At 43.0% G+C, this 41406-nt stretch carries 36 protein-coding genes and 1 tRNA gene; 35 read left to right on the top strand and 2 right to left on the bottom strand.

From position 1 onward, the window contains the following. From Q8R38_04630 to Q8R38_04520, 23 genes are all read left to right on the top strand, one after another. A partial coding sequence (locus tag Q8R38_04630; protein MDP3791311.1) for a glucoamylase family protein occupies positions 1-3652 on the top strand: 3652 nt, incomplete at its 5' end. Positions 3653-3671: 19 nt separating this feature from the next. Beyond that, entirely contained in the window at positions 3672-10343 is a 6672-nt protein-coding gene (locus Q8R38_04625) for a toxin TcdB middle/N-terminal domain-containing protein (GenBank protein ID MDP3791310.1), read from the top strand. Between the two features lie 11 nt (positions 10344-10354). Next, on the top strand, positions 10355-10984 hold the full coding sequence (locus tag Q8R38_04620) for a hypothetical protein (GenBank protein MDP3791309.1): 630 nt from the start codon (positions 10355-10357) through the stop codon (positions 10982-10984). A 310-nt stretch (positions 10985-11294) separates the two neighbouring features. Continuing rightward, the gene (locus tag Q8R38_04615) at positions 11295-11696 is read left to right on the top strand and encodes a hypothetical protein (GenBank protein MDP3791308.1); all 402 of its coding nucleotides are present in this window, start codon (positions 11295-11297) and stop codon (positions 11694-11696) included. Then, positions 11696-14233: a S8 family serine peptidase gene (locus tag Q8R38_04610; GenBank protein MDP3791307.1), complete on the top strand. Its 2538-nt coding sequence runs from the start codon at positions 11696-11698 to the stop codon at positions 14231-14233. Before Q8R38_04615 ends, Q8R38_04610 begins: the two co-directional genes overlap by 1 nt. 34 nt (positions 14234-14267) lie before the next feature. Next, positions 14268-14801: a hypothetical protein gene (locus Q8R38_04605; GenBank protein MDP3791306.1), complete on the top strand. Its 534-nt coding sequence runs from the start codon at positions 14268-14270 to the stop codon at positions 14799-14801. 27 nt (positions 14802-14828) lie between these two features. Beyond that, positions 14829-15317 carry a hypothetical protein gene (locus Q8R38_04600; GenBank protein ID MDP3791305.1) on the top strand — a complete coding sequence of 163 codons (489 nt, stop codon included), beginning with the start codon at positions 14829-14831 and terminating at the stop codon, positions 15315-15317. After that, positions 15310-17352 (top strand): hypothetical protein, encoded by a 2043-nt coding sequence (locus Q8R38_04595; GenBank protein ID MDP3791304.1) that lies wholly within the window; start codon positions 15310-15312, stop codon positions 17350-17352. Before Q8R38_04600 ends, Q8R38_04595 begins: the two co-directional genes overlap by 8 nt. Continuing rightward, positions 17349-17804 carry a hypothetical protein gene (locus Q8R38_04590; GenBank protein ID MDP3791303.1) on the top strand — a complete coding sequence of 152 codons (456 nt, stop codon included), beginning with the start codon at positions 17349-17351 and terminating at the stop codon, positions 17802-17804. The genes Q8R38_04595 and Q8R38_04590 overlap by 4 nt, the downstream gene beginning before the upstream one ends. Positions 17805-17912: 108 nt before the next feature. Continuing rightward, positions 17913-18590, top strand: a complete 678-nt coding sequence (locus Q8R38_04585; protein ID MDP3791302.1) for a transposase — start codon at positions 17913-17915, stop codon at positions 18588-18590. Between the two features lie 23 nt (positions 18591-18613). Then, entirely contained in the window at positions 18614-18892 is a 279-nt protein-coding gene (locus Q8R38_04580) for a hypothetical protein (protein ID MDP3791301.1), read from the top strand. A gap of 172 nt (positions 18893-19064) precedes the next feature. After that, positions 19065-19259: a helix-turn-helix domain-containing protein gene (locus Q8R38_04575; protein MDP3791300.1), complete on the top strand. Its 195-nt coding sequence runs from the start codon at positions 19065-19067 to the stop codon at positions 19257-19259. 73 nt (positions 19260-19332) lie between these two features. Beyond that, positions 19333-20574, top strand: coding sequence for a beta-ketoacyl-[acyl-carrier-protein] synthase family protein (locus Q8R38_04570; GenBank protein MDP3791299.1), 1242 nt, complete (start codon positions 19333-19335; stop codon positions 20572-20574). Then, complete coding sequence (locus Q8R38_04565) at positions 20567-21682, top strand: shikimate dehydrogenase (protein ID MDP3791298.1); 1116 nt, start codon at positions 20567-20569, stop codon at positions 21680-21682. Before Q8R38_04570 ends, Q8R38_04565 begins: the two co-directional genes overlap by 8 nt. After that, positions 21672-22409 (top strand): 3-oxoacyl-[acyl-carrier-protein] reductase, encoded by a 738-nt coding sequence (gene fabG / locus Q8R38_04560; protein ID MDP3791297.1) that lies wholly within the window; start codon positions 21672-21674, stop codon positions 22407-22409. The genes Q8R38_04565 and fabG overlap by 11 nt, the downstream gene beginning before the upstream one ends. Next, a complete protein-coding gene (locus Q8R38_04555; protein ID MDP3791296.1) occupies positions 22410-22664 on the top strand; it encodes an acyl carrier protein in 255 nt (84 codons plus the stop codon). A gap of 2 nt (positions 22665-22666) precedes the next feature. Further along, positions 22667-23878 carry a beta-ketoacyl-[acyl-carrier-protein] synthase family protein gene (locus Q8R38_04550; protein MDP3791295.1) on the top strand — a complete coding sequence of 404 codons (1212 nt, stop codon included), beginning with the start codon at positions 22667-22669 and terminating at the stop codon, positions 23876-23878. Next, positions 23871-25334 (top strand): NAD(P)/FAD-dependent oxidoreductase, encoded by a 1464-nt coding sequence (locus tag Q8R38_04545; protein MDP3791294.1) that lies wholly within the window; start codon positions 23871-23873, stop codon positions 25332-25334. Before Q8R38_04550 ends, Q8R38_04545 begins: the two co-directional genes overlap by 8 nt. Before the next feature lie 18 nt (positions 25335-25352). Beyond that, positions 25353-27500 (top strand): ATP-binding protein, encoded by a 2148-nt coding sequence (locus Q8R38_04540; protein ID MDP3791293.1) that lies wholly within the window; start codon positions 25353-25355, stop codon positions 27498-27500. 1 nt (position 27501) lies between these two features. Then, positions 27502-27873, top strand: coding sequence for a response regulator (locus Q8R38_04535; GenBank protein MDP3791292.1), 372 nt, complete (start codon positions 27502-27504; stop codon positions 27871-27873). A 12-nt stretch (positions 27874-27885) separates the two neighbouring features. Beyond that, the gene (locus Q8R38_04530) at positions 27886-28251 is read left to right on the top strand and encodes a response regulator (protein MDP3791291.1); all 366 of its coding nucleotides are present in this window, start codon (positions 27886-27888) and stop codon (positions 28249-28251) included. 59 nt (positions 28252-28310) lie between these two features. Further along, positions 28311-29600, top strand: coding sequence for an HD domain-containing protein (locus Q8R38_04525; GenBank protein ID MDP3791290.1), 1290 nt, complete (start codon positions 28311-28313; stop codon positions 29598-29600). Between the two features lie 225 nt (positions 29601-29825). Then, positions 29826-30065 (top strand): hypothetical protein, encoded by a 240-nt coding sequence (locus Q8R38_04520; GenBank protein MDP3791289.1) that lies wholly within the window; start codon positions 29826-29828, stop codon positions 30063-30065. A gap of 15 nt (positions 30066-30080) precedes the next feature. Here the strand turns inward: Q8R38_04520 and Q8R38_04515 are convergent, their stop codons facing one another. Together Q8R38_04515 and rpmB are read right to left on the bottom strand one after the other, a co-directional pair. Beyond that, positions 30081-30632 carry an XRE family transcriptional regulator gene (locus Q8R38_04515; GenBank protein ID MDP3791288.1) on the bottom strand — a complete coding sequence of 184 codons (552 nt, stop codon included), beginning with the start codon at positions 30630-30632 and terminating at the stop codon, positions 30081-30083. Positions 30633-30798: 166 nt separating this feature from the next. Next, complete coding sequence (rpmB, locus tag Q8R38_04510) at positions 30799-31032, bottom strand: 50S ribosomal protein L28 (GenBank protein MDP3791287.1); 234 nt, start codon at positions 31030-31032, stop codon at positions 30799-30801. 76 nt (positions 31033-31108) lie between these two features. Here rpmB and recG point away from each other — a divergent pair, with 76 nt between their 5' ends. From recG to Q8R38_04450, 12 genes are all read left to right on the top strand, one after another. Beyond that, positions 31109-33238 (top strand): ATP-dependent DNA helicase RecG, encoded by a 2130-nt coding sequence (recG, locus tag Q8R38_04505; protein ID MDP3791286.1) that lies wholly within the window; start codon positions 31109-31111, stop codon positions 33236-33238. 73 nt (positions 33239-33311) lie between these two features. Continuing rightward, positions 33312-33875, top strand: a complete 564-nt coding sequence (rsmD, locus tag Q8R38_04500; GenBank protein MDP3791285.1) for a 16S rRNA (guanine(966)-N(2))-methyltransferase RsmD — start codon at positions 33312-33314, stop codon at positions 33873-33875. Next, positions 33862-34365: a pantetheine-phosphate adenylyltransferase gene (gene coaD, locus Q8R38_04495; protein ID MDP3791284.1), complete on the top strand. Its 504-nt coding sequence runs from the start codon at positions 33862-33864 to the stop codon at positions 34363-34365. Before rsmD ends, coaD begins: the two co-directional genes overlap by 14 nt. Then, a complete protein-coding gene (pta, locus tag Q8R38_04490; GenBank protein ID MDP3791283.1) occupies positions 34362-35345 on the top strand; it encodes a phosphate acetyltransferase in 984 nt (327 codons plus the stop codon). The genes coaD and pta overlap by 4 nt, the downstream gene beginning before the upstream one ends. 7 nt (positions 35346-35352) lie before the next feature. After that, the gene (locus Q8R38_04485; protein MDP3791282.1) at positions 35353-36447 is read left to right on the top strand and encodes an acetate kinase; all 1095 of its coding nucleotides are present in this window, start codon (positions 35353-35355) and stop codon (positions 36445-36447) included. A gap of 9 nt (positions 36448-36456) precedes the next feature. Continuing rightward, complete coding sequence (gene rpmF / locus Q8R38_04480) at positions 36457-36657, top strand: 50S ribosomal protein L32 (protein ID MDP3791281.1); 201 nt, start codon at positions 36457-36459, stop codon at positions 36655-36657. A gap of 18 nt (positions 36658-36675) precedes the next feature. Beyond that, a complete protein-coding gene (gene plsX, locus Q8R38_04475; GenBank protein ID MDP3791280.1) occupies positions 36676-37665 on the top strand; it encodes a phosphate acyltransferase PlsX in 990 nt (329 codons plus the stop codon). Positions 37666-37670: 5 nt separating this feature from the next. Further along, positions 37671-38663, top strand: a complete 993-nt coding sequence (locus Q8R38_04470) for a beta-ketoacyl-ACP synthase III (GenBank protein MDP3791279.1) — start codon at positions 37671-37673, stop codon at positions 38661-38663. Then, entirely contained in the window at positions 38651-39577 is a 927-nt protein-coding gene (fabD, locus tag Q8R38_04465; protein ID MDP3791278.1) for an ACP S-malonyltransferase, read from the top strand. The genes Q8R38_04470 and fabD overlap by 13 nt, the downstream gene beginning before the upstream one ends. After that, positions 39574-40986 (top strand): peptidase MA family metallohydrolase, encoded by a 1413-nt coding sequence (locus tag Q8R38_04460; protein MDP3791277.1) that lies wholly within the window; start codon positions 39574-39576, stop codon positions 40984-40986. Before fabD ends, Q8R38_04460 begins: the two co-directional genes overlap by 4 nt. A gap of 170 nt (positions 40987-41156) precedes the next feature. Further along, positions 41157-41232, top strand: a tRNA-Thr gene (locus Q8R38_04455). A gap of 35 nt (positions 41233-41267) precedes the next feature. Continuing rightward, positions 41268-41406: GTP-binding protein (locus tag Q8R38_04450; protein ID MDP3791276.1), on the top strand; the 139-nt coding region annotated here is incomplete at its 3' end.

Raw genomic sequence — 41406 nt, 5'->3', positions numbered from 1 at the left:
CACTATGGGGAATTTAGTTGTAACGATCTATCCGGACGGACACAGAGAGATACATATCTCCATAAACGGATTATTTACGAAGGAACAGCTTCTCAATTCTTTTATACTACAAGATGGCGATATCATAATCGATGACACGGCTCCTATTGATAACCCTCCGATAATTAATGAGAACCTCATCGCATCGGTTAAAGGCTTGGCGGCGAATAATATGCTTGGTTATTCTGTTATGTCGGCAAAGAATATTAAGGGAAGCGGCTTAAACGATATTGTTATCAGCGCTCCGAGCAGTAGCGCAGGAACAGATATCGGTAAGGCGTACATATATTTCGGCGGAGATATTACAAAGCCCGCCGATATGATATTAAGCGGTTTTTCGGGCGGTGGCTGTTTTGGGTATTCAATGGCCGCAGGCGATATTAACGGGGATGGATATGATGATATTGTTATCAGCGAACCTTATAATGACGAAACCGGTATGGACGCGGGCAGAATCTATGTGTATTTCGGAGGAGCATCTCTAAGTAACTATCCCGATGCGATCCTACAAGGTCAGACAGCGGGAGACATGTTCGGTTATTCGGTAAACTGTCGCGATATGAATAACGACAACCATGATGATATTATTGTAGGCGCGCCCTACAGTGGGAGTAATGGTGTTAACGCGGGTAAGGTTTACATCTATTTTGGCGGCCACAGTGTTGACTCTACCCCTGATCTTGCCATGACAGGCGTCACAGGCGACCTATTTGGCTATTCAATGGCTTCGGGTAGAAATATCGACGGCAACAATAATAGCGGAATTATTGTAGGCGCGCCGGGACTTTCTGCTAACACCGATAGGCCCGGCAAAGCATATACATATTACGGAGGAGATTCAGTAGATAATATTGCGGATATCATTATGGCCGGCCAGGTTAACGGAGATCTCTTTGGTTGTTCTGTATCAGCCGGGGATTTTAACGGCGACGGTTGTGATGACGTTATAGTAGGAGCTGAAAAGAATAGTTCAGCGACAGGCAAAGCCTATATCTATTGGGGTGGCAAGAACACGAGTAGTGCCGCCAGCCTTACGATGATAGGTGAAGCGGTAAATGACGAGTTTGGCCATTTGGTGTCATGTGCCGGAGATATTAACGGAGACGGTTACAGCGATATTATAGCGGCAAGCCCCAACAATACGAGCGTGACAGGTAAAACCTATCTCTATTTTGGCGGGCTTTTCATGGATAATACCGCAGAAGCTACTATTAAAGGTGAAAGCGTAGGTGATAATTTCGGATCTTCAATTTCATCAGCGGGTGATAGTAATAACGATGGTATCGATGAGTTTATCATAGGTGCCGCGAATAACAGTTTAAACGGAGCTAATGCAGGTAAGGCCTACCTCTATAAAATAGCGTGCAGCGGCCAGCCGACAAGAACTGCCGACGCCCTTCTTGACGAAACAGAGGCAAAAGCATGCAAATATTTCTATGACCAGATACTAACAACACCCGGTGCTAATGGCCTGGTAAAGGATACGTGCTATACAAATTATTCGAGTACTGCTGCCACAGGGTTCGGACTTACTGCGCTATGCATAATGGCAAATAGGCATGGTAGTTCGCCATATTGGACTATAACACCCGCACAGGCTCAAGATAGAGTAAGCGCCGCTCTGGATACCTTGATAAATATTCAAAATAATCAACCGGGTCAAGAAGATTATTACGGTAAAGAAGGATTTTTCTTCCATTTCATAGGGCCTGATGGAAAAAGAGAAGCAAGTATGAATTCGGAAGTATCCACGGTTGATACAGCGCTGCTTTTGGCCGGTGTTATAACTGCCGGAAAATATTTTGGCGGCGATATTCAGGCCAAGGCGAATACGATATTTAATGCGGTCAATTGGAATTATTTCCTCGACACAAGCGATGGGCAATACTATCATGGCTGGAGCCCTGATTATGGTCTAATTCAACAGACTTGGGATAGGCCAAGCGATGAAACTCTACTCATATCGCTCCTTGCTATAGCGTCCGATCCGACAAATCAGGATTTTCTAAAAGCATATTATGGTTTTCCTCGTAGTAAGAATAGTTATGCGAGCGCAAGCCAGACCTTTTATGTTTACAATTCTTATTCCGGCTCACTCTTTACCTATATATTCGCGCACTGCTGGTACGACTTTAAAAAGGCGGGAATTGATATTCCGGATAACGTGCAGGGGGCAAGATTTGCTGTTCCTGTCAACTGGTGGGAAAACTCCAAAACAGCGGCACAAGCTAATAGACAATTCTGTATAGATAATGCCGCGACTTATAGTTCATATAGCCAGAATGACTGGGGGCTTTCAGCGTGCTTTAGGCCGGATAGAAGCTATTTCGGTATGAATGGAGCGCCTCCGAGAGAATATGTAGCGCCAGGTGGGGGAGAACCTGCTAATGACGGAACAGTACCTCCCTATGGCGCCATAAGCGCCATTCCTCTTATGAAAGATCTGGAGACAAACGGTCTTCCGAGCAATTTATCCTATCAAGCTTTGGAGCATTACTACAACGACTACTACTTTAGGCTCTGGGGGCCATACGGTCCGAGAGATTCATTTGATCAGTCTAAAAAATTCAGCACTATCTATGCAGGCATTAATTTAGGGCCAATCGCTCTCATGATAGAAAACTACCGGTCAGAGTTATTGTGGAATACCTTTATGGCTGATTCGAAGATCGCGCAGGTAACCCAGAATCTATTTACGGATACTATGGCCCCTGTGATAAATCAGTTTAGTGTAAGTAATCCAGATAGTCCAACGGCCGGATATACGAATTCAGCCACTGTAAATGTTTCTATAGACGGCTCTGATGCAGGCGGTATTACAAGATGGCTCATAACCGAAATATCAACTCAGCCTCCCGTATCAAGCTTTGTTTTAAATTCAAAGCCAGCTACTTATACTATAGTTTCTACAGGTAACGGCTTGAAGCGCCTATATGCCTGGGCTATAGATGCCGCTAATAACATAAGCTTGCTCAATACCAATTCTCAGGCCCAAATTTATCTGGATATAACCGCGCCCAATGTTGGAACAGTGGCTATCGACGGGCCTTACACAGCTTCAAGCATTCAGCTGCATGCCAAATGGTCGGGCAATGACGCTGAATCGGGTGTAATAGAGTATCAGTATCGTATTACAGATGGTTCTGCTACGGGCACAGTTATTCGCGACTGGGCCTCAAGCGGCACAGTTCCTGAAGTCACAGCGACAGGGCTTACTCTTACGCAGAATCATACGTATTATTTCAGTGTTAAAGCTAAAAATGGCGCAGGGTCTTGGAGCGCCACACAATATAGTGCCGGAATTACATATAATCCGTTTGTTCCCGACGTAACGGCGGTTAATCCTAATGACGGCGCGTTTGGATACGCCAGTACCAGCGTATCCGTTTATCCGACAATAAATAATCCTATCGGCAGCTTGCAATACCAATTCACCATTAAAGGCGTTATAAAACAAGCGTGGACCGCTATTTCAACATATTCCTGGGCCGCGGCTCAAAGCGATGTAGGTTCAGCTGATATTATGATAGAAGTTAAAAACCAATATGGAACAAACTATCGAACAGGAACTATATGTCTTGTGCAACCACCGATAACTCCGCCGGCAAATTAATGGCAGAAAAGAGACTCTTATGAATATGATAAATTTTTCTTACGATGGGAAGATATTGAGAGCGGTATGGTCAAAAGCTATCAGTATATTTCTATGTATAACAATTATAACTTTCCAGCTTGATACAGCCCGCGCTGAAGCCGCTACAACGACACCGCCTCCTTCAAGCGTATATCAAGGAAATGGCACAGATGCCGACCCAAGTAATTCTCAAAGTCACGGCCCTGTTCAGGCTCAAAGCTCTTCTTCCGGCGGAGAGAAATTAACGGCTATGGCCGCAACCTCGGATTCAGGAACTGGCGGTGCGCAAACCCAAACATCATTTTCCTCATTGACGGGACCGCTCGGCACTACAAAACAGATATTTCAGACGGATCTATTTACAGGCAGGGCGTCCGCCGGTATCCCTATTGTAGTCAGTCCGGGCCGGGGCAACATTCAACCGGAAGTAGCTTTATCATATACCTCGGGCGGAGGAAACAGCTGGTGCGGCGTAGGATGGGATTTAAGCATAGGCTCGATTGAGCGTAGCACCCGAAAAGGAGTTCCTGCCTACAACGACTCAAGTGACGTATTTGTCGCTACGTTCAGCGGCGTCCAGTCAGACCTCGTAAGCATCGGTAGTGGCGAGTATCGCGCCAAATATGACCCGTCATACCTAAAGTTTAAATATGACGGCACTTCTTGGACAGTATGGGATAAGAATGGAACAAAATACGCTTTTGGCTCAAGCGCTGGATCAAGAGTTACTAACTCTTTAGGCACTTTTAAATGGTGCCTCGATAGGGTAACGAATATCGATACAAACTTTATGACCATATCCTACACGAAGGATTCCGGCGAAATATATCTCGATACTATTTTATACACGGGAAACGATACCGCAGGCGACCTGCCGCGCCAGTCAGTAAAGTTTAACTTAGAGGCTTCCGCGAGGCCCGATACATATGAGAATTATAGATCTTGCTCCAAGGTAACAACCCAGTACCGGCTCTCTAATATAGAAGTAAAATGCGATAATGTCCTTGTAAGAAAATACCAGCTGCAATATTCAATGAGTCCCAATACTTATAAGTCTCTCTTGTCCTCTATTGTCCAATATGGTTCGGATAATGTGTCTACGCTGCCTCCACCGACCTTTACTTATCAGTCAGGTGTAAACGGCTGGACGGCTGACGATACATGGATCATTCCTGACGGCAGCTTCGTATCGGGAAACGCCGACCAGGGCAGATGTCTTGTTGATCTGAATGGAGATGCGTTGCCTGATTTTATGGTTGCCATAGCGGCCCAAGGTGGATCATGGTACGAAAGATCGTATAAGAGCACAGGTAGCGGCTGGGTGTATGATCCCGGCTGGAATGCTCCAAATGGAAATTTTATCTGGGTCACTCAAGGAAAAAATATAGACGATGGAAGGCGACTTGCTGATGTTAACGGAGACGGATTCCCGGACTGGATAGTCGCGAATAAATATTGGACGGGAGGAGGCGACTACAGCTATGGTACGTATCTCAATGGCAAAACTTACTGGAATACGTATAGTTCTAGCCAGTGGAATGTCCCCGATGGATTCTTCGCTTATATCGGTGCGGATCAGGGCAGGCGGTTCGCGGATGTGAACGGAGACGGATTATCGGATTTCCTGGTGGCAAAAGACGGAACGAGGGTTACTTATCTGAACAACGGTAGCGGCTGGACCAGAACTGACAGCTGGAATGTTCCGGATGGAGATTTTACACAAGGCTCGCAGCTTATGGATCTTAACGGAGACGGGCTGGCGGATCTGGTCATCGCTAAAGACGGCACTAAGGCCGTATATATGAATAGTGGTAAGGGCTGGACACGTGACGATATCTGGAACATACCCGACGGCAATCTCTACGAAAGCAGTAAACCGTGTGGAAGGGTCCTGACTGATATTAACGGAGACGGCCTTCCCGATCTGGTCATCGCGCAGGATGGTTATAGGTCTACCTATATAAATACCGGCCACGGATGGCAGAAGAATGACGCGTGGAATATTACTGACGGCGAGATAATAACAAGCGGCCAGGATCAGGGCAGACGTTTCTCCGATGTTAATGGCGACGGCATGGAAGACCTTGTCATAGCCAATGGGAGTTATAAGAAGACATATCTAAACGCAAGCCCTGTCCCCGATCTGTTACGGAGTATATCAAATGGCGTTGGCGGCTCTACGTCTATTGCTTATACTCCCTCAACCAAATATTACAATAACGGCCTTGACAGTATTTGCGATCTTCCCATCATCTTGCAGACCGTGAGTAGCGTTACAAGCGATGATGGTATGGGGCATGCTTATACGGTAACTTATAAATATTGGGACGGCGTGTTCGATGTTCCGAATAGGGAATTTTTGGGTTTTGACCAGGTCCGGGAAACAGACGCTGACGGCAACTATGTGGATAATTGGTTTAAACAAGACCCCAGATATAAAGGAAGAATGTATTTACAGGAGACGAAGGATAGATCTGGCAGTATTTATTCAAGATTATGGAATTATTGGGACTGCTTTGAACCGTATGCGGGCGTATATCTACCGTATCTGAAATCACAAGACAGGTATATCTATGACGGAGATAGTAACAATTTTAAACGCACCCAAACAGCCTACGAATACGATAGTTATGGCAATCCCATAAAAATATCTTATTCCGGAGATGATACAGCCGGATGGGGAACTATACTTGGCGACGAGAAGTACACATATATAGATTATGTTTACAATCAGGATAAATGGGTCTTAAGCAAGGCTTCCCATACTTACACAACAGATAGTAACGGCAATAAGGTAAGCGAGGGATGGCGTTATTACGATAATAATTCCAGCTGGTATAGTGTCACACCTGTATTTGGCAGGCTTACCAAGGAAGAAAAATGGTCAAACAGTACCTCCAATGCTGTCGCTACTTTTGTATACGACACAACATATGGCAACGCCACAAGTGTTGCGGACGCTAAAGGAAGAACGACTACCACGATATATGATTCTATATACCACATGTATCCTGAACTTGTAACGAACGCCCTTGGACAGACTCAAAGCGCCACATACGATCCAAAGACAGGGCAAATTTTGACATCGACAGATCCGAACGGCCAGATATCAAAAAGGGTATATGATGTCTTTGGAAGGGCAAAACAGGCATTCGGTCCTTATGACGACTCAAGTCATCCCAGCGCCTGGTATGAATATGACCTCAGCGTTATACCGGTTAAATTGGCCGCTTACGCCAGAGAAGAAAATAATACCGATGATCCCGACAAGATCAGGGCCACATATACATTTTCAGACGGTATTGGAAGAACCGTTGAGGTTAAGTCAGACGCTCAGGATCCCGCGAAACAGATAGTAAGTAATATAGTTGTTTATAATAACAGGGGCCTGACGGATTCCAAGTTCTTCTCATATCTAATCACCCCCGGCGCCGACAGGGCTAAATATATCGCGCCGGACTTTATACAACCCAAGGCGAGTTTTCAGTATGATCCGGTAGGGAGGGTTATCAAAACCATCAATCCGGATAATACATATAGCACAACCACCTATGCTCGTCTGGTAACCACTTTCACCGACGAAAACGGCCATCAGAAAAGATCAACAAAAGACGTTTATGGAAGGGTCTTGAAGATAGAAGAGTTTAATGGCGCCAGTATCTATACCACGACCTATGCTTATAATACTCTGGACAACCTGACGACAACAGTTGACACCATGGGGAATACTGCCGCAATTCAATATGATTCACTTGGCAGGAAGATCTCCATGAACGATCCCGACATGGGATCGTGGAGTTATATATATGACGAAGTGGGCAATCTTAAAAGTCAGACCGACGCCAAAAATCAGACGATAGCCTTTACATACGATAGCTTAAATCGTCTCATAAAGAAGACCTATCCTTTAGGCACACCTGTGAGCTATACATATGATGCGTATCCGGTTGGTAGCCCATCCGGGCCTTACACTATAGGCAGGCTCACTTCGGTTGCCGATGTTTCCGGCATGACTTTATTCTATTACGATAGACTTGGCCGCGAGATAAAGACGGTAAAAACCGTAGATGGTGTATCCTACACAACGCTTCGTAGTTACGATGCTCCCGGCAGGCTCATATCAGTCACTTCTCCAGACGGGGAAGCTATCACCTATGCCTATAACAGGCAGGGCGGTATAGATAGAGTAGCCGGTAGCAGAACCTATGTTAACAATATAAGCTATAGCGCCACCGGACAGATGCTATCTCTTACTTATGGTAATGGCGCCGTAACCAATTATCAATATGACCCCAATACCTTGCGTCTCACGCATCTTACAACGCAGAATTCTCAATCAACCAAACTTCAGGATTTGGGCTATACCTTTGATAATATCGGTAATGTTAAGACATTGACAGATGCATCTCCAACCGGCACAAATACTCAATCCTTTGAGTACGACGATCTATATCGGCTTACTAAATCTACAGGCGCGGGTTATGGCGTAATAAATTATCAATATGATCCGATAGGCAACATGACTCAGAAGGGCGATCTTACGCTTACTTATCCTAATGCAGGATCGGTTAGGCCTCATGCTGTTAAGACGGCAGTAAAAAACGGCCAGACCATATATACGCCAGATTATGACGCTAACGGCAACATGATTCAAAAAGGCAGCCAGGTGTTGCAGTATGATTATGAAAACAGGCTTGCGCAGGTTGGCAGTTCTCAAACCAGCGGTCCTGTGCAGGCACAGATAGCGCTAAATCCGGGCATGAATATGATCTCGCTTCCTATCGTACCTGCGGATACAACCGTTTTAGGCGCTTTCTCATCCATAAGTTTCGGGACCGATTATACGCAAGTCTCAAGATATAACGCGGTAACTAAGAATTTTGAGCATTGGGTAAATAATCCTAAGTTTGATCAGTTTAATACGCTGGACTATGGAATTGGATATCAGATATATGTAAATAATCCTAATGGGTGCACTCTGACTATAACAGGAAATTATCCGTCCCAAGCCTCAAATATCGCTCTTACCTCGGGGTATAATCTTATAGGCGCTCCAATCACAACCTCTAAATCCGTAATAGAGTCTTTATCAAATCTCCAATTCGGGGTGGACTACGACAAAGTAGCGCGATATAATCCCGCCACGCAGACATTCGAATATTTCTACAATAATGCATCAATAGATAACTTCACAACGATGGATAAAGGATATGCTTATTATATACATGTGCTTAAAGACGCTACATGGCAGATACCGCTCGTATTTCAGGGAACGACAACATTCGTATACGATGGTGATGGCGGAAGGGTTAAGAAAATATCTCCTGACGGCACACAATCAATATATGTAGGTTCCGGCTATGAGGTTACCAAAAATCCGGATAATAGCACAAGCACAATTAAGTCTATCTTTCTTGGAGAAAATAGGATTTGCGAGACGGTATCTGGTAGTGTATACTATTTTCATCAGGACCACATCGGCTCAAGCAATGTCATAACTAATGATGCCGGTCAACAGGTTGCCTGTTATGAATATAAGCCATACGGCGAGACTTCAAAGGTAAGCGGCTCTTTCTCAACAGATATCAGATTCACCGGCCAGCGGCTCGATAACTCAACGGGTTTCTACTACTACGGCGCAAGATACTACGATCCGGAGCTGGGACGATTCATCCAGCCGGATACGATAGTACAAGCGCCCTTCGATCCACAGTCGCTCAACCGCTACACCTACTGTCGTAACAATCCGATTAACTATATCGATCCAACGGGACATAGTTGGCTCAGTAAGTTCTGGGATTGGCTAACAGGTAGTATAGGTAACATTGTAGGTGCGATTGTCGGTGCCGCTGTTGCTATAGTTAGCGGTAACCTATGGCTCGGCTTCCAGGCCTACAGCATGACAAGCTCGGTTATTAACTCAGCTGTAAGTGGTAACTGGGGAGGGCTTGCCGGTGGAATTGTAGGTGGGCTGATAGGAGGAGCGTTAGGAGTAGGGGCTGCATCTGGAATATATGGCGCATTAGGTAAAGGAGCATTTACATTTGGGGGCGGTTTCTTAGGTGGCGCCGCAGAATTTGGATTAAGTGGCTTTGGTTCTGGTTTTGGCTATGCTTTGGGTAGTGGTGAAAAAGTAGGAGATGCACTACAGTCCGGTCTAATCAGTGGCGGAATATCTGCCGCTATCGGCGGAGCAATTCAAGGCTCTTATAATGCTGGTTGGCAAAATTCTATCCATGGGATGAGCAGAGGCGCTGTTGGAAAATCTGCTGGATTAGAACGTAAGGTAAGCCTTGAATTGACCGTAAAGCCTATATCGAAGCCAATAACAATGGTGACTGGGGGCGGAATAGCAGGTGACCATTGGGGGCTAAGAGTGAAAGATAACTATAATGAATTTAATGGAACGTGGGATTTTGGTGCCAATCTAAGTGCTGTAGATAAGGCTGTAGTAGGATTTGGGGGCTCAGTTATGGCTAGTGCTGAATCGGCAGTAGGTAGAGGCTGGACTGATGCAATTCCAATACAATCGAGCTTGAAATATGCAACAGCTGTTTATGGTAATATTCAAGAAAATCTAGGAAGGCATGAGTATAGGCTAGATTCATACACGTGTCAAACATGGGTCAATAATAGACTAAATTTAAGAAACGATAATTTTACTAATTAGTAGGCTATTAAATGAAAGGAAATATTTTAAATGTGATTATAATCTCATTAATTATACTTTCTTCCTTTTTCAATACACAAGCAGTTGCTCAGGAGGAAAATATGGATTTTTTTGACAAATGGTCTATCTGGAAAGAGAAATATGGTTTAACAGCAGAGCAAAAAGAGGTTATCGGATATTTTAAGAAAGTAACCCCTATTTTCTCAGACGCAGATAGCACTATGTCACGGCCCGAAAACTCACCAAAAGAACGTTTTGACCCTAAAAAAGCTCTCGACATAGTTAATAGTTCGTTAAAAAATATTAAAAAAATAGTGCCCCCATATCTTTGCGATAAGCATTATAAGCTAATAATTGAAACGCTCGGCTACATTAAGGATTATCAGGAAAGCAGGGAGATACTAGGGGATGAAAGATTCAAGACCAAAATAAAAGAAAGTGAAGTATTTGAATATAAAATTAGAAATATACAACTACAGCAACTTAGGATAGAAGAAGAAGTTCAAAAGGAATATTTTAACATATTGCGAAAAGTGGGCTATTATGATAATTTACCAAAGGAAGCTTTCGATTTAAAGCTAATAACTAAAACACAAAAAGAACAACTGGAGAAAAAGTATAAAGAAAATAAAGAGTATTAGAGTCATGATTACCGAAAAAGAACAACACATAATAAAAGCCCTCATAGAAGATGAATTAAGCACAACAAGCAGATTAGCTATCGATTTAGAGGATGATAACCCTATTAATTAATAGGAAATAGTATACGCTTTACATAACTTCTTATGAATCAATGTAGTATGAGTAGAATCCAATAATGCCATCAACGGCCCGTATCTGTTCCCTCTAATCTCGGAGGGTGGATTTTGGGGATGGCACAATACACCCCGGTTAGGTTATAAAAAAGTTATAACATTTTCGTTGATTCTATGCTATCGTATATATAATATTATGACTATCGAAGACGTTAAGCACTTGCTGATAATATTTTTAGCGGCAGGATACATATTTTGTCCTAATTCCTGCCACGCCATTGATCCAAACCAAGATGAGAGTTTGGTTACCCAAAAAACCACGCCTGTTATTGCAAGTCTTCTCGCATCCAAGGACTACACACAATACGCAAAAGTAAATAAGATAGAATTAAAAGACGATATGGTAAAGGTGGTAATCATCGTAAATGAAGAGTTACTGCCGAGAGATTTCGTGTCCAAGTATGATTTAAAGGAATTTAAAATTAGAAAAAATACCGCGAACGCTTATATTAAACTTGATGCGCTTAAAAAGATATGTGAGGAGCCAGGGGTGATTTTTGTAAGGTTACCGTTTAAATTAAGAACGCTATTTAAATAATGGTTAAAAAAATATTTTTTTTAACCATTATAGGGGTACTACTTATAGAGAGTCACGCATTTGGTGCGTTATCGACTGTGCGTTATAAGATGAGCGGCGATCTGAGCGCCTTGATCGGGATCAGGGCCGATGCTCATAGGAATAAGAGACCGCTTACCAGGGAAAATAGAAAAATTATATTCTACACTCAAAACCCAGACTCTGCTTCAAAATATATTACATCCCACGGCGGAGATATACTCAGAAAAAATAAGGATTTAATCGTAGCCAAAATACCTCTTGATAATGTCGAGGATATTATTGATAATGGGCCCGGCATCAAATACGCCAGGCTACCGCGCAAGTTCTTCCCCTGTGAAATAATCAGCGAAGGAGTTAATCTATCAGGGGCGGGGAACATGCAGGATTCCGGCATTACCGGTAATGGTGTAAAAATAGCGGTTTTGGATGTAGGATTTAAAGGGCTATCAGCAGCCATAGCCAACGGTGAGATACCGCCAACTGTAGCAAGTCACGATTTTAGCGATATGGGAATGGAGACCCAATATGTGCATGGAACCGCATCCGCTGAAATAATTCACGATATAGCGCCTGCCGCGGAACTCCATCTCCTGAAGATGAGCGATGAAACGGATTTGTCCGAAGCCGCTACATACTGCAAGAATAACGGTATCAGGATAGCAAGTATTTCCTTAGGCACTTTTGGAACCGGTCCTGGAAACGGAACCGGTACTGTTGATGAAATATGTGATGACTTAAAAGCCAATGGCATACTTGTTGTCGCAGCGGCGGGGAATTCCGGGAATACTCATGCAGGGGATGGCACACCGATAGGAACTCATTGGCAAGGGCCTTTTCTTGACTCTGGCTACGAGTATCCGGCAGGAAGTGGTAACCGTATCCATCAATTTATCCCGGGAGACCCCACCAGTTACTATAATGTAATCTATGCCATACCTTCGCATGACGATGATGGTAATCCCGAGTCGGATGAAGTTACGATCGCAATGCGCTGGAATGATTGGCCCGGCGCTAATGTTGATTATGATATGTATTTGCTGGACGGCACAGACGGCCATTTGATAGATTCTTCCACAGGAATTCAGAGTGGCACGCAGCAACCGCTTGAAACAATAATTATAGATGTGCCGGATAGCGCCCCATACAAAGTTTATACGCTTTTAGTTACGAGGAAAAACGATGAACCGTCCGGAAAAGATCTTGAATTAATGCTTGGCGGAAAATGTTTGTTTTTGCCGTTAGTTACAGGCTCCCCGCCGATTGCCACATCTTCCAGTTCATTATATGAGCCGGCGGATGCCCAGAGCGTGCTTACGGTTGGCGCGATTAAATATAGTAGCTGGACAACCGGGCCGCAGGAAGAATATAGTTCCCAGGGGCCCACAAATGCATGGGCAGGATCCGGCGCGCGGATAAAGCCGGATATCTGTGGTCCAGACGCAGTTAGCACTTATACATATGGTGCGATTTCATTTCCCGGTACTTCCGCGGCAACTCCTCACATTGCCGGCGCAGCAGCGCTGATTTTATCAATGCATCCACAATATACCGTTGATCAACTGATAGCGGCCATCGAGTCTAACGGTATTGACATGGGCTCTTCTGGAAAAGACAGCATTTATGGAAGCGGCAGATTAAATATCGCCGCGAGTTTGAATTCCGAGCCGATCCTGGAGTGGACAGGCGAAGCCGGATACGTAAGCGACGGGCTTGAGCCCGAGCTCGCGAATGGCTTAACGCCGCTTAGCTTTAGAATAAAATATAAGGATGCTGATGGTGATGCGCCTGTAATACATGATATATGTATAGACAGAAATGGAGACGGAGATTATAGCGATCCTGCCGAAGTTGTCAGCATGACAGCGGTGAGCGGGGCTAATTATGTTACCGGCATGATCTATTCATGCGAAACTACAATAGCATATTCCGGGGGCAGCTCTAACCACTCTTATTATTTCAGATTTGCTGATACTGGCGCTACCGCGACAGGAAACATTGCAAGTGCCATTAGTCCGCAGACAGCTATAAATAAGCCGGACATATTACAGACTCTCAGTTTATCCATAGATATAACATCCTGGCAATTATCGGCTGTCCCGCCAGGGTCGATATATCTTATGGATAACTCGAATAAAATAAAAACCACAAATAATGGCGATGGGCCCGAAACTTATAGTTTGCGTATAACAGGAGAGGGCAATGGCTGGTCTGCAGCCACCGGCAGAGACGGCGCAGACATTAATAAATATGTATTAAGCGCGTTATTCAGCGCATCTTCGGAAACATCCATAGATTCGTCATATTTTAACGAAACAGCGAGCGAGGATGTTATATCGGTCGATAGCGCCACAAAGGCGAGCCAGACGATTTTCGGTTCCACCCGCTTCCCTGTAAGCGGTTCCGCGGTTCCTGTGGGCGCGAATAGAAATCTGTGGCTTGAATTAAAGGCACCGACAAAAGATACGACACGTATTGGTCAGTCGATCAATGTAACAATAAATGCTGAAACGCAATAGTGAATGTTTAAGAAGAAGGAGGTGAGATAAGAAGATGAGACATTTTTTGATGATTGTAGGCATGGTGGCGATAGTGGCTTTGTTTTCCACAAATGCGTTTGCTGGAAATTCAGCGACTATTAATGTTACCGTTTCGATCGCCGCGCAGGCCAGTATATCGGTTACGGGCGGGCCGGTTGATTTTGGCACGATGAACATCGGAGCTGCTTCCGTTTCTACTACGCCGATCGTTGTTAAAAATAACGGATCCGGCGGAAACGAGACATATTCGATTTCGCTGATCGATCCATCCGGATGGACAAGCGTAATTACCACCCCGAGCACCGAACAATATAGGCTATCCTGTGCGTTCGATGCGGACGGTAATTTGACATGGAACCCCACAAATCATGCTTTAGCTACTTCAACTCAGGTATCGACTTCGACGAAATTTGCAGGAGACGAAACAGGGCTACATGTTCCATATAACGCAGAAAGGTCCCTCTATTTTAAGATAGAGACGCCTTCGTCCACGTCTTCAACAACCGGAAAGATAATGCAGGTTGTTGTCGTAGCTACCGTTGATTAACAGCGGTGGTAAAGCTATAGGGTATTGATGGCAAATTTTTTTAAAATGCTATACAGGGTGAGTGTTTTTATTTTCACCATTGTCATAATCTGTCCTGTCGGGCCATCTCACGCGGATGGCCTACGGACGGGTTTTGGCAAAGTTATACTGGAGAATATCCCTATCGGAACGACATACAGTATGCGCAGGGATTCAAAGTTTCCTCTTGTGATCAAGAATGAGAGCGATAAAAAGATAAATCTTAAGATAGAAGTCGTGATTCCCAATCCTGGTGAGATTCAGGAAGGATATGAAGCTATACCGGACTCTGGCTGGATAAGGCTGGAGAAAAATCAGTTTAGCGTGGAGCCAAATGACTCAGCCGAAACGGACATTATGATAAGTATACCCTACAACAAAGGATATATTGGACGGAAGTTTCACGTATTTATATTTTCTTATACGACAGGCGGGTCGTTGGGCATAGGACTTAAGAGTAAATTGCTTTTTAGCATAGGAAAGCTCGAGCATGATTAGCGCAATTATTAAAAAGACATTTATAGTATTGCTTTTATCCTGCGTACTGGCGGTATCTTGCGTATGGGCCGGTTCAATAAGTATCATAAGCGTAAAAGTTGAAATTGGTACTGCCGCACCAAAAACACAAGCCGCATATGACAACCTGTGGCATAATAATGATTTTGTAATTATTTTAACAGCCTCTAATGGTGTCGGGGGCATAGCAGGTACGTATTATAAAGTTAACAATGGCACAGTGCAAAATGTCAACGTTGTGGGGCAGCCTATGATTTCTACGGAAGGAGCTAATAACACGCTGGAATACTGGAGTGTGGATAGGACCGGCAATGAGGAACTACCGCATAATACGCTTGCGGGTATTAAGTTGGACAAATCGGCTCCGTCCGTAAAAATAGTTAGTCCATCCGATGAAGTTTCTTTTAGCGAAGGAACCATAATCATTGATGGGATGGTTAGCGATACGGTCTCTGGTATAAAAAACATAGAGGTGCAAGTGGAAGGCGATATCTATAATCCTGTGATACAGCCAAATGGAAGCTTCTCGATTTCAAATGTTAATATCTTAGGTGGTCAAAATAAAATTACAGTATCCGCTGATGATGAAGCGGGTAACGAAGGAACTGATAGTGTTAACGTATTTTTAGGATGGATGCTACATTTAAAAGTCCCGTATTACGATATGACAGAAAATCACTATAGCGGCGCGGCATGCTGCCAGATTGTATTGAATTATATAAGAAATGGTGTGGCGAGAGAATTGATGCAGGGCGATATCTATGATTATGGACATCCTTATAATTGGACGGAGAACGCCGCTATTTTAGAAATGGATCCTCGCGCCATTGATTACGCCTTGGGTCATTTTGACCCTTATGATAAAAATGATCCGACTGGACAGGGAGATGCCTATGCGGCCTATAATTTTAGTGTAGATATTTTTGAAAACAGCGCCGTTAATAATTATTTAAGGGATATTATTCATTGGATGGCATATCCTGTGACAATCGACAAGTGGTGGCTCAATGGCAGTCTCGCTATGTGGCCAAACACGCCTGTCGTGACACCGGCCTATGGTACGTACAGCCATTGGATTGTTGTAAACGGAGCCGTAACCAGCCAAGATCCAATACCGGAGCCGCATACGAGACCCTGGTATACGCCAAACTTTACCGTATACGGCCTGTGGCTTACGGATCCGGTCTCGGGAGGTATAGGGCGTGATCTATACGTAACGGCGCAGACCGCGCAAGATACATACCTGCGTCCGCTTGTGACCTCTGATCGATACAATGGAAAATATTTACACGTAGCGGAACCTCCGGAAGCGGAAAGTGAAGCGGAGATTGATGTATCGCCGCCAAAGATAAATGATGAAACGCGTAAAATTATAGCGATGGCTGAAGATATAAACACGAACATTCCGAACGATCTGCCCGCGCTTGAGAAAAGAATGATGAATGCGAAAAAACACATTTACGATGCGGCGCTTGTCGTGAATCTTAAAAGCCGTGTACGGGATGTGAGTAAAGACTGTGATTATTCGGTGGATCCGATTTCTATTTTTAATGCCGGCGAAAAACCGATAGAAATTGATTGGGAGAAGGTAATAGATTCGGCGATATTGACAGATGAGAAATTCAAAAGTGCTTTTGATGGGGCTCAGGCAAGAAGTTTTATTAAGGTAAGGCGCTCTGACAAAGAGAATTGCTTCTATTATCTGGTTCCGTTCGATAAATATGTCGACGGCCAGTTTTTGACCTATGCGGCTATTATAATAGATTCACAGGATGGTAGCTTCAAGGAAGCATCGTGGGTTGAGGTGCCATCGCGATTCGTTCAAATTAATAGAGAAAAAGCCATAGGTCTTTTGACGCTAAAATATCCAAATCTTAGGAATGAAGAGTTATGTTCGGAGTTGGTATGGGAACCCGGAAAAATATCGAATTCGGCTTTTTATCCATATTGGAAAATAGTCTCAAAAGGCAATATTTACATTGTGACGCAGGACGGTGAAGTAACGGAGGGTGTATGAACAGAATAATAGTTCTTTCGACATTATTATTTTTCCTGGCAGGGAGTCTTCTTGCCTTTGAAGAGACTATTACTGTACCCGCCGAAGATCCGCATGGCGTAACACTTGATTTAGAAAAAGGTGAATACATAGTTACTATAGAAGGCGGTGCCATGGCGCTCTTTTATCCTATAAACCCCAACTACCGTTGGTTGATCGGCATTGCCGTAGGAACGGATGTGGAGGGAGACCAGGATCGTCCAAATATGGGAACGATATATTTTGAACCAAATCCTCCGGTGTATACTCAAGCAGAGGCGGAAAGGGAGGCGCTTGCAGCTGTAAAAGAGGATATAGGCGGAACTTCTTTAAAATTTATTCTTAATGAGAATAAAAATGTGAGATTTTGGGTTAGCGATTTTGATCATACGGATAATAGTGGCATGGTTAAATTAAAGGTCAGTTCTATTTAAAAATAAAAATATTTTAAAATAATTTGCAACATTAGGAAATATAAAAGAAATAGGGGACAGACACCTATTTTTATTGACATATCAAATTCTTAGTAGTAGTATTGCCCTATGCCACGTATAGCACGGTTAGTAGTTCCGGATTACCCTCATCATATAACTCAGCGGGGCAATTATCGGCAGATCGTGTTTAATGATGATGCCGATAGTAGGGAATATCTTGAACTCGTTGCCCTCTATAGCAAAAAATTCCACCTTACTATTTTAAGCTATTGCCTTATGAATAATCATGTCCATTTCATAGCGATACCAGAGAGCGAGGATTCTCTGGCAAATACATTCCGAATAGCGCATACAAGATATTCTCAATATTTTAATAAGAAAATAAAGGCTTGCGGGCATCTCTGGCAAGGAAGGTTCTATTCGTGCGTTCTTGACGAAAGGCATCTTATCGCCACAGCCAGATATGTAGAGCGTAACCCTGTCAGGGTAAAGATAGTGAAAAACCCAGCTGATTATAGCTGGTCAAGCGCCAGAAGCCATACCGATGTTTCGCATAATGATATTATCGATACAAGCGCTTTATTCAAGTATATCGACGTTAAACAAAAGGAGTGGGAAAAGTTAATAGGGGAAAGCGATGAACCGGATGAAGTGGCTGTTATTCGTAAATATACCATGACAGGTAGACCGCTAGGAGGGGTATCTTTCATTCAGAAACTTGAGAAAACCTTTGATAAGAAGCTACATGCATTGCCGGTAGGAAGGCCAAAGAGAACAGCTAAGTAACTAGAAATAGGTGTCTGTCCCTAATTTTCGTTAAAGCAAAGAAAAACTTAAAAGAGCTTAAAGAATCCGCTCATTCAGAGAAACGCTTTAAGGCAGTTTCTAAAGCCTTAAAGTACCTCGTGGCCAATCCGCGGCATCCAGGCCTACAAACTCACCCATACACTTCTCTGTGCGGTCCAGGAGGAGAAAAAGTTTTCGAGGCATATGCCGAGCAAAATACCCCGGCAGCTTACCGTATTTTCTTCTATTATGGGGAAACGCAGGGTGAGATTGTTGTCTTTGCAATTACTCCACATCCCTAATTTACCCGCTAAAATCCCGAAAATTCAGTTCCTAACACTTGACAAATTCAAAACATCAGGTATACTGTACTACGCCTCTATAAAAAGGGGTACGCTTTTATACAAAGCTGTATAAAAGCATATTAGTCTATACCAAAAGAGTATAACTAGTATCAAAAGGTGGTGGATACACATGCCAGAAGATAATGTCTTCACGGTTCAGGAAGTGGCCACGTACTTAAGGATGAAGCCTGTTACTATATATAAGCACGCAAAGGCAGGCAAGCTTCCTTGTTTTAAGGTAGGGGCCAACTGGCGATTCAAGAAGTCGACCATCGACAGATGGATCTCTGAACAGGAAGCAAGAGAGAATAACGGGAGTAAGTAAGCCTCGCATTTTATAAAAATGCGGGGTTTTTTGTTGTCTTTCAAATTGTCCGACAAATTGTGTGTGACATATTATGGATAGGCGTATAGTAATTACGGGCTTAGGCGTGCTTGCCTCGACGGGAATAGGTAAGAGAATATTTTGGGACGGGCTAAAAGAGGGCCGGTCCGGGATGAAGCCGATAACGTTATTTGATATTTCTACATGCAGGACACGGATGGGCGGAGAGATAAGCGATTTTAAACCGGAGGAGATTTTGGGAGTTAAAGGATTGCGTAATCTGGATAGAACGACCAAACTGACGCTTTGCGCGGCACAGCTTGCTCTCGATGACGCCGGTATAAAGTATCCGCTTACAGAGGCCGAGACGGATGAATTTGGCGTGTCGCTGGGTTCTACGATGGGTTCGGTCTGGTCCATAAGCGAATTTGATAAAGAAGCTTTACGCAACGGGCCGCGTTCGGTCAATCCAGCGCTCTTCTCTAATACAGTCATGAATTCACCCGCAAGCCATACTAATATAAGGTTCAACATACAGGGGTTCAGCAGCACTATCTCGACAGGATTTTGCTCAAGTATAGACGCTATCTATTACGCTATGAATATGCTCGAGCTATATGATTATAAGGTAGTGCTTGCAGGCGGAGTCGAAGAGATGTGCGAGCAGACATATAAAGGTTTTCATAAGATAGGCCATCTGGCCGGTTCCCGCCCAGGTAAGATCGAGGTCAACTGTCCTTATGATAAGCGCAGGAACGGCATAATGTTCGGCGAAGGCGCCTCTATAGTAGTATTAGAGGAGCTGGAACATGCGAAAGCGCGGGGAGCCAAGATATATGCCGAGATCCTGGGTTATGGCACATGCTTTGATCCGAAGAGCAGGAATATCTATAGTCCTAAAGCAGAAGGCGCTACGGAAGCTATTAAAAATTGTCTTGATGACGCAAAGATAAGCACGAGCGATATAGGCTATATCAGCGGTAGTGGCAATTCAACTCTCGACTGCGATTATATGGAGACAAACGCGGTGAAGAATGTTTTTGGCAGTAGGGCCAAGTTAATACCGATAAGCTCTATCAAATCGATGATAGGTGAAAGCTTTTCAGCTTCAGGCGGGCTTAATCTTGCCGCTTCATTAGGTGTATTTGAGGAAGGTTTCATTCCTCCGACAATCAACTATATTCAGCCGGACAAGCGCTGCGATCTCGATTATGTGCCGAACAAGTCGCAGGAAAACAGGGTGAAGAATGTGCTGGTCAATTCCTTCAGCCCTACCGGTTCAAACTCAACGTTAACGGTGGGGGTGTATGAATAGATTTGGGTTTATAATTCATCCGATTGATATGGCAACTTTTTATGATTATTTTGGTTTTTGGGGTAAAATAGCCAGAATATTGCCTCAGAGGATCGCAAAAAATATATCTGAAAAATTACCACCTCGCAAATTAACATCCATTGATAGGATTAGGTCTGCTTCGAATATTGTGATAGGTGCAGACGTGGCAGCAGTGCCTCTCCTACCTATCCAAATAGCGTATCTTGGTGAAGAAAAAGTACTAAATTTAATAGAAAAAGGGATTCAATTTTGCGAAAAAAAAGGTGCTAAAATAGTCGGCCTGGGGGCATTTACGTCAGTTGTTGGCAATGAGGGCGAAGTTCTTTCAAGGCGTGTGTCAGTTCCATTAACAAGCGGAAATACTTTTACAGCAGCACTTGCCCTTGAAGGTATATACAAGGCAGCCTCATTTATGGGGTTATCTTTGAAAGATGCTACGGTCGCAGTTATTGGGGCAACGGGCGATATTGGTTCGATATGTACAATGATACTTGCAAAAAAGGTAAAAAGCCTTAACATGGCCGCTCGCAATGAGAAAAAACTCGAAGACTTCGCAAATTCAATTACAAGTGCAGGGGGAGCGCGTGCACAAGTTTTTAAATATACAAAAGATGCGGTTAAGGATGCAGATATTGTTTTAACCGCCACTAGCGCGTTGACAACAATTATAGATCCTATGAATTTAAAGCCCGGCGCAATAGTTTGCGATGTTGCCATTCCGGCTAATATTGCGAAAGAAGTGGCTTATTTGAGAAATGATGTATTTGTATTTGAAGGTGGGTTAGCGAAGTTTCCTTATCCCGAAGATTTTGTAAATAAGACTACTGCTAAGCTATTGCCAAATCAAAGTGTCTACGGATGTATATCAGAAACAGCAATGCTGACTTTTGAAAACAGATTTGAGTCGTTTTCTTTGGGGCGCGGCAATATAACGGAAGGGAAGATTGAGGAAATTAAAAGGTTGGCATCAAAGCATGGAGTAACTCTTGCAGATTATTTCTGCGGCTATAAATTTTACAGCAATGAGGACATAGATAATATACGAAAGAATGCGGAAAGGAATAGAGAAAAAGCATATGCTGCTTAAAGATAAAGTTGCGATTGTTACAGGTGGAACCCGTGGCATAGGAAGGGCAATAGTTTTTGAGTTAATTCAAAACGGCGCGAAAGTATTATTTACATATCTAAAGAGCGATGAATCTGCAGGGATAATGTTAGATGAGATAAAAGAGCTTAAAGGCGAGGCCGAAGCAATTAAAGCCGACGTAAGATTGTACGAGGAAGCAAAAAGAACAGTTGAAGAGACAATAAATAAGTTTGGCAAGGTAGACATTCTAGTGAATAATGCCGGCATAACAAAAGATAAGGCGTTAATGATGATGGACCCATCCGAATGGCTTGACGTTATAAATACTAATCTTACCGGATATTTTAATATGTCAAAAGCCTGTATTGTCTCAATGTTGAAACAGAAGAGCGGAGTCATTGTGAATATATCTTCTGTATCAGGCGTAGTTGGTATGCCTCGGCAGGCTAATTACTCAGCCGCAAAAGCAGGTGAGATAGGACTCACAAAATCTTTGGCAAAGGAAGTTGGGCCGTACGGCATAAGGGTGAATGCTATTGCACCCGGTTTTATCGATACTGATATGACAAAAGATTTAAAACAAAAAGACGAATTATTGAAGATGATCCCATTTGGCAGATTTGGAAAGCCGGAAGAGGTGGCAAAGGTTGCCACTTTTCTGGCAAGTGAAAAATCAAGTTATATCAATGGGCAGGTCTTAAAGGTAGATGGAGGCTTAGCGATATAAATGCCCGTAATAGAGAATAAAAAATTGGAGATTGAGATCAGGGATATCATAGCAGAAATAGTTGAGATAGAGCCGGATAAAATAACGCCAGATGCTAATTTTGTAGAAGATTTGGGTATGGATTCAATGATGGCGTTGGAAATATTAGCTTCTATCGAAAAGAAATATAAATTGAGAATACCTGAAGAAAATTTGACCAAAGTTACTACTTTGAACAAAACTATTGAAATTGTAAAAGAGTTCTTAAAAAAATAAATATGAAAAGACGTGTTGTTGTAACAGGCTTAGGTGTTGTTTCGTCTATAGGTATAGGCAAGGACGAATTCTGGGGGAATCTTATAGCCGGTAAGTCCGGCATAAGTGATATAACGTTATTCGATACATCGGATTATCCTGTTCACAAAGGCGGTGAAGTAAAGAATTTTGACCCAACACAGTTTATTCCAAAAAATAAGCTAAAAGGCATAGCCCGAGCATCTCAATTTGCTATAGCAGCTACGAAGATGGCATTCCAAGACGCTAAATTAAACATGTCAGATTATAAGAATAAAAAAATAGCTATAGTGCTAGGGACAACAATGGGTGAAGGTGGCATGATAGAAGAAGCAGACAAGCATTGGACGGCGCTAGGCGAAGAAGATGTGTGGGGGCTGACCGTGTCTAAATATCCCGGCAATGCGATTTCAGACAATGTGGCAAGATTTTTCGGATTTAGCAGTATCTCGCTTGTCATTCCTACGGCTTGCTCGGGAGGCAATTACGCCATAGGACAGGGTTTTGATCTTATTCGTACCGGAGCCATAGATTTAGTCATAGCTGGTGGTTCAGATCCTTTTTCAAGGATAGCTTTTACAGGATTCAATCGTCTATTTGCTATGGCACCCGACATGTGTCAACCATTTGATAAAAATAGAAAGGGAATGATGCTGGGTGAGGGTGCAGGCGTATTATTTTTAGAGGACGTTGACTCTGCAAAAAAAAGAAATGCCAACATTTATGCCGAAATAAAGGGATATGGTTTGAGTTGCGACGCAAATCATATGACCTCACCAAGTGTAGAAGGCATGATAAAAGTAATGAAACGAGCCATAAAGAATAGTAATGTGAAAATTGAAGATGTGGATTATGTAAGTGCCCATGGAACAGGTACGCCATCGAACGATAAGGCAGAGTGCCAGGCTATAAAAACAGTATTTGGTGAGCAAGCTCAAAAAATATCGGTAAGTTCCATTAAGTCTATGCTTGGCCACACAATGGGAGCCGCTAGCGCATTAGAAGCTATTGCGTGTTGTTTAGCTTTGCGAGACAAAATAGTACCCCCTACCATTAACTTACATGTGCCTGATCCAGAGTGCGACATCAATTGTGTTCCTAATAAGGCAAAAACAAAAAAGTTAAAAAGTGTGCTAAATAATTCCTTAGCTTTTGGTGGTAATAACGCATGCTTGGTGTTAAGGAAATATGAATAAACTTTCCGATAAATATGATGTAGTTATAATTGGGGCAGGCATAGGTGGGCTAGTTTGCGGTTGCTATTTAGCAAAGGGAGGAATGAAAGTATTGATTATAGAGAAGAATGATTTTGTGGGAGGGTGCTGCACGTCATTCTTAAAAAAAGGTTTTAAATTCGATGCAGCAGTTTTCTCTCTGGGGGGCTGCTCAGAAAATGGAAACATAGGCAAGGTTATTTTGGATCATAATTTATCAGAATTTGTAGATATTAAAAGACCAGAAATAACTGATATCGTAATTGGGTCATCGTCAAGTGTAACTATTGATAGAGATATTAAGTATACTATCGATAGCTTTTCTACTACATTTCCAAATGAACGAAAAAATGTAAAGCTTTTTTTTAATTATATTACAAAAAGTTCTTTTTCCACCCTGTACTATGAAACGAAAAATATGACTTTTCTGAAGTTACTTAATAAGTATTTTAAATCCGAAAGTATAAAAAATATATTAAGTCTATTTTTAGGAAGTGCAGGAATGCCAGCAGATACAATACCAGCATTTGTTGCGATTCTTCTATATAAAGAATATGTGCTTGATGGTGGATATTATCCTCGTGGAGGCATACAAAGCTTTCCAGATGCGTTAAAAAAAAGATTTATTAAATATGGGGGACAATTAAAATTATCCGATGAAGTTGTTAGTGTAAAAATAAAAGATAGCAAAATGTGCGAGACAACAACTGCTAAAAAAGTTATGTTCAAGTCAAAATTAGTAGTTGCTAACTGTTCTCCTCATGCTTTATTTTATAAATTGCTGAATAAAGAAAATATGCCTAAGAAGTATTTAAAAAAGATGGAAAAGCTAAGCATATCTTTGTCTGCTTTCTTGATTTATTTAGGGTTGGCAAATAAAACCAATATTCTTAAAAAAAATATAGGAAAAATATGGTATTGTGGAACTATCGACATAAATAATTATTATTCTGATTTGCGTAATGATAAGGCTGTAAATTTAGAGCAAGGATTTTTGATTTCTAGCCCATCCTCAAAAGATAGTTCGCTAGCTCCGGCTGGAATGGAAAATATCTGCATAATGACATTAGCTCCCTATAAAAATATTAAGTTCTGGAGTAATCATAGAGAAAAAATTGAAACGGAAATTTTAAGAAAAATGGAGGTTCTTTTCCCTGGGTTAAATAAAGAGATCATAGTCAGATCTAATGCAACACCAATAACTATCGAAAGATATACGGGAAATTCGAAAGGTGCAGCTTATGGGTGGGAATCAACATTAGGAAACAATATTCCTCAATTAACTCCATTTAGTAATCTGATTTTAGTAGGGCACTGGACGCCACATGGTTCAGGCATAACCAGGGTTTGTCTCTCAGGTAGGCTTGCAGCACTACATATTTTGAATAATGCCAAGGTTTTAAATAAGGAAAGCGATGTTGCCTTATCATATGCTTAATGAGATTGGATAAATAAAATGAATTTATTTTTTTTATTATCTGTTAATATTATTTCAATCGGCGCACTGTTAATAGGTATTTTTATTTTCTTTAACAATAAAAAATCTTTAATAAATAAGACAATTTTCCTTGCCGATTTTGCAACATTTTTATGGCTTTATTCTTATAGTATTATGTATTCAACAAATGATTATGCTAAAGCATTGAATTTTATGCGGCTAGGATTTCTTGGGGTCATTTTTATACCCGTATTTTTATATCACTTCTTGATGTCTTTTCTTGAAATCAAATCCAGAACTAGCCAAATATTGTTGCGCTTATTTTACGTTGTTAGCACTTCTTTTGCAGTCCTTCTCTATGCTACAAATTATATAGCAGCAGATCTGCGTTTCTATTCATGGGGGTTTTATCCAAAAGCTGGTATACTTTTCCCTCTCTTCTTAACATATTTCCTTATCGTATTCAATTCTTGTATTTTTTACCTTTTTTTCTATTATAAAACTAAACGATCGCAAATGTTGCAAAGAAGATATATGCAGATGAAATATTTATTCTTAGCATTCTTTGTTACAATTTTTACAGTCACGGACTGGCTTCCATGGTTTGGTTTAGGGAGCCTTCCGTTGGGCTATATATTTATCTTTATGTATGTAGCAATAACCGCTTACGCCATAGTCAGACATCAATTGATGGATATAGAAGTGGTTATAAAAAAGACCCTTGTATTTGCAGGGCTTCTTGCTTCAGTTTTCGCAATCGTTATATTGCCCACATTACTTGTTCAAGAATATATATTTAGGGGTGCAAGCTCTGGCGGTAAGTTACTTGGCTTAACATTGAGTGGAGTAATAATTATACTTTCTTTGAGACGAATTGAGAATTTTCTTATAAATATCACAGACAAGTACCTCTTCCAGAAAAAATATGATTATAGGGAGCTGCTAAAGACATTCACCGCCGAAGTATTAACAGTCGTCAATTTAGATAAGCTGGTTAATCTTACTGTTGATAAGTTATCGGATATAGTAAAAGTAAGCTCTTGCGCCGTACTGTTATTTGATGAAGCAAAACAGCGATTTAATGTTATGGCATCGCGAAATATAAAGGATACACAAGTAACGCTGATAAGGCCAGATGGCGTAGTGACATTTTTAGAGCAAACCCAAGGTTATCTATTGAAAAAAGAGCTCATCGAAAGAAAGGTTTATGTACCACCGTCTATACAGGAAATAATAAATAAATTAAATGCCGAACTCATTATACCTATGATGTTGCATAGTGAGATTATGGGTATATTGGCATTAGGCAAGAAGAAATCAGATGAAGATTATACACAGGATGATCTTGCAATACTTCTGCCTTTGGCAAGAACTCTTGCAATAGCCATTTCTAATGCAAGGTTATTCGACGAACTCGGTAAGACACAGGCTGAAGCCGCGCAGAATGAAAAGATGGCAGTCATAGGGACATTATCAGCCGGTATAAATCATGAAATATGTAATCCTCTCGGCATAGCAAGAGGTCAGTGCGAGGCATTTTTATTAAACATAAAGGATGGGCTATATAATGATAAGAGCGAAGAGGAGCTTCTTAATAAAGCAAAAGACATCATGGCAAAGGTTATAAAAGAGACTGACAGGGCAACTGCTATAACTAAGAAATTATCGAGCTTCGCAAAGCCGGCACGAGGCGAGGCTGAGATGGTAAATATTGATAAAGAGGTTGACGATGTCCTTGGGTTAGTAGGCTATGAATTAAAACTGGAAAAGATAGAATTTGAAAAACATATAGCAACAGAGCTACCTAATATCTTAGTTGACAGAAAGCAGTTTCAGGAGGTTTTATTTAATTTGATTCGTAATGCTGGACAGGCAATCGGCGAAAAGGGGAAGATTACTGTATCGGCAAAGCACGATCACAATACAGTATATATTGATATTAAAGATACGGGTTCTGGTATCGCGGAGGATAAATTAAAAGAATTATTCAACCCCTTCTTTACTACGAAAGATCCGGGCAAGGGCACAGGGCTTGGTTTATTCATTGTGCGTCAGGTTGTGGAGAAGAATGGCGGGCGAATATATCTTAAAGAGACAAAGGTAGGTGAAGGCACGACATTCACCGTGGAATTCCCAGTTCCCGTAACGCAAGAAAGCAGGGTTTAATTTGATAAAGCCTAAGATAGTAGCGATAGATGACGAAGCAGAATTTATAGACTTGCTCCAGAACTACTTTGTGCCCAGGGGCTATGATATAGAAGTAGCCATTAGGGGAGCAAGGGGCATAGAATTGGTTAAAGAAAAAAAACCAAATGTTGTCCTTATGGACTTAAAGATGCCGGGCATAGACGGAGATGAAGTATTAACACTTATAAATTCTATGAGACCGGCCCCAAAAATAATATTTATTACAGCTTATGATGACGGCGGTAAAACAAAGGCGAGATTGATTAAGATGGGCGCCTATGCATGCCTGGATAAACCAATAGCGTCGCTGAAGGACCTCGAAGATATAGTAAACAAAGCGGCTAATGGATAGAGGTAATTATATATGCATAAGATATTAGTGGTAGATGATGAAGTAGATATATGTGATTTTGTGAAGACCTTTTTTAAAGAGAGAGGTTTTCAGGTGCTTACCGCTCTGAATGCTGATGAAGCTCTTTCAATAACTAAGAGAGAGAAACCCGATCTTATACTTCTGGATATAAAGATGAAGGGCATGGATGGATTGGCCGCATTGAAGCATATAAGGGAATTGGATAGATCCGTAAAGATAATAATGGTCACAGCTCTTGAAGATCAGGATAAGATGCGCGAGGCCTACAAGTTAGGCGCGGTAGACTATATAACAAAACCGCTGGTATTGGATTATCTTGAGGAAGCTGTAGGCAGAAACCTGAAAGTAGCGTTATGAGTACACACAAAAAGACACCAAGTTGGGGCAAAATCCAAGGCTGGTTCGTAGAGAAATTGATGGACCAACAGGGTGGTATAGCTCCGCTTGGCAATCCTAATCTTTTTAATACCCAGATGCCTAAAGAAGGGGTAGTCCAAAAACAGGACTATCAGGCGTTTCTGGAAGCTGCTTCGAGAACTATGATAAGGTTTAAGAAGCCGGAGCATCTTATCAAGATGATAGTTAAGACAATCGATGAGCAGCTTAAAATAATGCATACCGCCGTGCTCTTATATAAAGAAGAGAAGAAGTCTTATATATTAATAGATTCCAAGGGCACAACAGGCCTAAAGATACCCGTGGGATTTGTACGTCTTACCGCCGATAATCCTTTAATCCGTATATTCGATGAAAAGAATAGCTTCTTTATTTCTGAATCAGGAATACTTAATTACAGTGACATCATATGCGGTTTACGCAATAGGAACATATTGGAGCTTCAGCCAGATCTGTATGACAATCTTCTGGCGATAAAGCGGCAGATGGATCTATTAAAAGCGGTATTGTGTGTCCCATGTTATTTTAAAAGGGACCTACTCGGAGTATTGGTTCTTGGGGAAAAAATAAGTGGAGAAAATTTCAGCCGCGAAGAGATGGGATTCTTTGTAACTCTTGCCAATGACGCGGCGATGGCTATAGCCAATGCCCAGCTCATAGAAAATCTTCAACAAAGGGTAGAGGAGATAAAAGAGTTATATATAAAAGAGCACAGGATATTCATACATACCGCTATTGCTCTGGCAGCAGCCATAGACGCGAGAGACCCTTATACTCACGGACATACAGAGCGAGTTACCAACTACTGTCTTGCCATAGCAAAAGAGCTCGACGGAGTGCCCGAAGTCTCAAATTATAAGAACTTCAGAGAAACACTTCAGATAGCGGGTTCTCTTCATGACGTAGGTAAGATAGGTATTCCTGATTATATATTGAGTAAAAATGGCCGCCTTACTCCTGAGGAATTCGAAGAGATAAAGAAGCACTCTATTATAGGGGCTACAATATTAAGCCCTATCAAGGAGCTTAGTGATGTAGCTAAGGAAGTGCGTCATCATCAGGAGTGTTATGATGGATCGGGTTATCCTGATGGATTAATAGGGAATAATATACCGTTGATAGCGCGTATTATCGCTGTAGCGGACGCTTTCGATGCCATGACTACAACGAGGCCATATCGCAAAAAGAAGTCATCTGAAGAAGCCCTCCAAGAATTAAAATCAAAATCCGGCACACAATTCGATCCCGTAATTGTCAGCGCCTTCTTCTTAGCCTACCAAAAGGGCAATATCCTCAATAACCGCAAATGATAATATTGGTTAATAAAACAAATTCTTAGATTTATAAACAAAATCCACATTTTTTAATATCTTACTAACATTCTATAATACATTGTAAATAATAGAGTTACATAATTAAATATTTTTAAAAAGTAAGGTAAACAAAAACTTAGAACTTGCCAAACTAGTGCGATGTGATATACTTTGTAATTGCCAAGCTAAAATAACGTAGCAAGGAAAGAAGGTGATTACAAAATGAAGATATTGATTGTAATCAAAAATAGCCCAGCTCAGAGCTACTTATTTACAGTGAAAGCAAAAACGACAGCTGAGGAAATACATGCTCATGTAAGAGATGGCAATCATTCGAAAGCCATAGACACCGTATTTAGGAAAGGTGCGTTTGAAAGAGAAGTGCGTGAGAGTGATATTCATGCCACTAAGGCAAAACTCATCCTATCGGATTATAACGCGAGGTGGGATCTGACAAGATAATCGAGCATGATTGGCTTAAAGCAGGGGTGGGGAAATTATACAAAGCAGACGAGACTCTTGGTTGCTGAGATTCCTGAAAAAATGAGATGATAACGCTTCAAAATATAATGTATCGCCCTTCATCAAATTGTATTTTTCTTCACCTATATTAACCTCTATTTTGCCCTCGAGAACATATAGAAACTTTTCGATGTTAGGCTTTGCTTCTGCTATATGAGTCTTGCCATTTTTATGTATTTTTATAAGAACCGGCATCATCTTTTTACTCAAGACCTTCGATGCCAGTATCTCTTCGGACGACTTCTTATCGTGGGCGAATACTTCTGCAGGTGATTTTTTCGTATATATATCTACCGCTTTCTTAAAGGCATATAGATTCTTATATAGCTCTGGCAAGGGGACGCCCAGCGCCTCGCAGATCTTCATGTGAGATTCGAGAGTGCCGGTCATCTTGTCGTTTTCCATGCGGCTCAAAGTAGCCAGCGCGACGCCCGACTTCTCGGCAAGTTCCACGAGAGTCATCTTCTTTTCTTTTCGCAGCTTATTAATTGTACCGCCTAAATTCATAAATTAGTCCAATCTGTAGTAGGGCACCTTTAAAGGTGCCCTACAAATATAACCATAAGTATACATGCGATTTGACGTTTTGTCAATATCGGATTGATTTTTAGATAAAAACAAAATCCGCGTCAATCGTGATTGAATTGACGCGGATCAGTGAATTGTGTTAGAATTATACTGCTTTTTTGACTTTACCGGCTTTGAGGCACTTTACGCAAACCTGGATCCTTTTTGTGGAACCATTGCTCATGATTGCCCGGATGATCTTTAGATTAGGCAGGAAACGTCGCGCGGTTACACCCGTTATCTTTTGACCGACACCGCCTTTTTTCTTAGCCAGACCGCGGCGCTTAATGGTTCTTCCGGCTACGGGTTTTTTGCCGCATATTTCGCAAATTTTAGACATTTGAGTACTCCATTTGTTTAATTACACCGCCGCGGTGTAATAAGTGAGATAAGATATTAACATAGGCACATTTTATATGCAAGAGAAAAATTTTGGTAATATCAAGACGCCGGTGCGTTACATAAAAGGTGTCGGCCCCAAAAAGAGTGAAATTCTTTCCAAGATAGGCATCAATACAATAGAAGACATCCTTTATTATCTTCCCAGGCGATATGAGGATCGCTCGAGCATAATCCCCATCAAAGACTTAAAGATAGGCGAGAGCCAGGTCGTCCAGGGTGAGATAGTCGTTTCTGGATCAAGGACGAGCAGGGCAGGCATGCCGATATTCCAGGTAGCTGTGAGCGATGCCACAGGAATAGTGCACGCGGTATGGTTTAATCAGCCTTATCTAAGGGATATGCTCAAAAAGGGCGACAAGGTGGTGCTTTATGGCAGGGTAGAGCGCTATGATAAATTGCAGATAACGCAGCCGGAGTATGAGGTGTTGGAGGAGGGGACAGTCCCTATTTTTTCTAGTCTTAATATGGGTAGGATAGTTCCTGTCTACACATTGACGGAGCAGCTTACGCAAAAATTTCTGCGCAGCCTCATATTTAAGACGCTTGAAGAACACGCGAGATTGCTGGTTGAAAAATTACCTACGTATATGATCGCTAGGGAAAAGCTTGTAGATATAAAATTTGCCATAAGGAATATCCACTTCCCGGCTAATTTTACGATGCTTGAAAAGGCATACAAGCGGATAGTTTTCGAAGAATTCATAGCCCTGCAATTGGCGCTGGCGCTGCGCAAAAAAGGCGCGGCCGCGGAAAGTTCAATGCTCGGCCATACTATAATAAGCGGAGCTTTGTCGGAAGCGTTTAAAGAGAGGCTGCCATTTGAATTGACCGATGGACAGAAAAAGGCGATTGCCGATATCGAGCGGGATATGTCGAGAGGCAAACCTATGAACAGGCTCCTTGAAGGCGATGTGGGAAGCGGCAAGACGGTAGTCGCGGCGCACGCGCTTACATTGGCCGCGCAGAATGGATTTCAGAGTGTATTGATGGCGCCAACGGAAGTATTGGCGAGGCAGCATTTTATCTCATTAAGCGAACTTCTGATGCCGCTTGGGATAAATATAGCGCTATTGGTGGGCGGTATAGACGCTAAAGTGAGACAGGGCATGTACTCCCGGATAAAGGAAGGCGCTGTTGATATTGTGGTGGGGACACACGCGATAATACAGGAAGGGCTTGGATTTAAAAAGCTCGGCCTTGCTGTTATAGATGAACAGCACAAATTCGGAGTCCAGCAGAGAGCGATACTGCGAAACAAAGGATACAACCCCCATGTCCTGGTGATGACGGCGACGCCGATACCGCGTACACTGGCTTTGACCGTATATGGCGACCTTGATATATCAATAATAAAAGAATTGCCGAAGGGACGCAAACCTATAGTAACTTACTGGGTCGAGGAAGATAAGCGCGAAGAGATATATGGGTTCATAAAAGAGGAGCTTGATAAGGGCAGGCAGGCGTATGTCGTGTGTCCGATTATAGAATCCCACCGCCGCGGTGGGATCGCGGAAAACAATATGGCACCGCGGCGGTGTACGCAAAGTGCTATTGATACGTTTGAAAAATTAAGCGGCGAGGTATTTACAAGTTACAAAGTAGGCCTATTGCATGGGAAGATGGATTCTAAGGAAAAAGATAAGATAATGAAGGAATTCAAAAAGGGTAAAATTCAAGTCCTGGTATCGACGGTAGTTATAGAAGTAGGCATTGATATTCCAAATGCCACCGTGATGCTTATAGAAAGCGCCGAAAGGTTTGGACTGTCCCAACTTCACCAGCTGCGCGGCAGAATAGGCAGGGGCGAGCATGAATCTTATTGTGTATTATTATCTAATCCCAAGACCGATGCCGCGATAGAAAGATTGAAGGCGATAGAAGGAACTCTCGATGGATTCGAAATAGCCGAGATAGATATGGATCTGCGCGGGCCGGGAGAGTTATTCGGTACCAGACAGCACGGCCTGCCGGAAATAAGATTTGGCAATATAACGAAAGATTTTGATATAATGGAGGCGGCCAGGAAAGAAGCTTTCGCGTTGGTCGAGAGGGATCCGAATTTCAAAGAAGATCACCATAAAGGTTTAAAGAAGGCTCTGGGCGATAGATTTAAAGGAAAGCTGGAATTGATAAGGGTAGGATGATTGTGTTCTAACCAGGTTAGTATCGGAGAAATCTGCGCGTCTAACCTGGTTAGAAGATGAGGGATTGATAGCTATGCGAATTATCGGCGGTGAATATAGGAGCAGATCCATTATGATGCCTAAGGGCGTTGAGATAAGGCCCACCCAGGACAAGGTGCGCGAGGCGATATTCAATATCCTGGGTGATATTAATGGAAAGAATGTGTTGGAGCTATTCGCGGGAAGCGGAGCTTTCGGTATAGAGGCGATCTCGCGCGGGGCAGGGAGCGTAACTTTTGTTGACAATAACTTTCGCTGCGCCCAGACAATAGGCGCCAATCTTGAGTCGCTGGGCGTTGATCACTGCCGATATGATATTATGAAGGCCAACGCTTTAAGCGTCCTGCCGCGTCTTGCCAGGGGTGAAGATAGGTTTGATATAATATTTCTGGATCCGCCATATCACAAGGGGATGGCTAAAAATTGCTTGATTAATATAGATTCTTATGATATATTATCGCCCGTTGGGCTGGTTATCATAGAGCACTTTAAGAAAGATGCGCTCGATGTGAAGCTTGAGCGCCTTCTTTTTCTGGATGAACGAAGATACGGCGACACCGTTGTCACAATTTTAAGAAAAATTAATGAAGAAATCTAATATAGCAGTTTACCCCGGCACATTCGATCCTGTCACATATGGCCACATTGATATAATCAAAAGGGCCGCAAAGATATTCGACAAAGTGATAATAGCCGTAGCCCACAATAAGCAGAAGTCGCCCCTTTTTAGCGTTGAAGAGAGGGTCTCTATGATCAAAGACGCGGTAAAAGGCATGGATAATGTAGTCCTGGATGATTTTGAAGGGCTGGTTGTGGATTATGTTAAGCGCAAGGGCGCGAATGTGATGATACGGGGAATACGCATGATATCGGATTTCGAATATGAGTTTCAGATGGCGCTTACCAATAGAAAATTGTCCGAAGATATCGAGACTATATTCATGATGCCTAATGAATCCTATTCCTACATATCGAGCAAGCTGATAAAAGAAGCGGCGGCGCTGGGCGCGAATGTGAAGAATTTTGTTCCGGACAAAGTGCAGGTTTTGTTAAAGAAGAAACTGGAAAGAAGAGAGAGAAAAAATTGAGTATCCTGGAAAAAATAAGAGAAAAGGCTTCGAAGAATCTGAAGAGAGTCGTCCTCCCCGAAAGCAATGACGAAAGGACGATGGACGCGGTTGAGATTATTCTTGATAAAAAAATATCGAAGCTCGTCGTGATCGGCGATGAGTCGGTGAGAAAAAGCATAAAGTCCAAAAACAGGGATCTTGTAGAGGTGATAGACCCCGCGACTTATAAGGACGCGGCGAAGATGGCAAATGAGTACTATGAACTGCGCAAGATAAAGGGGATGACGCCCGAAGAGGCAAAAAATATTATATTGACTGATTATCTTACGTTTGGCGCGATGCTCGTCAGAAATGATGTGGCCGATGGTTTTGTCGCCGGAGCTAATCACACGACACCCGATGTTATACGCGCCGCGCTGCGTTGCCTTACCATAGACAGGGAGATAGCCGTAGTGTCAGGCGCTTTTCTTATGGAAGTGCCGAATTGTCCTTATGGCGAAAACGGCACTTTTATATTCGCGGATTGCGGAGTCAACCCGCAGCCCAACGCGCGGCAGTTGTCGGGCATAGCGGTAGCGTCCGCTACTTTGTTTCAAAAGCTGGTGGGCAAAAGGCCGGTAGTGGCGTTCTTAAGCTATTCAAGTAAAGGCAGCGCGGAAGGTGAGCTCGTTGACAAGATTAGAGAAGCTGTCAGCAGGGCAAAGGAGATAGCCCCCGACTTATTGATAGACGGAGAATTCCAGGCCGACAGCGCCATAGTGCCGGAAATCGCGAAGATAAAATGCGGCGACAATCCTGTAGCGGGCAATGCTAATGTATTGATATTCCCGAATCTGGATTCGGGAAATATATCCTATAAATTAACGCAGAGGCTTTCCAATGCCAGGGCAGTGGGGCCGCTTCTCACAGGTTTCAGAAAACCATGCAGTGATCTGTCCAGGGGTTGCAGCGCCGAAGATATCGTGGACGCTGTAGCGGTCACAGCGGTAAGGGCTTAAAGAGAAGATGCTTATACTGGTCATTAATTGCGGAAGTTCTTCAGCGAAGTATCAGCTGTTTGATATAAAAAATTATCGTTCTTTGGCAAAGGGCCTGATAGAGCGTATAGGCCAACCCGGGAATTGCGCGAATCATTATGACGCGATAGGCGAGATAGTCCGAGCGCTGACGGACAAAGACACGGGAGCGATATCTTCTACGAACCAGATTGCCGGCGTCGGACACCGCGTTGTCCATGGCGGCGAAGAGTTTAAGAGCTCGACGCTTATTACCGACAAAGTTATCGCGTCTATAGAAAAATATAGCGAGCTTGCGCCTCTTCATAATCCTCCGTCGCTTTTAGGGATAAGAGCGTGTCTGGATATATTAAAAGGGATACCCCAGGTAGCCGTATTTGATACATCGTTTCATCAGACGATGCCGGATAAGGCGTTTTTATACGGCCTTCCATATAAATATTACGAAAGATACGGTATCAGAAAATACGGATTTCATGGGACGAGCCACAGATATGTGGCGCTGGATGCCGCAAAGCAGATTAAAAAGCCTTTAAACAGCCTCAAAATTATTACATGTCATCTGGGTAACGGCTGCAGCATGACAGCGGTGGATAAGGGTAAGTCCGTAGATACATCCATGGGCTTCACGCCTCTGGAAGGCCTTTTAATGGGAACGCGCTCGGGAGACCTCGATCCGGCCGTTGTATTTTATCTGATGAAGAAAGAGAGTTTAACACCCGATCAGATAAGCGATATTTTGAATAAAGAGAGCGGGCTATTGGGAATTTCCGGCGAGAGCAACGACATGAGGGATTTATTAAAAGTTTCGAAAGGGCAAGATCGGAAAGCCGGACGCGCGAAGCTGGCCCTCGAGATGTTCATTTACAGGATAGAAAAATATATCGGCGCGTACCAGGCGGCGATGAAGGGTTTGGACGCGATAGTATTCACTGCCGGGATAGGCGAGCATAATCCCTGGATAGTAAGCCGCGTCAAAAAAGATTTAAAAGATGTGGTCGGGAAGAGGACCAGGATATTGACGATACCGACCAATGAAGAGCTCTTGATAGCAAGAGACACGTACGAGATAATAAGTAAATAGGAGGATTAAATGGCATTACCTAAAAGGAAACATTCCAAGTCCAGACGCGATAAGAGGAGGTCGATGAATAGCAAGCTATTCGCGGCGAATCTATCTATCTGTTCTCAGTGCAAAAAACCGACGCCTCCGCACAAAGTATGTTTGCACTGCGGATACTACAAGGGCAGGCCCGTAGTTATCATTGAGACGAAAGAAGAAAAAAAGAAGTAGTAAAGAAGGAGTTTACGCATGAAGATTGTACTTGATGCGATGGGCAGCGACAATGCTCCCATGGTTGAGGTTGAAGGCGCGATACATGCCATACAGGAATATGGCAACGAAGTTATATTGGTCGGAGACGAATCGCGTATAAAGGCCGAGATAACCAAGCACGGTTTTTCTTCAGATAAGCTTATAATAAAACATGCCTCGGAAGTTATAGATATGCATGATCCGGCCGCGCTTTCTGTAAGGCGCAAACGGGATTCTTCGATAGTTGTAGGCCTGGATATGCTCAAAAAAGATCAGGGTGACGCGTTCGTCAGCGCCGGAAACACAGGCGCCGTTGTCTGCGCGGCAACGCTATCTTTGCGTTTATTGCCGGGGATAGAGCGTCCCGGTATAGCTATCATAATACCGACGCTTAAAGGTACATCGGTCATAATAGACGTGGGGGCGAATATAGCGGCTAAGCCTATTCATATGCTTCAATACGGCATAATGGCGGACGCTTTTTCGCGATATATTTTGGGCAAAACAAATCCTACGGTCGGATTGCTTAATGTCGGGGAAGAAGAGTCTAAGGGGACGGAATTCATAAAAGAATCGCACACTCTCCTAAGCGAATCCAAGCTCAATTTTTCGGGCAACATCGAAGGGCGCGATGTTTACGCGGGAACAGTCGACATCATACTTTGCGACGGGTTCGTCGGTAACGTAATTTTGAAGATCTCGGAGAGCATAGCGGAAACTATAATGACGTCGTTGAAGCAGGAGATAAAAGCGGATTTTCTGGCCACTATAGGCGCTGTATTGTCCCATTCGGCATTTGCCGAATTAAAGAAGAAGATGGATTATTCGGAGAGAGGCGGCGCGCCGCTGTTGGGTGTTGACGGCCGTTGTATAATAAGCCACGGCTCCTCCTCATCCAAGGCGATAAAGAACGCCATAAGAACGGCGGCGGAATTTGTGAAGCAGGATGTGAATAAGCACATACTGGAAGAATTGGAGAGCTATTAATAAATATGTGTGAAAAGAAAAAAGCGGGTATAATCGGGCTTGGGATGTATGTTCCGGATAGGGTGCTTACCAATAAAGAACTCGAGAAGATGGTCGATACGACCGACGAGTGGATATTTACGCGCACAGGCATAAAAGAGCGGCGCATCGCCAGCGCCGATGAGGCGACAAGCGACATGGCGGTGAAAGCCGCGAAAGTGGCGCTCGAAGACGCAAAACTTAAGATCGAAGACATAGATCTTATCATAGTCGCTACTATAACTCCGGATATGTTCTTTCCGGCTACAGCTTGTGTGGTGCAGTCAAAACTTGGCGCGAGACAAGTGCCGGCATTCGATGTAAGCGTGGCGTGTTCCGGCTTTATATATGGCCTGGCGATAGCCAGCCAATTCATAAGCCTTGGGACATATAAGCACGCGCTGGTCATAGCCGCCGAAAAATTATCGGCTATTACGGACTGGAGCGATCGCTCTACATGTGTATTGTTTGGTGATGGCGCCGGCGCGGCTGTTTTGGGCCCGGTAGAAGAAGGCGGCATACTATCGATATCGCTGGGTGCAAACGGCAATGAAGGCGACCTGATAAAGCTTCCTGCCGGCGGATCGAAGATCCCCGCGACCAAAGAGACGGTAGAAGGAGGCTTACACTTCATAAAGATGAACGGTTCAGAGCTATTTAAGCACGCGGTAAAGATAATGGCCGACGCGGCGCTTGGCGCGACAACTCCGCTTGGCCTAAAAGCCGAAGACATAAAACTTGTAATACCGCATCAGGCTAATGCCAGGATATTAAACGCCGCGGCAAAGAGGATGGGACTTAAGAGCAATCAGATATACCTGAACTTGGAAAGATACGGCAACATGTCGGCGGCCTCGAGTGCCGTTGCGTTGGCCGAAGCGGAAAAGAAAGGCCTTATAAAGAAGGGCGATAAGATAGTTCTCGATGCTTTCGGCGGCGGCTTAACGTGGGGAGCGATGGTAATAGAATGGTCGAAGTAGCCTATATCTTTCCGGGCCAGGGCGCGCAATCTGTCGGGATGGGTAAGGATTTATACGATAATTTTCCCGCCGCAAAAGAAGTATTCGAAAAAGCTAACTCAATCCTAAAAGTCGATATTAAGAAATTATGTTTCGAAGGCCCTCAAGAGGAGCTTTCAACAACATCCAATAGCCAACCGGCTATACTTACAACGAGCATCGCCGCATTGCGCGCTTACGAGTCATCATCTTTTTTTAGTCAGTATACCCCAAAATTTAGTCTTGGCTTAAGCCTCGGAGAATATACTTCGCTGGTTGCGGCAGGCTGTATGACATTTGAAGACGCGCTCGTCCTGGTAAGGAAACGCGGGGAGTTCATGGAAGACGCGTCGAAGAAGAATCCGGGCAAGATGGCATGCGTGCTCGGCATGGAAGTGAAGGCCGTCGAAGAATTATGCAAAGGATTAGGCTGTGAAATCGCCAATCTTAATTGTCCGGGCCAGGTAGTAATTTCCGGAAAGGCCAACAATGTAGAGCTACTGGCAAGCCTTGCTAAAGATAAGGGCGCGAAGAGAGTAATCATGCTGGACGTGAGCGGCCCTTTTCACTCGTCTTTGATGACGGGCGCGCGTGACAAATTAAAAGACTATATAGATAAAGCGCAATTTTCCGCGCCAAAGTTAAATTTTGTAAGTAATGTAGACGCCCAACCCCAGACGGATCCTGCTAAGATAAAGGATAATTTGATAAAGCAGGTCAACTCGAAGACCCTTTGGGAAGAATCGATAAAATTGGTCGCAAGTTCCGGCATCAATACTTTTCTCGAGATAGGGCCCGGACAGGTCCTGAAAGGCTTATTGAAGAAGATAGACCCTAAGCTCGAAGTCAAAAATTTCGGCACAGCCCAAGATTTAGTTCAAGTGCCCGTTTCATGAAGGCATCCGGGTCAAAACTCACGATACTGATATTCCTCGTTGTCATAATTTCAATAATTCTGTCGATATTTGTTTTTAATCTCTTCCCGCGGAAGCTGACGGGCTCTTTCGAATATGTAAGAAAAGGCGAAGAGCTTCTGGATAAGGGCAGGCATGTCCAAGCCATCACATATTTTGAAAGAGCGTATAAATCCTCTCCCGGGAACGACGCCATAAAATCCAGCCTCGTATGGGCATATTCGATGTATTCAGGTGTCCTTGCCAAAGAAGATAAGCACGACGAAGCTATTATGTATCTGGAAAAAGCATATAACGTGACGCCGAATTCCAGCACTATGCAGAATCTATCATTTGCCTATTCTGAAAAAGCGCTGCATGAAGCGGGAAAAGGGGCATTGGCCGAGGCTAAGAATAACTACGCTAAAGCCATACAATACGCATCAGAATCGCCCGCAGTGAGCCGTAATCTGGGAGTCATGTTATATAATGACGGAGTCGACGAATTTAGATCCGGAAGGGAAGATATCGCTATCCTTTGTTTTAAGGAGTCTTCTACAATATATAAGGAAGCCCGGACATTTGAGATGCTGGGCGATATGTATTATAAACGCGCGGAATTAAAGAAAGCGCGTTATTACTGGCATATGGCTATGTCTCTTAACCCAAACAATGTTGCCTTATCGGAAAAAATGGGGAAGATCGGAAAAGAGATGGCGCTGGCAGCAAGGGAGAAAGAGTCGGAGATCACGCACTTTGAAATAAGATATACGAAAGACCTGCCTATAGATAAGGAGTTGGCGGCAAGGACGCTTGAAAAAGCCTATGTCGATATCGGCAAGGACCTGGGTTATTTTCCCGAAGCTAAAACTAAGATATTCTTTTATTCGAAAGAGGATTTTGTGAACACTTTCAAGACGCCGTATTTTGTAAAGGCATTTTATGACGGCAGCATAAAGATGCCGGCTCCGCAGAATTATCTCGATAGAGAAAAATTCGCGACGTATATATACCATGAATATACGCACGCGATAGTTTCAGCTAAGACGAAGAACAATTGTCCCACATGGCTTAGTGAGGGCATAGCGGTATGGGAAGAGTTTAAAAAAGAAAAAACTGATGTTAGGAAAATCACGGTTGAAATTAAAAAAGTCCCGGAGATCTCTTTTAAGTTTTTGGATGGAAGTTTTAAGACGGACGAGATAACCGCAGACAAGGCGTTGTGTTATATACTTTCGTATACACTTGTTGATTTTATAGTGAACAACTGGGGCATGCAGGGGCTGCAGGGCGTGTTAAAAAGACTGGCTGGCAAGCAGCACATAGCAAATGCCATAGATGACGAATTCCTCATCTCCGAAGGAGAGTTTGAGAAAAATTGGCGTGATTATGCCATGGAGAAATATTTTTAAAATTTTCCTTGACAAAAACCCCTCTTTTGTTATAATAAGCACCTCGTTTTTAATAAATAAACAGTTAGCTTAAGATAGAGACATAGAGAGTTTTACAAATAACTCGAGGTAGGAGAGTTTTTGTATTCATTAGGAGCACTACCAGATACAAGATGTGCTTTAAAGACGGTGCCCATGTAGCTCAGTCGGTAGAGCGCATCCTTGGTAAGGATGAGGTCATCAGTTCAACTCTGATCGTGGGCTCCAAAAAAGTTTTTTAGAATTAAAGGGGGGAGGGAGTTATGGCAAAGGAACAATTTGTAAGGAGTAAGCCGCACGTTAACGTAGGTACAATAGGTCATATCGACCATGGTAAGACTACTTTGACAGCATCTATCCTTGCAACTCTTGCTAAGAAGGGCAAAGCAACCGCTAAGAGCT

It is taken from the genome of Candidatus Omnitrophota bacterium (assembly GCA_030695905.1).
Taxonomy (GTDB): Bacteria; Omnitrophota; Gorgyraeia; order 2-01-FULL-45-10; family 2-01-FULL-45-10; genus CAZHPY01.
The sequence above is the reverse complement of the archived record's forward strand: the minus strand, read 5'-3'. Positions and strand labels throughout refer to the sequence as shown.

Bases quoted from the DNA above. Each gene is read 5' to 3' on its own strand.
- Q8R38_04625 (MDP3791310.1), top strand. From the start codon at position 3,672: ATGAATATGATAAATTTTTCTTACGATGGGAAGATATTGAGAGCGGTA.
- Q8R38_04620 (MDP3791309.1), top strand. From the start codon at position 10,355: ATGAAAGGAAATATTTTAAATGTGATTATAATCTCATTAATTATACTT.
- Q8R38_04615 (MDP3791308.1), top strand. From the start codon at position 11,295: ATGACTATCGAAGACGTTAAGCACTTGCTGATAATATTTTTAGCGGCA.
- Q8R38_04610 (MDP3791307.1), top strand. From the start codon at position 11,696: ATGGTTAAAAAAATATTTTTTTTAACCATTATAGGGGTACTACTTATA.
- Q8R38_04605 (MDP3791306.1), top strand. From the start codon at position 14,268: ATGAGACATTTTTTGATGATTGTAGGCATGGTGGCGATAGTGGCTTTG.
- Q8R38_04600 (MDP3791305.1), top strand. From the start codon at position 14,829: ATGGCAAATTTTTTTAAAATGCTATACAGGGTGAGTGTTTTTATTTTC.
- Q8R38_04595 (MDP3791304.1), top strand. From the start codon at position 15,310: ATGATTAGCGCAATTATTAAAAAGACATTTATAGTATTGCTTTTATCC.
- Q8R38_04590 (MDP3791303.1), top strand. From the start codon at position 17,349: ATGAACAGAATAATAGTTCTTTCGACATTATTATTTTTCCTGGCAGGG.
- Q8R38_04585 (MDP3791302.1), top strand. From the start codon at position 17,913: ATGCCACGTATAGCACGGTTAGTAGTTCCGGATTACCCTCATCATATA.
- Q8R38_04575 (MDP3791300.1), top strand. From the start codon at position 19,065: ATGCCAGAAGATAATGTCTTCACGGTTCAGGAAGTGGCCACGTACTTA.
- Q8R38_04570 (MDP3791299.1), top strand. From the start codon at position 19,333: ATGGATAGGCGTATAGTAATTACGGGCTTAGGCGTGCTTGCCTCGACG.
- Q8R38_04565 (MDP3791298.1), top strand. From the start codon at position 20,567: ATGAATAGATTTGGGTTTATAATTCATCCGATTGATATGGCAACTTTT.
- fabG (MDP3791297.1), top strand. From the start codon at position 21,672: ATGCTGCTTAAAGATAAAGTTGCGATTGTTACAGGTGGAACCCGTGGC.
- Q8R38_04555 (MDP3791296.1), top strand. From the start codon at position 22,410: ATGCCCGTAATAGAGAATAAAAAATTGGAGATTGAGATCAGGGATATC.
- Q8R38_04550 (MDP3791295.1), top strand. From the start codon at position 22,667: ATGAAAAGACGTGTTGTTGTAACAGGCTTAGGTGTTGTTTCGTCTATA.
- Q8R38_04545 (MDP3791294.1), top strand. From the start codon at position 23,871: ATGAATAAACTTTCCGATAAATATGATGTAGTTATAATTGGGGCAGGC.
- Q8R38_04540 (MDP3791293.1), top strand. From the start codon at position 25,353: ATGAATTTATTTTTTTTATTATCTGTTAATATTATTTCAATCGGCGCA.
- Q8R38_04530 (MDP3791291.1), top strand. From the start codon at position 27,886: ATGCATAAGATATTAGTGGTAGATGATGAAGTAGATATATGTGATTTT.
- Q8R38_04525 (MDP3791290.1), top strand. From the start codon at position 28,311: ATGGACCAACAGGGTGGTATAGCTCCGCTTGGCAATCCTAATCTTTTT.
- Q8R38_04520 (MDP3791289.1), top strand. From the start codon at position 29,826: ATGAAGATATTGATTGTAATCAAAAATAGCCCAGCTCAGAGCTACTTA.
- Q8R38_04515 (MDP3791288.1), bottom strand. From the start codon at position 30,632: ATGAATTTAGGCGGTACAATTAATAAGCTGCGAAAAGAAAAGAAGATG.
- rpmB (MDP3791287.1), bottom strand. From the start codon at position 31,032: ATGTCTAAAATTTGCGAAATATGCGGCAAAAAACCCGTAGCCGGAAGA.
- recG (MDP3791286.1), top strand. From the start codon at position 31,109: ATGCAAGAGAAAAATTTTGGTAATATCAAGACGCCGGTGCGTTACATA.
- rsmD (MDP3791285.1), top strand. From the start codon at position 33,312: ATGCGAATTATCGGCGGTGAATATAGGAGCAGATCCATTATGATGCCT.
- coaD (MDP3791284.1), top strand. From the start codon at position 33,862: ATGAAGAAATCTAATATAGCAGTTTACCCCGGCACATTCGATCCTGTC.
- Q8R38_04485 (MDP3791282.1), top strand. From the start codon at position 35,353: ATGCTTATACTGGTCATTAATTGCGGAAGTTCTTCAGCGAAGTATCAG.
- rpmF (MDP3791281.1), top strand. From the start codon at position 36,457: ATGGCATTACCTAAAAGGAAACATTCCAAGTCCAGACGCGATAAGAGG.
- plsX (MDP3791280.1), top strand. From the start codon at position 36,676: ATGAAGATTGTACTTGATGCGATGGGCAGCGACAATGCTCCCATGGTT.
- Q8R38_04470 (MDP3791279.1), top strand. From the start codon at position 37,671: ATGTGTGAAAAGAAAAAAGCGGGTATAATCGGGCTTGGGATGTATGTT.
- fabD (MDP3791278.1), top strand. From the start codon at position 38,651: ATGGTCGAAGTAGCCTATATCTTTCCGGGCCAGGGCGCGCAATCTGTC.
- Q8R38_04460 (MDP3791277.1), top strand. From the start codon at position 39,574: ATGAAGGCATCCGGGTCAAAACTCACGATACTGATATTCCTCGTTGTC.